The 57,671-nt window shown below is 60.4% G+C and carries 52 protein-coding genes (1 of these 52 running past the window's edge); 38 read left to right on the top strand and 14 right to left on the bottom strand.

The window, feature by feature from the left end:
• Positions 1-481: the 5' end (the start) of an AsmA family protein gene (locus DBR00_RS18470; RefSeq protein WP_108489308.1), read on the bottom strand. Its footprint begins 1,754 nt before the window's first position; the window shows 481 of its 2,235 coding nt (coding positions 1-481); its start codon is at positions 479-481; its stop codon lies beyond the left edge, outside the window.
• 123 nt (positions 482-604) lie between these two features.
• Complete coding sequence (locus DBR00_RS18465; protein ID WP_108489307.1) at positions 605-1,705, bottom strand: NAD(P)/FAD-dependent oxidoreductase; 1,101 nt, start codon at positions 1,703-1,705, stop codon at positions 605-607.
• A gap of 133 nt (positions 1,706-1,838) precedes the next feature.
• On the opposite strand from DBR00_RS18465, the gene hisB reads away from it, so the two are divergent.
• The 8 genes from hisB (at position 1,839) to DBR00_RS18425 (ending at position 7,730) form a co-directional block, all read left to right on the top strand.
• A complete protein-coding gene (hisB, locus tag DBR00_RS18460) occupies positions 1,839-2,432 on the top strand; it encodes an imidazoleglycerol-phosphate dehydratase HisB (RefSeq protein WP_090255169.1) in 594 nt (197 codons plus the stop codon).
• Positions 2,433-3,071: an imidazole glycerol phosphate synthase subunit HisH gene (gene hisH, locus DBR00_RS18455; RefSeq protein WP_108489306.1), complete on the top strand. Its 639-nt coding sequence runs from the start codon at positions 2,433-2,435 to the stop codon at positions 3,069-3,071. It begins immediately after the preceding gene.
• Complete coding sequence (locus tag DBR00_RS18450; RefSeq protein ID WP_108489305.1) at positions 3,072-3,332, top strand: DUF2164 domain-containing protein; 261 nt, start codon at positions 3,072-3,074, stop codon at positions 3,330-3,332.
• A gap of 36 nt (positions 3,333-3,368) precedes the next feature.
• Entirely contained in the window at positions 3,369-4,106 is a 738-nt protein-coding gene (gene hisA, locus DBR00_RS18445) for a 1-(5-phosphoribosyl)-5-[(5-phosphoribosylamino)methylideneamino]imidazole-4-carboxamide isomerase (protein WP_108489304.1), read from the top strand.
• A gap of 125 nt (positions 4,107-4,231) precedes the next feature.
• Positions 4,232-5,002 (top strand): imidazole glycerol phosphate synthase subunit HisF, encoded by a 771-nt coding sequence (hisF, locus tag DBR00_RS18440; protein WP_108489303.1) that lies wholly within the window; start codon positions 4,232-4,234, stop codon positions 5,000-5,002.
• Between the two features lie 245 nt (positions 5,003-5,247).
• On the top strand, positions 5,248-5,985 hold the full coding sequence (locus DBR00_RS18435; RefSeq protein WP_108489302.1) for an ABC transporter substrate-binding protein: 738 nt from the start codon (positions 5,248-5,250) through the stop codon (positions 5,983-5,985).
• Between the two features lie 97 nt (positions 5,986-6,082).
• Entirely contained in the window at positions 6,083-6,838 is a 756-nt protein-coding gene (locus DBR00_RS18430; protein ID WP_108489301.1) for an ABC transporter substrate-binding protein, read from the top strand.
• A 136-nt stretch (positions 6,839-6,974) separates the two neighbouring features.
• Positions 6,975-7,730 carry an ABC transporter substrate-binding protein gene (locus tag DBR00_RS18425; RefSeq protein WP_108489300.1) on the top strand — a complete coding sequence of 252 codons (756 nt, stop codon included), beginning with the start codon at positions 6,975-6,977 and terminating at the stop codon, positions 7,728-7,730.
• 98 nt (positions 7,731-7,828) lie between these two features.
• Here the strand turns inward: DBR00_RS18425 and DBR00_RS18420 are convergent, their stop codons facing one another.
• The 3 genes from DBR00_RS18420 to gpmI all read right to left on the bottom strand — a co-directional run bounded on the left by DBR00_RS18420 (position 7,829) and on the right by gpmI (position 12,071).
• Positions 7,829-9,130, bottom strand: a complete 1,302-nt coding sequence (locus DBR00_RS18420) for a S41 family peptidase (protein WP_108489346.1) — start codon at positions 9,128-9,130, stop codon at positions 7,829-7,831.
• A 39-nt stretch (positions 9,131-9,169) separates the two neighbouring features.
• Positions 9,170-10,411 carry a murein hydrolase activator EnvC gene (locus tag DBR00_RS18415; protein ID WP_108489299.1) on the bottom strand — a complete coding sequence of 414 codons (1,242 nt, stop codon included), beginning with the start codon at positions 10,409-10,411 and terminating at the stop codon, positions 9,170-9,172.
• A 124-nt stretch (positions 10,412-10,535) separates the two neighbouring features.
• Positions 10,536-12,071, bottom strand: a complete 1,536-nt coding sequence (gene gpmI, locus DBR00_RS18410; protein ID WP_108489298.1) for a 2,3-bisphosphoglycerate-independent phosphoglycerate mutase — start codon at positions 12,069-12,071, stop codon at positions 10,536-10,538.
• A gap of 146 nt (positions 12,072-12,217) precedes the next feature.
• Between gpmI and DBR00_RS18405 the strand changes: the two genes are divergently transcribed.
• Genes DBR00_RS18405 through secB form a run of 3 tightly spaced genes read left to right on the top strand, consistent with a single transcriptional unit; the run spans position 12,218 to position 13,419 of the window.
• The gene (locus tag DBR00_RS18405) at positions 12,218-12,631 is read left to right on the top strand and encodes a rhodanese-like domain-containing protein (protein WP_108489297.1); all 414 of its coding nucleotides are present in this window, start codon (positions 12,218-12,220) and stop codon (positions 12,629-12,631) included.
• A 1-nt stretch (position 12,632) separates the two neighbouring features.
• Positions 12,633-12,887: a glutaredoxin 3 gene (gene grxC / locus DBR00_RS18400; protein ID WP_108489296.1), complete on the top strand. Its 255-nt coding sequence runs from the start codon at positions 12,633-12,635 to the stop codon at positions 12,885-12,887.
• A gap of 46 nt (positions 12,888-12,933) precedes the next feature.
• Positions 12,934-13,419, top strand: coding sequence for a protein-export chaperone SecB (gene secB / locus DBR00_RS18395; RefSeq protein ID WP_108489295.1), 486 nt, complete (start codon positions 12,934-12,936; stop codon positions 13,417-13,419).
• Between the two features lie 69 nt (positions 13,420-13,488).
• Here the strand turns inward: secB and trmL are convergent, their stop codons facing one another.
• Positions 13,489-13,953 (bottom strand): tRNA (uridine(34)/cytosine(34)/5-carboxymethylaminomethyluridine(34)-2'-O)-methyltransferase TrmL, encoded by a 465-nt coding sequence (gene trmL / locus DBR00_RS18390; RefSeq protein WP_108489294.1) that lies wholly within the window; start codon positions 13,951-13,953, stop codon positions 13,489-13,491.
• On the opposite strand from trmL, the gene DBR00_RS18385 reads away from it, so the two are divergent.
• The 18 genes from DBR00_RS18385 (at position 13,952) to DBR00_RS18300 (ending at position 32,359) form a co-directional block, all read left to right on the top strand.
• Positions 13,952-14,383, top strand: a complete 432-nt coding sequence (locus DBR00_RS18385) for a hypothetical protein (RefSeq protein ID WP_108489293.1) — start codon at positions 13,952-13,954, stop codon at positions 14,381-14,383. The genes trmL and DBR00_RS18385 overlap by 2 nt on opposite strands.
• Before the next feature lie 537 nt (positions 14,384-14,920).
• A complete protein-coding gene (locus DBR00_RS18380) occupies positions 14,921-15,841 on the top strand; it encodes an MSHA biogenesis protein MshI (RefSeq protein ID WP_108489345.1) in 921 nt (306 codons plus the stop codon).
• A complete protein-coding gene (locus tag DBR00_RS18375) occupies positions 15,841-16,449 on the top strand; it encodes a PilN domain-containing protein (protein WP_108489292.1) in 609 nt (202 codons plus the stop codon). Before DBR00_RS18380 ends, DBR00_RS18375 begins: the two co-directional genes overlap by 1 nt.
• Positions 16,442-17,122: a type II secretion system protein GspM gene (locus tag DBR00_RS18370; protein ID WP_108489291.1), complete on the top strand. Its 681-nt coding sequence runs from the start codon at positions 16,442-16,444 to the stop codon at positions 17,120-17,122. Before DBR00_RS18375 ends, DBR00_RS18370 begins: the two co-directional genes overlap by 8 nt.
• Entirely contained in the window at positions 17,115-17,429 is a 315-nt protein-coding gene (locus DBR00_RS18365) for a Type II secretory pathway component (RefSeq protein ID WP_256583075.1), read from the top strand. Before DBR00_RS18370 ends, DBR00_RS18365 begins: the two co-directional genes overlap by 8 nt.
• A gap of 5 nt (positions 17,430-17,434) precedes the next feature.
• Entirely contained in the window at positions 17,435-19,036 is a 1,602-nt protein-coding gene (locus DBR00_RS18360) for a pilus (MSHA type) biogenesis protein MshL (RefSeq protein ID WP_256583074.1), read from the top strand.
• Between the two features lie 4 nt (positions 19,037-19,040).
• On the top strand, positions 19,041-19,970 hold the full coding sequence (locus DBR00_RS18355) for an ExeA family protein (RefSeq protein ID WP_108489289.1): 930 nt from the start codon (positions 19,041-19,043) through the stop codon (positions 19,968-19,970).
• Positions 19,967-21,313 carry a lipopolysaccharide assembly protein LapB gene (locus DBR00_RS18350; RefSeq protein ID WP_108489288.1) on the top strand — a complete coding sequence of 449 codons (1,347 nt, stop codon included), beginning with the start codon at positions 19,967-19,969 and terminating at the stop codon, positions 21,311-21,313. Before DBR00_RS18355 ends, DBR00_RS18350 begins: the two co-directional genes overlap by 4 nt.
• Positions 21,313-23,037, top strand: a complete 1,725-nt coding sequence (locus tag DBR00_RS18345; protein WP_108489287.1) for a GspE/PulE family protein — start codon at positions 21,313-21,315, stop codon at positions 23,035-23,037. Before DBR00_RS18350 ends, DBR00_RS18345 begins: the two co-directional genes overlap by 1 nt.
• Positions 23,038-23,068: 31 nt before the next feature.
• Entirely contained in the window at positions 23,069-24,304 is a 1,236-nt protein-coding gene (locus tag DBR00_RS18340) for a type II secretion system F family protein (RefSeq protein WP_108489286.1), read from the top strand.
• Positions 24,305-24,318: 14 nt separating this feature from the next.
• A complete protein-coding gene (locus tag DBR00_RS18335) occupies positions 24,319-24,819 on the top strand; it encodes a hypothetical protein (protein ID WP_218276641.1) in 501 nt (166 codons plus the stop codon).
• Positions 24,820-24,837: 18 nt separating this feature from the next.
• Positions 24,838-25,350: a type II secretion system protein gene (locus tag DBR00_RS21305; protein ID WP_108489284.1), complete on the top strand. Its 513-nt coding sequence runs from the start codon at positions 24,838-24,840 to the stop codon at positions 25,348-25,350.
• Positions 25,351-25,376: 26 nt separating this feature from the next.
• Positions 25,377-25,865, top strand: a complete 489-nt coding sequence (locus DBR00_RS21300) for a type II secretion system protein (protein ID WP_108489283.1) — start codon at positions 25,377-25,379, stop codon at positions 25,863-25,865.
• A 5-nt stretch (positions 25,866-25,870) separates the two neighbouring features.
• Positions 25,871-26,314, top strand: coding sequence for a prepilin-type N-terminal cleavage/methylation domain-containing protein (locus DBR00_RS18320; RefSeq protein WP_256583073.1), 444 nt, complete (start codon positions 25,871-25,873; stop codon positions 26,312-26,314).
• A 2-nt stretch (positions 26,315-26,316) separates the two neighbouring features.
• The gene (locus DBR00_RS18315) at positions 26,317-26,805 is read left to right on the top strand and encodes a prepilin-type N-terminal cleavage/methylation domain-containing protein (RefSeq protein ID WP_256583100.1); all 489 of its coding nucleotides are present in this window, start codon (positions 26,317-26,319) and stop codon (positions 26,803-26,805) included.
• Positions 26,805-27,731, top strand: coding sequence for a type II secretion system protein (locus tag DBR00_RS18310; protein WP_108489282.1), 927 nt, complete (start codon positions 26,805-26,807; stop codon positions 27,729-27,731). Before DBR00_RS18315 ends, DBR00_RS18310 begins: the two co-directional genes overlap by 1 nt.
• On the top strand, positions 27,712-28,113 hold the full coding sequence (locus tag DBR00_RS18305; protein WP_108489281.1) for a pilus assembly protein MshP: 402 nt from the start codon (positions 27,712-27,714) through the stop codon (positions 28,111-28,113). Before DBR00_RS18310 ends, DBR00_RS18305 begins: the two co-directional genes overlap by 20 nt.
• Position 28,114: 1 nt before the next feature.
• On the top strand, positions 28,115-32,359 hold the full coding sequence (locus DBR00_RS18300; RefSeq protein WP_108489280.1) for a DUF6701 domain-containing protein: 4,245 nt from the start codon (positions 28,115-28,117) through the stop codon (positions 32,357-32,359).
• Between the two features lie 55 nt (positions 32,360-32,414).
• On the opposite strand, the gene ntrC is transcribed toward DBR00_RS18300, so the two are convergent.
• The 5 genes from ntrC to glnA form a co-directional block, all read right to left on the bottom strand.
• Positions 32,415-33,848, bottom strand: a complete 1,434-nt coding sequence (ntrC, locus tag DBR00_RS18295) for a nitrogen regulation protein NR(I) (protein WP_108489279.1) — start codon at positions 33,846-33,848, stop codon at positions 32,415-32,417.
• A complete protein-coding gene (gene glnL / locus DBR00_RS18290) occupies positions 33,845-34,927 on the bottom strand; it encodes a nitrogen regulation protein NR(II) (protein ID WP_177480039.1) in 1,083 nt (360 codons plus the stop codon). Before glnL ends, ntrC begins: the two co-directional genes overlap by 4 nt.
• Positions 34,928-35,166: 239 nt before the next feature.
• Positions 35,167-35,784: a DUF4124 domain-containing protein gene (locus DBR00_RS18285; protein ID WP_108489277.1), complete on the bottom strand. Its 618-nt coding sequence runs from the start codon at positions 35,782-35,784 to the stop codon at positions 35,167-35,169.
• Positions 35,785-35,787: 3 nt separating this feature from the next.
• Positions 35,788-36,351 (bottom strand): DUF4124 domain-containing protein, encoded by a 564-nt coding sequence (locus tag DBR00_RS18280; protein ID WP_108489276.1) that lies wholly within the window; start codon positions 36,349-36,351, stop codon positions 35,788-35,790.
• 174 nt (positions 36,352-36,525) lie between these two features.
• Positions 36,526-37,932, bottom strand: coding sequence for a glutamate--ammonia ligase (glnA, locus tag DBR00_RS18275; protein ID WP_108489275.1), 1,407 nt, complete (start codon positions 37,930-37,932; stop codon positions 36,526-36,528).
• A gap of 327 nt (positions 37,933-38,259) precedes the next feature.
• Between glnA and thiI the strand changes: the two genes are divergently transcribed.
• The 7 genes from thiI (at position 38,260) to DBR00_RS18240 (ending at position 51,646) form a co-directional block, all read left to right on the top strand.
• Positions 38,260-39,714 carry a tRNA uracil 4-sulfurtransferase ThiI gene (gene thiI, locus DBR00_RS18270; protein ID WP_108489341.1) on the top strand — a complete coding sequence of 485 codons (1,455 nt, stop codon included), beginning with the start codon at positions 38,260-38,262 and terminating at the stop codon, positions 39,712-39,714.
• Between the two features lie 129 nt (positions 39,715-39,843).
• Positions 39,844-41,664: a translational GTPase TypA gene (typA, locus tag DBR00_RS18265; RefSeq protein WP_108489274.1), complete on the top strand. Its 1,821-nt coding sequence runs from the start codon at positions 39,844-39,846 to the stop codon at positions 41,662-41,664.
• Between the two features lie 370 nt (positions 41,665-42,034).
• A complete protein-coding gene (locus DBR00_RS18260; protein ID WP_256583098.1) occupies positions 42,035-43,690 on the top strand; it encodes a ShlB/FhaC/HecB family hemolysin secretion/activation protein in 1,656 nt (551 codons plus the stop codon).
• A gap of 45 nt (positions 43,691-43,735) precedes the next feature.
• Entirely contained in the window at positions 43,736-50,383 is a 6,648-nt protein-coding gene (locus tag DBR00_RS18255) for a DUF637 domain-containing protein (protein ID WP_108489272.1), read from the top strand.
• Complete coding sequence (locus tag DBR00_RS18250; RefSeq protein ID WP_108489271.1) at positions 50,383-50,814, top strand: hypothetical protein; 432 nt, start codon at positions 50,383-50,385, stop codon at positions 50,812-50,814. Before DBR00_RS18255 ends, DBR00_RS18250 begins: the two co-directional genes overlap by 1 nt.
• A 42-nt stretch (positions 50,815-50,856) precedes the next feature.
• Positions 50,857-51,303, top strand: a complete 447-nt coding sequence (locus DBR00_RS18245) for a deaminase domain-containing protein (RefSeq protein WP_108538096.1) — start codon at positions 50,857-50,859, stop codon at positions 51,301-51,303.
• Positions 51,304-51,307: 4 nt separating this feature from the next.
• A complete protein-coding gene (locus DBR00_RS18240; protein ID WP_108490547.1) occupies positions 51,308-51,646 on the top strand; it encodes a hypothetical protein in 339 nt (112 codons plus the stop codon).
• A gap of 465 nt (positions 51,647-52,111) precedes the next feature.
• Here DBR00_RS18240 and DBR00_RS18235 read toward each other — a convergent pair whose 3' ends face one another.
• A complete protein-coding gene (locus DBR00_RS18235) occupies positions 52,112-52,480 on the bottom strand; it encodes a helix-turn-helix domain-containing protein (RefSeq protein WP_108490546.1) in 369 nt (122 codons plus the stop codon).
• Between the two features lie 132 nt (positions 52,481-52,612).
• Between DBR00_RS18235 and DBR00_RS18230 the strand changes: the two genes are divergently transcribed.
• Both DBR00_RS18230 and xerC read left to right on the top strand, forming a co-directional pair.
• Positions 52,613-55,720: a CHC2 zinc finger domain-containing protein gene (locus tag DBR00_RS18230; protein WP_108490545.1), complete on the top strand. Its 3,108-nt coding sequence runs from the start codon at positions 52,613-52,615 to the stop codon at positions 55,718-55,720.
• An 8-nt stretch (positions 55,721-55,728) separates the two neighbouring features.
• Positions 55,729-56,814 carry a site-specific tyrosine recombinase XerC gene (gene xerC, locus DBR00_RS18225; protein WP_108490544.1) on the top strand — a complete coding sequence of 362 codons (1,086 nt, stop codon included), beginning with the start codon at positions 55,729-55,731 and terminating at the stop codon, positions 56,812-56,814.
• Positions 56,815-56,879: 65 nt separating this feature from the next.
• Here the strand turns inward: xerC and DBR00_RS18220 are convergent, their stop codons facing one another.
• Both DBR00_RS18220 and DBR00_RS18215 read right to left on the bottom strand, forming a co-directional pair.
• Positions 56,880-57,173, bottom strand: a complete 294-nt coding sequence (locus DBR00_RS18220) for an addiction module antidote protein (protein WP_074866091.1) — start codon at positions 57,171-57,173, stop codon at positions 56,880-56,882.
• Positions 57,166-57,468: a type II toxin-antitoxin system RelE/ParE family toxin gene (locus tag DBR00_RS18215; RefSeq protein WP_074866086.1), complete on the bottom strand. Its 303-nt coding sequence runs from the start codon at positions 57,466-57,468 to the stop codon at positions 57,166-57,168. The genes DBR00_RS18220 and DBR00_RS18215 overlap by 8 nt, the downstream gene beginning before the upstream one ends.
• Positions 57,469-57,671: the final 203 nt, after the last annotated feature.

Genomic DNA, 57,671 nt, shown 5'->3' with positions numbered 1-57,671 from the left:
GCTCAGCGGCTGGGCTGTCGGCCTGCGTGCTGTCGGTGCTCGCTGCTGGTGCGTCGGCTGTTGCATTCGTGGCGCTGGCTGGCTTGCCGACATCGTCCCAGTTGCTGCGGCCTTTCTCGTCGCGCTGCAGGTTGAGGTTGAGGCCGTCGATACGGATGTCGCTCATCTGCACTTCCTTGCGCAGCAGCGGCAGCACGCGTACCGACAGGCCGAGGAGGCGCAGGTCGGCGAACGGCTTGTCCGGGGTGTTGGGGCTGGCGAGGGTGGCGTCGGTCAGCTCCAGGCCGAGCCAGGGGAACAGGCTCCAGCCGATATCGCCCTTGAGGGTCAGCTCCAGGTTGGCCTTGTCGCGGGCCAGCTGGCGGATTTCATCTTTGTAATCGTTGGGATCGAACAAGTGGGTGAGGGCAAAGCCCAGCGCCACGATGATCAGCAAGAGCCCGAGAAAAAACAGGCCGAGAATTTTGCCGAGCGCTTTCATGTGCGAATCCTTGTTTCGAAGCAAGAGGGTGAAAAGCAGCCATTCAAGCCGGCGAGTATAGCGCCGGCACTTTTATCTGGGCCGCTGACAGTCCGGTTTGCCGGGTGATTTTGCAAGCGGCTTTTACAGGGCCTGAGCCACACGCTCGGCAATCGCCAGGCTGGCGGTGAGGCCGGGGGACTCGATACCGAACAGGTTGACCAGGCCTGACAGGCCGTGATCATTGGGCGTTTGGATAATGAAGTCGGCGGCCGGTTCCCCGGGGCCTGCGAGTTTCGGTCGAATACCGCTGTAGCCCGGCACCAGGCGCGCGCTGTCGAGGGCTGGGAAGTAGCGGCGGATGGCGTCGGCGAATGGCGCGCGCAGGCTTTCCTCGACCTGATAATCGATGTGCGTGAGGTAGCGGGTATCCGGGCCGAAACGCAGCTGGCCGCCAAGGTCCAGGGTGGCGTGGATGCCAAGTCCGGCGGTGTTGGCTTCCGGCATTGGGTAAATCAGGTGCTGGAAGGGTGAGCGGCCGCTGTAGCTGAAGTAGCGGCCCTGGCACAGGTGCAGCGGCGGTAGGTTCTGCAGCCCTTGGGTTTGCTTGGCCAGTTGCTGGGCGAACAGGCCGCCGGCATTGATCACCCGCTGGGCTTTGAGCTGGAATGGCTCACCGTTGCTCTGGCCGTGGGCTAGCCAACCATCGCCATCTGCTTCGAGCTGTTCGACGCGGGTGTGCAGAATCAACTGCGCGCCGCGATGCTCGGCAGCAGCCAGTAGCGATTGCAGGTAGGCGTGGCTGTCGATAATCCCGGTGCTGGGCGAGAGCAGGGCGGCAACGCCGCGCACGGCGGGTTCCAGGGCATTTAGCTGCGGCTGCTCGATGGTCTGCAGGTCGTGCACGCCGCAGGCTTGGGCATTGCGCTGCAGTTGTTCGAGTTTGGCGATTTCTGCGCCTTCCACGGCCACCAGCAGTTTGCCCAGCCGGCGGTGCGCCACCTGGTGGCTGTTGCACCAGGCATACAGGCGTTCGCGGCCTTCCAGGCACAGTTCGGCCTTGAGTGAGTCGGGGGCGTAGTAGATCCCTGCATGGATAACTTCTGAGTTGCGGCTGGAGGTATGGCTGCCGATCAGGCTTTCCGCCTCGACGATCAGGCAGCTCTGCCCCGGCGTACTCAAGCGTGCAGCGCAGGCCAGGCCGACCGCGCCTGCGCCAATAATCAGGGTGTCGATACTGTCCATATGCGTTCCGTTCGTTCTCTGACGTGGGGTTATGCGTTCGATAGCGGCGCCTCTGATCGCCGCTGGTAGCCGCCTGGGTGGATGCCCGCCTATAATGCCAGCCTTTTTCCGTGGGCAATTTCTGGAGCTGGTGATGGCCGAACGTACGGCATCCGTCGAGCGCAATACCCTGGAGACCCAGATCAAGGTCTCGATCAACCTGGATGGGACTGGCAAGGCCAAGTTTGATATTGGCGTGCCGTTTCTTGAACACATGCTCGATCAGATCGCCCGTCACGGCCTGATCGACTTGGATATCCAGTGCAAGGGCGACCTGCATATCGACGACCATCATACCGTTGAAGACGTCGGCATCACCCTTGGCCAGGCCTTCACTCAGGCTATCGGCGACAAAAAGGGCATGACCCGTTACGGTCATTCCTATGTGCCGCTGGATGAAGCGCTGTCGCGCGTGGTGATCGACTTCTCCGGCCGTCCGGGCCTGCAGATGCACGTGCCGTTTACCCGCGCCGTGGTCGGTGGTTTTGATGTGGACTTGTTCCAGGAGTTCTTCCAGGGGTTTGTCAACCACGCGCTGGTTTCGCTGCACATCGACAACCTGCGTGGCACCAATACCCACCACCAGATTGAAACCGTGTTCAAAGCCTTCGGCCGCGCGCTGCGCATGGCGGTGACGCTGGATGAGCGCATGGCCGGGCAAATGCCGTCGACCAAAGGGTGCTTGTAAGTGCAGACGGTTGCAGTAATCGACTACGGCATGGGCAACCTGCATTCGGTGGCCAAGGCGCTTGAGCATGTGGGTGCTGGCAAGGTACTGGTCACCAGCGATGCGCAGGTGATTCGCGAGGCCGATCGCGTGGTGTTCCCCGGCGTGGGCGCGATTCGTGATTGCATGGCCGAGATCAAATGCCTGGGTTTTGACGCGCTGGTGCGCGAAGTCAGTGCAGACCGGCCGTTTCTTGGTATCTGTGTAGGCATGCAGGCGCTGTTGGAGCACAGCGAAGAGAACGATGGTGTCGATTGCATCGGCCTGTTCCCCGGCAAGGTGCGTTTCTTCGGCAAGGACATGGTCGAAGACGGCGAGCCGCTCAAGGTGCCGCACATGGGCTGGAATGAGGTGATGCAGGCGGTCAAACACCCGCTGTGGCACAACATTCCGGACCTGGCGCGCTTCTACTTCGTGCACAGCTATTACATCGAGGCCGGCAACCCTAAACAGGTGGTTGGTCGCGGTCATTACGGCAAGGATTTCGCCGCAGCACTGGCCGAAGGTTCGCGCTTTGCCGTGCAGTTCCACCCGGAAAAGAGCCACACCCATGGCCTGCAGCTGCTGCAGAACTTTGCTGCTTGGGATGGCCGCTGGTAAATGAGCCGGGGCAAGGCGAAACCGCCGATCATGACGTTGAGTGCCGAGCAGGAGCGTGAAGCCTGTCGGGTGCTCAAGCGTTTCATGGCCGAGCGCTTCGAGCTGGAACTGGGCAGTTTCGAGGTCGCCGAGGTGCTCGAACTGTTTGCCCGCGAGATTGCACCGCACTACTACAATCGGGCGATTTTCGATGTGCAGACTCACCTGAAAGAACGGTTCGAGAGCATCGAAAGCGACCTCTGGGCACTCGGAAAGAGCTGACCCACCGAATTCACACGACTTGAGCAGGTTCATCCGATGCTGATTATCCCCGCTATCGATCTGAAGGACGGCGCCTGCGTGCGTCTGCGCCAGGGCCGCATGGAAGACTCCACGGTGTTTTCCGATGACCCGGTGAGCATGGCCGCCAAGTGGGTCGAAGGCGGCTGTCGTCGTCTGCACCTGGTTGACCTCAATGGCGCCTTCGAAGGCCAGCCGGTCAACGGCGAAGTGGTCACGGCCATCGCCAAGCGCTACCCGACTCTGCCGATCCAGATCGGCGGTGGCATCCGTACCCTGGAAACCATCGAGCACTACGTGCGCGCCGGCGTCAGCTACGTGATCATCGGCACCAAGGCGGTAAAAGATCCGCAGTTCGTCACCGACGCCTGCAAGGCTTTCCCTGGTAAGGTGATCGTCGGTCTGGACGCCAAAGATGGCTTCGTTGCCACCGACGGCTGGGCAGAAGTGTCAACCGTACAGGCCACTGATTTGGCCAAGCGCTTCGAAGCCGACGGCGTCTCGGCCATCGTTTATACCGACATCGCCAAAGACGGCATGATGCAGGGTTGCAACGTCGAAGCCACTGCTGCACTGGCGGCGGCCAGCCGTATTCCGGTGATCGCCTCCGGCGGCATCCATAACCTGGGTGATATCGAGAAGCTGCTGCTGGCACGTTCGCCCGGCATCATCGGTGCCATCACTGGGCGTGCCATCTATGAAGGCACCCTGGATGTGGCCGAAGCGCAGACCTTCTGCGACGCCTTCAAAGGCTGATCTGAACGTAGGGTGGGTTAGTCGCGTAGCGGCGTAACCCACCGTTGGAGTCATCCGTTGGCGCGACGATGGGTATCGCTGCGCTCAGCGGAACGCCGCCCGCCCCATCCAACGAGAACATAGTTATGGCTTTGGCTAAACGCATCATCCCCTGCCTCGACGTGGACAATGGCCGCGTGGTCAAGGGCGTGCAGTTCGAGAACATCCGCGACGCCGGCGACCCGGTGGAAATCGCCCGTCGTTATGACGAGCAGGGTGCTGACGAGATTACCTTTCTCGACATCACGGCCAGCGTCGACGGCCGCGACACCACGTTGCACACCGTCGAGCGCATGGCCAGCCAGGTGTTTATCCCGCTGACCGTGGGCGGCGGCGTGCGCACCGTGCAGGACATTCGCAACCTGCTGAACGCCGGAGCGGACAAAGTGTCGATCAACACTGCCGCGGTGTTCACCCCGGAGTTCGTCGGCGAAGCGGCTTCGCGCTTTGGTTCGCAGTGCATCGTCGTGGCCATCGACGCGAAGAAAGTCTCCAAGCCGGGTGAAACCCCGCGCTGGGAAATCTTCACCCACGGCGGGCGCAAGCCCACCGGTCTGGATGCGGTGCTCTGGGCGAAGAAGATGGAAGACCTCGGTGCCGGTGAAATCCTCCTGACCAGCATGGATCAGGACGGCGTGAAAAGCGGCTATGACCTGGGCGTGACCCGCGCCATCAGCGAAATGGTCGGCATTCCGGTGATCGCCTCCGGCGGCGTCGGCAACCTGCAGCACCTGGCTGACGGCATCATCGAAGGCAAGGCCGCAGCCGTACTGGCGGCGAGCATCTTCCATTTCGGCGAATACACTGTGCCGGAAGCCAAGGCCTACATGGCCAGTCGCGGGATCGTGGTGCGCTAGAGGCCGTCCTGGCGCGGTTGTCCTTGAGTGTCAGTTGCCCGCGTTCAGGTTGACTGGCTGAGGCGCGGGCAAGTTGCATTCCTGGCTGGCCAGCCATTCTGCTGGCTGCTGCTGCGGGCGAGTCGACAGCAAAATGTTGATCCGCCCGCTAAAATCAGTCTGTCCGCGCCTGGGGCCGTTGCTGTCGGCATGCCTTTCGGCCGTTACTCTTTCCTCAAATAGCCTTGTTCATACACGGAGTGCTTATGTCCGCTATTCGGCTGTTCACCGCGCTTTTGCTGTTGTCTGCCGTCAGCCTGGTGCGTGCGGAGCCTCTGGTTCTGCTTACCGAAAACCTGCCGCCGTTCAGCATGGCGGCCGGTGGTGGCAATTTTGCTAAGGACGCTGATGTGCAAGGCATCAGCAGCGATACGGTGCGTGGGCTGTGCAGCAAGGCGCAGCTTGAATGTCAGGTGATCCTGCGCTTCCCCTGGGAGCGACAGTACAAGCAGGCGCTTGAGAGCAAGGGCTACGGGGTGTTCTCCACTGCTCGCACGGCGGACCGTGAATCGCTGTTCAAGTGGGTTGGGCCGATTGTTGTGAGCAATTGGGTGTTGCTGGCCAAGGCCGACAGCACCATTGCGTTGAACAGCCTGGAGCAGGCAGGTGACTATCGGATCGGCGGTTATCGCGATGACGCGATTTCACAGTTCCTGATCGACCGCGGCGTGACCGTACAAACCAGCCTGCAGGACAAGGAAAACCTCAGCAAGCTGGAGAAGGGGTTGATCGACCTGTGGGCTACTAATGAAGCGGGTGGGCGCTATCAGGCCAAGCAGTCTTCACTGGGCGTGCTAAAGGTGGTGCATCGCTTTAATAGTGCCGAGCTCTATCTGGCGCTGAATAAAGAGACGCCCGATGAAGTGGTGCAAAAGTTGCAGAAAGCCCTGGACGATATGCGCGCTCAAGGTGAGCTGGATACGATCAAAGACGCTTATCGGTAAGCTTTTTGCGTCCGTGCCTGTGCAAAACCTGGGCTGGGCTTAGTCGGGCGTGCTGGGTATGCTTGCATGCTCAGCCCAACTATCGATGTGAGACATCATGGTCAAACAATTACTAGTCGCCCTTGCCGGCACAGTTGTGGTGCTCGCGGGCAGTGCTCGGGCCGAAATCGACCCGAGCTACCGCATGGTCCTGCTGACTGAGAACTTCCCGCCGTACAACATGGCGATCAACGGCAAGAACTTCGCCCAAGAAGACAATATCGACGGTATTGCCGTCGATATCATCCGTGAGATGTTCAAGCGGGCCGGCATTCAATACAACATGACCCTGCGTTTCCCCTGGGATCGCATCTATAAGTTGGCGCTGGAAAAGCCAGGCTATGGCGTGTTTGTTACTGCGCGTCTGCCGGAGCGTGAGGCGCTGTTCAAGTGGGTCGGTCCGATTGGTCCGGATGACTGGGTACTGCTCGGCAAGGCCGATAGCAGCATTACCCTGAGCAGCCTGGAAGACGCCAAGCAATACAAGGTCGGTGCCTACAAGGGCGATGCGATAGCCGAGCATCTGGTGGAGAAAGGCCTGGAGCCGATTACCGTCCTGCGCGATACGGAAAACGCCAAGAAGCTGATGGCCGGTCAGATCGACCTGTGGGCTACTGGTGATCCTGCCGGCCGCTACCTGGCCAAGCAGGAAGGTGTTTCTGGGCTGAAAACCATTCTGCGTTTCGATAGCGCAGAGTTATATCTGGCGCTGAACAAAGAAGTGCCGGACGAGGTTGTACAGAAGCTGCAAGCCGAGCTGGACAAGATGCGCAGCGAAGGTCTTGTCGACGATATTCTGAACAACTACCTGTAATACGAAAAATAGCGGGCTGGCCACCAACCGGCCTGCAACCATGGATGGTTGACGCCACGTACCATACGTCGCCGGGCAGTCGCCCGAGCAGGGATGCCGCTAGCCATAATCACAATTCATGCGAGCGGAATGACCTATGTTGAAAACCCTGAAAGCCAGCCTGTTGTTCGGGCTTGTCCTGAGTGCCTGCGCAGCCCGTGCAGAGCTTCCAGCCGATTACAAAGTGGTGTTGCTGACCGAGAACTTCCCGCCATTCAATATGTCCGTGGATGACAAGAACTACGCCCGTGACGACGGTATCGATGGCATCAGTACCGAAATCGTCCGCGAGATGTTCAAGCGTGCCGGCATCAACTACACCCTGACTTTGCGTTTTCCCTGGGATCGCCTCTATCGCCTGACTCTGGACAAGCCCAGCTACGGCCTGTTCTCCACCACCTTTACGCCTGAGCGTCAGCCACTGTTCAAGTGGGTGGGGCCGCTGGCCAAGACGGGCTGGGTACTATTGGCTGCACCGGGTAATAACATCAGCATCAACAGCCTCAAGGATGCCGCGCAGTATCAGATCGGCGCCTACAAGAATGATGCCGTCAGTCAGCACCTGGAAAGCCAGGGTCTGACCCCGACCAACGCCCTGCGTGATCAGGAAAACATCAAGAAGCTGCTCAGCGGCAAGATCGACCTGTGGGCCACCACCGATCCGGTGGGGCGCTACCTGGCCAAGCAGGAAGGCGTCAGTGGTTTGAATACCGCGCTGCGTTTCAACGAGGCTGAGCTGTACCTGGCGCTGAATAAGGACACGCCCGATGAGGTGGTGCAGCGTCTGCAGAAAGCGCTGGATGAGCTGCGTGCCGAAGGCTTTATCGACGAGATGACCAATAACTACCTGTAGTTTCAGGCGTTATTAACAAGCCCGACGCTGAGTGCTCAAGGTCGGGCTTTTTGTTGGCTGCAGTTTCGCGGGGCTGGCTCGCTCCTGCAGGCGGGCGATCAGTCGCCGCGGGTGACGCTCAGGCCTTTGAGCAGGTTGAGTGCCTGGCTCAGCTGGTAGTCATCATCCTGTGGGCGTATCGGGGCGTTGGTCTTGCTTTTACTTGGCTTGTCAGCGCCACCGTTGCCATTGCCCAGGTGGCCTTGCAGGTCGGCTTCCTTGATGGATTCGTCGCCTTGCTCACGGGTCAGCTTGGCACGCGCCACTTCGATGTCCGGCACGATGCCCTGGGCCTGGATCGAGCGGCCGTTGGGGGTGAAATACAGCGCGGTGGTGAGTTTCAGGGCGCGATCATTGTTCAGCGGCAGTACGGTCTGCACCGAGCCTTTGCCGAAGCTGTCGGTGCCCATCAGCACGCCACGTTTATGGTCCTGCAGGGCGCCTGCGACGATTTCCGAGGCCGAGGCACTGCCGCCATTGATCAGCACCACCAGCGGTACGCCTTCGCTGGCATCGGCCGGATCGGCATTGAAGCGCAGCTCGGAGTTGGCGATGCGCCCTTCGGTGTAGACGATCAGCCCCTTCTTGAGGAAGTGGTCGGTGACTTCCACCGCCGCCTGCAGCACGCCGCCGGGGTTATTACGCAGGTCGAGAACGATACCGCGTAGCTTCTTGCTGTTGTCCTTGCGCAGTTTCGCAAGCGCCTTGCCGACTTCTTCGCCGCTGTTGACCTGGAACTGAGTAATGCGGATGTAGCCGTAGCCATCGTCGAGCAACTGACTCTTCACGCTTTTGACCTTGATCACGGCGCGGGTCAGCTCGATGTCGAAGGGTTTGCCGCCTTCGCGCACCAGGGTCAGTTCGATGTCGCTGCCGGCTTTACCGCGCATTTTCTCGACGGCTTCCATCAGCGACATGCCCTTGGTCGGTTGGCCGTCGATCTTCACGATCAGGTCACCTGGCTGGATGCCCGCAACAGAGGCTGGGGTGTCATCAATCGGCGAGACCACCTTGAGAAAACCGTCCTCGGTGCCAAGCTCAAGGCCCAGCCCGCCGAATTCACCACTGGTGCTTTCCTGAAGGTCGCGGAAGGCTTCTGGTTCCAGGTAGGCCGAATGCGGATCAAGGTTGCTGAGCATGCCTTTGATCGCGTTTTCCAGCAGGGTCTTGTCGCTCACCGGCTCGACGTAGGCGGATTTGATGCGATCCATCACCTCGGCAAAGGTGCGCAGATCGTCTAACGGCAGCGGTGCGCTGTCGCTGACCGTGGCGGGGGCTTCAGCCGGCGCGGCCAGGGCGGCCGTGCTGCCCAGCAGGGTAACGGCCAGTGCTAGAGCGGTGAGGCGGAACAGATGCGGCATGTCGAACTTACTCCAGTCCTGAATCGGTAATAGCAGCACTTATCCTTGTGCGCGGCACCATTGAGCGGGGTCGATCGGGCGGCCCTGCTGGCGAATTGCAAAATACAGCGCGGGGGTGTCCTGGCCGCCACTGGTGCCTACAGTGGCGATGGCTTCGCCAGCCTTGACCACATCGCCGGCATCCTTGAGCAGGCTCTGGTTATGTCCATAGAGGCTCAGGTAGCCGTTGCCATGATCGAGAATGACCAGAAGCCCGGCACCGCGCAACCAGTCGGCAAACACCACGCGACCGCCGTGTACGGCATGTACCTGGCTGCCGGCTGATGCACCGATCAATACGCCATCCCACGTGGTGCGGGCATCACCGCCACGTGGGGTGCCGTAGCGTGCCACCAGGCGACCGTTGACAGGCCAGGGCAACTGGCCGCGGGCTTTGGCAAATGGGCCGCCAAAGCTGGCTCCGGCACTGACCAATGGCCCGCTGCTTGGGGCTTTGTTGCCACTGCGTGCCTGTTCGCGTTCGGCCAGCAGCGCTTGCTGACGGGCGACCTCTGCTTCACGGGCCTGGCGGGCGAGGGTTTCTTCGATGGTTTTCAGTACGCGGGCCAGCTTGGCCTGCTCTTGCTCACGGGCCTTGAGCTTTTGGTCGCGGGCGGAGAATTCCGTGTTCAGCTTGGCCAGGGCCAGCTGACGCTCCTTGCGCACGCTGGCGAGTTGCTCGCGGCGGCCATCCAGCGCGCTTTTCTGCTCCAGTAGCTGGTTTTGCTGGTTGGCGATGTCCATTTCAACATTGGCCAGCTGGCGCAGGGTTTCGTTGAAGGTGGCCAGCTGCTCCATGCGCGCTTCGCTGAGGTAGTCGTAGTAGGTCAGGGTGCGCGAAAACTTTTCCGGATTCTGCTGATTGAGCAGCAGCTTGACGTACTCCTGGCGGCCGCTCTGGTAGGCGGCACGGGCCTGGATGCCGATCAGGCGTTGCTGTTCAAGGCGCGCGCCCTCGAGTTTTTTTTTCTCACCATCGAGTCGCTGAATCTCGTCTTCGCTCTTTTTCAGGTCCTGCTGCAAGCCCTTGACCTGCTTCTCCAGCTGACCCATATCGCTCTCGGTCTTTTTCAGCGCTTGCTGTACACCGGATTTCTCCTGTTGCAGCTTCTCCAGCAGTTGTTTCAGCTCGGCGACATCGGCGCGCGCGGCGTCCAGCTGCTTCTGCGCGTCGCTCTTTTCGTCGGCGATCGCAGGCGTCAGCAGGAGGGTCAGAAAGATAAGGGCGAGGGCACGAAACATGGGGCGGGCAGCACCTGAATTAAGATCGTGCCTAGTATGCCTAAAAAATGGCTGGGAGCCATTTTTAACGTCGCGTAGCGACGGCCCGCAGGCCAGGCATTGCACCTGGCTTGCGGGCAGCGGCTCAGTTCAGCTCGACGATGCTGGTGCCGGTCATTTCCGCCGGCACCGGCAGGCCCATCAGGGTCAGCAGGGTTGGGGCTACGTCGGCCAGTACGCCGCCTGGGCGGATTGTTGCCGAGCGCTTACCGACATAGATGAAGGGGACTGGTTCGCAGGTGTGCGCGGTGTGCGCCTGGCCAGTGCTTTCGTCGGCCATTTGCTCGACGTTACCGTGGTCGGCGGTGATCAGTGCTTCGCCGCCGACTTTGTCCAGCGCCGCGACGATGCGCCCGACGCAGCTGTCCAGGCATTCCACGGCCGCCACGGCCGCGGAGAACACGCCGGTATGGCCAACCATGTCGCCGTTTGCGTAGTTGACGATGATCACGTCATAACGCTGGTTTTCGATGGCGTCGACGATTCGGTCGGTAACTTCCGGGGCGCTCATCTGCGGCTGCAGGTCATAGGTGGCGACGTTCGGTGACGGGATCAGGATGCGTTCTTCGCCAGCAAAGGGCTCTTCACGGCCGCCGGAGAAGAAAAAGGTGACGTGGGCGTATTTCTCGGTCTCGGCGATGCGCAGCTGGGTCTTGCCGTTGTTCGCCAGGTACTCGCCAAGCACGTTGGTCAGGGCTTCCGGCTTGTAGGCGCTGGGCGTCGGGATGCTCGCGGCGTACTGGGTCAGCATAATGAAGCCGGCCAGTTGCGGCACGCGTTTGCGCTCGAATTCCTTGAAGCCCGGCTCAACAAAGGCGCGGGTCAGTTCGCGGGCGCGGTCGGCGCGGAAGTTCATGAACACCACGGCGTCGCCATCGTCCATGCGCACGGGCTCGCCGATGGTGGTGGCTTTGACGAACTCGTCACTCTCACCCCGTGCATAGGCAGCTTCCAGACCTTCCACGGCGGTGGCTGCGGTGAACTGACCGTGGCCGTCGACCAGCAGTGCATAGGCTTGCTCTACGCGTTCCCAGCGGTTGTCGCGGTCCATGGCGAAATAACGGCCGCTGAGGCTGGCAATGCGGCCCTTGCCGAGCTTGGCGAAGGTGGCGTCGAGCAGCTCGATGGACGGTTGGGCGCTTTTGGGTGGGGTGTCGCGGCCGTCAAGGAAGGCGTGCAGGTAGATTTTTTCCGCGCCGCGCTGGGCGGCCAGTTCGGCCATGGCCACCAGGTGATCCTGGTGGCTGTGCACGCCGCCGTCGGAGAGCAGGCCAAGGATATGCACGGCCTTGCCGGCGCTGACGGCGTTATCGACTGCAGTGGTGATGGTCGGGTTGGTGAAAAACTCGCCATCGCGAATGGCTTTGGTCACCCGCGTGAAGTCCTGGTACACCACGCGGCCGGCGCCGAGGTTCATGTGGCCGACTTCGGAGTTGCCCATTTGCCCGTCCGGCAAGCCGACATCCATGCCTGAGCCCGAAATCAAACCATGTGGCTGGGTGGCGCGCAGGTGGTCATAGACCGGGGTGTTGGCGGCCATGATGGCGTTGGATTCTGGGTTGTCACTGTGGCCGAAGCCATCAAGGATGATCAGTACCAGGGGTTTGGGCGTGGCGCTCATAAAGCTGGCTCGCTCTGGGTCGATGGGCGGGAAACAAGGCCGGGTATTTTACGGCCAAGTGCGGCAAACGTCACCGCCAGGCGGGGTTTGGCCGGCCTGTGTGGCTGTGTATACTGGCCGACATTTTACCGTCCCGGAACCGCATAATGCTTGCCAACTTGATTGAATTTGCCACTACCCACTATGTACTGAGCGGATTGTTCGTGACCCTGCTGGCGCTGCTGATCCTCACCGAAGCGCGCAAAGGTGGGCAGAGCCTGAGTTGCCGTGAGCTGACCGCACTGGTCAACAGTGAGCAGGGCGTGGTGCTGGACATTCGCGGACAGAAGGACTTTTCCGCCGGGCATATCGTCGGTGCATTGAATATTCCGTTCGAAAAATTCGTTGCCCGCATGGTTGAACTGGACAAGCACAAGGCTAAAACCATCATCGTGGTCGATGCCATGGGCCAGCACAGTGGTGGCGTTTGTCGCGACCTGAAGAAAGCTGGCTTTACCGCCGCCAAGCTGTCCGGCGGGATTGCCAGCTGGCGTGGCGACAACCTGCCACTGGTGAAATGAAATGCAACCTGTCGTCATCTATTCCAGTGACTGGTGTCCCTACTGCATCCGTGCCAAGCAGTTGCTGAGCCACAAAGGTGTGGCTTTCAACGAGCTCAAGGTGGATGGCCAGCCGGATGTGCGTGCAGAAATGACCCGCAAGGCGGGGCGCACCTCGGTGCCGCAAATATGGATCGGTGACCGCCATGTCGGCGGTTGCGATGACCTCTACGCCTTGGAGCGCGCTGGCAAACTCGACGCGTTGCTCAAGGCTTAACCCCCCCCCTGTTTATTCAGTACTTTAACGAGAAGAAGGCTTTGCCATGACAGAACAAGCAAGCAACGGCGCCGCTCAGGACGAACAAACTCCGCAATTCTCTCTGCAGCGGATCTATGTACGTGACCTGTCCTTCGAAGCGCCGAAGAGCCCGGAAATCTTCCGTCAGGAGTGGGCGCCTAGCGTTGCCATGGACCTCAACACTCGCCAGAAAGCCCTCGAGGGTGACTTTCACGAAGTGGTGCTGACGATCTCCGTTACCGTCAAAACAGGTGAAGAAACGGCCTTTATCGCTGAAGTGCAGCAGGCCGGTATCTTCTTGATCAAAGGTCTGGATGCGGCTTCCATGAGCCACACCCTGGGTGCGTTCTGCCCGAACATCCTGTTCCCCTATGCCCGCGAAACGCTGGACAGCCTGGTGGTACGTGGCTCGTTCCCGGCGCTGATGCTTGCGCCGGTGAACTTCGATGCCCTGTATGCTCAGGAGCTGCAGCGTATGCAGCAGGCTGGCGAGGCGGCTACCGCGCACTAAGGTGTGTGGCTGTAACAAAAAACGCCCCACGGGGCGTTTTTTAATGGGCGCTGTACAGCAAGATCGGTGCTACTGGGCGTCGGCAAAACCCTGCTGGCGCCAGGCTTCATAGACCGCCACGGCAACGGTATTGGACAGGTTCAGGCTGCGGCAGCCCTCGCGCATGGGCAAGCGCAGGCGTTGTTCGGTGGGCAGGCTGTCGCGAATCTCTTGTGGCAGGCCGCGGCTTTCCGGGCCGAAGAGAAACGCGTCACCAGGCTGATAGCTGACCTCGTGAAACGCCTGTGAGCCTTTGGTAGTAAAGGCAAACACGCGAGGCTGGCCGATGCTGGTCAGGCAGCTGGCAAGGTCGGCATGACGCTGCAGGGTGGCATATTCGTGGTAATCCAGGCCGGCGCGGCGCAGGCGTTTGTCATCCAGTTCGAAGCCCAGTGGCTCGATCAGGTGCAGGTGGCAGCCGCTGTTGGCGCAGAGCCTGATAATGTTGCCGGTATTGGGCGGTATTTCCGGTTGAAAAAGGATGACGTGAAACATGCGCGGCTCCGAGCTTGACGACGAGCAGTATTCTACAGACCCGCGCCCTCGTCCGTGGGTGCGGGTGATTGCTTCGTTGGGTGTATTTGGTTTCCTGATTGGCCTGATGATTGGCCGTATGTTTCAGCCCGACCCTCTGTGGCTTGAGCGGGTAGAGGTGCTGGAACAGGGTTTGGAACTGTGGTTCAACGTTGAGCCAATCCCGCATGAGGAGCATGTGGCGGGTGTGATCAACCTGCGTTTGAAGAGTTTTGGCCGGGAGCTGCAAGGCACGCTCAAAGTAAATGGCCGCCAGGCCAATTGGCGTTTGCAGCGCGAGCGAAGGGATCTGGTTCTGCGGGTGGTGGCGGCTCGCCCACTGCACAGCGCGTGGCGCGCTGAACAAGTGGGTAGTCGTTGGCGGCTGGTGGTCAGCCTGAGGGAGCAATAAAAGAGGGGAATCCCCGGCCTGCCTGTACCAAGGTCCCCAAAACTGGGATTGCCAGAGTCTATGCAGGCCGTGTGCCAGTTTTATTACGCGGGCCGCAACAGCCTGAATGTGGCGGACTGCAGGGCATAAGGGCGAGGGTTTAAGGCGCCGATGGCCCAGGCTGTGAACCGCTGCTGTGCACGAGTGGGTCGCTGTGCATTGCTCTGGCGCATTTTTGCCGGGTGCGCCATGCAGGCTGCGCGTATGCCGGATAACGCCTGGGTGGTTTGTGTTATACAGTCCGTTAGTGACGAATGGCCTTTTGGTGTCGTTTATTAAATAAGAAGGCTCACAAGGCCTGTGCCATCCTGGCGCCGTCTGACAGGGGTGAGTGTTGCAGCTGTTATTGTCGGGTGACTCAACTCATCCGCAGCGAGCGCATGCGTTCAGCATTAGCGTCTGAAACGTTGATCAGGCTCAGGGGTGTTCCTGAGTGGCTAATCTACAGTGTGCCGCAGGCTGCATGGCCTGCATTGAAATAGCTGGGGGACTGTGCAGTTGGCGTGGTTTGCAAATAAAAGAACAAAGATCGCCACTGGTTTACTGGGGATTGAAACCAGCCCGGAAGGTATTGCCCTGGCGCGCGTACTGCGTGAAGCAGGGCAGCCCCCGCAGCTGCTGGAGTGCCAGTTTCATGAGGCCAGTAGCGTCGAGCAGCCCGCGTTGCTCAAGCGCCTGGTTCAGGAGCTGGGCTTTGCCGGTATGCCGGTCAATCTGTTACTGCACCCTGCCACCTACCAGATGCTGTTGCTCGACAGGCCAGATGTACCTGCTGCCGAGTTGCGTGATGCCATGCGCTGGCGGGTCAAGGAGCTGATTGCCGAACCCCTCGAGAATGTCGTCGTTGATGCCTTCAACCTGCCTGAAGATGCCTACCGTGGCCGTTCACGTATGGCCTACTGTGCTGTCCTGAACAAGGCGCGGATGCTTGCCTTGGGTGAGATGTGCAAGGGCGCAGGATTGCGCCTGGGCAGTATCGATGTCACCGAGATGGCGTTCCGCAACCTCGGCCTGCTGGCCGGTAGCGAGGGCATGAGTCTGGCGCTATTGCGTTTGCGCTCCAGCGAAGGACTGATCGCCGTGCAGCACGGCGCAGACCTGTACATGGCACGGCGCATCGAGCAGGGCCTGGAGCAGGCCGATCAGGATTTCTCGGCGATGACCCTGGAGATCCAGCGCTCTCTGGATTATTACGAAAGTCAGCTCGGCAAGGGCTACATCAACCGGCTGTTGCTGTTGCCGATGAAGCGCAATGGCGCAGCAGCCCTGCAGGCACTGTCCAGCGGCCTTGCGGTCAAGCTGCAGACGCTGGATTTGCGAGCGCTGTTTCCGGGTCAGGCCAGCGCTGAGCTGTCCGAGCAGGAACAGGCCTATTGCATGGGTGCTGTGGGTGCAGCCCTGCGGCAGGAGGCCGGTTGATGCAGAACCTCAATCTGTTTCAAATCGAGCGCCGGCAGAAGAGCGGGCCGCGGCGCGCCCAGATGCTGTTGGGGCTGGGTGTTCTGCTGGTGGCGTGCCTCGGGCATGCGGCCTGGACGGGTTGGCAACTGCATGAAGGTGCGCAGCGTCTGGCGGTGCTGCACGCGCAAGCGCAAGAGGAAGAGGCCCAGCTGGAGGCTGTGCGCGGAAACTTTGTTGAGCCACAGCTGGATACGCGGCTGCCCGAAGAGCTGGCTGCCCGCGAGCATGACAACCGTGAGTTACAGCGCCTGATCGCCTATCTGCAGGTGCTGGGTGTTCAGCGCAGTGCCGGTTTTGTCGCCCCGCTGACGGCGCTGACGGAACAACACCCGCAAAGTGGGTTGTGGCTCAGTGGCATCAGCCTGCATCAGGGCGGCCGGCATATGCGCCTGCAGGGCCGCAGTCAGGATCAGGAGTTACTCCCTCAATACCTGCAACGGCTGGGGCAGAGTGCGGTGTTCAAGGGGCGCGAATTTGCCCGTTTTGATGTGCAGCGTGGTGATGATCAATTGCTGCACTTTGACCTCTCGTCCCAGTTGAAGGACCAGGAGGCCGGCAATGAATAAGTGGTTGCAGCGCTGGCATGGCATGGCCACGCGTGAGCGTTGGCTGGCCTACGGCGTAGGCCTGAGTCTGCTCGGCATGCTGTATCTGCTGTTGATCGGCGACCCGCTTGGCCGGCGCCTCCAGCAGCAACAGAGCAGCGAACAACAGGCGCAGACGCGGCGTATTGCTGCTACCAGCGAGCTGCAAGCGTTGCAGCAGCGTATTGCGGCGGACCCCAACCTGGCATACCGCAGCGCACTTTTGGCGGCGTCTGCCAGCCGAGAGGCGCTGATCCAGCAGATTGACCAGCACACCGCCGAGCTGGTGACGCCACAGAAAATGCAGGCGGTATTGCAGGAATTACTGCGCAAGCAACCGCAGCTGCGTGTACTGGGTATGAGCAGTTTCACCGAGCCGGTGCAGCTGGCACCCGCCGAGCCAGCAGCAACGCCGGCAGCGGCTGATAAAGCGTCGCCCGAGCCAGCGGTAACGCTCTATCGGCATGGTCTGGAACTGCACCTGGAGGGCGGCTACTTCGATTTGCTCAACTACCTGCAGGCGGTGCAGGCCAGCGGCTGGCAGCTGAACTGGGACACTCTGGATTATCAGGTTGGCGAGGCGGGGCCGAGCAAGGCCAGTATCCGCCTGAAGCTCTACACCTTGAGTCGACATGCGGGGTGGGTCGGTGTCTAGATTTCTGCTTCTCTGCCTGCTGATCAGCGCGGCCGCACTGGCTGACCCTGGCGTCGATCCGACCCAGCCGCCGCGCGACCTGTTGCCTGCCGCTACGGCCAGTGGCAACAGTCCGCTGATACTGCAAGCCATCGTGCGGGGCGCCCAAGGCAGCCGTGCAGTGATTGATGGACAGAACCTGCGGGTTGGTGAACGCCATGCCGATGTCCGGGTGCTGGCCATCCATGCGCAGTCCGTATTGATTGAACGTCAGGGCCAGCAACAGCTGCTGCGCCTGGCTGAACCCGTTATGCAACCGAGCCGATGATGCCCATGATCAGATTTTTGCCCAGTGTCAGCCTGTTGAGCCTGAGCTGCCTGCTTGTGGCCTGCCAGACCTTCAAGGATGGCGATGCGCAACTCTATGAGCAGAGCAGCAAACTGCTGGATGACAGCCTCAAACAGACCCAGGCCACGCCCAAGGTCATGCCGCCGCTGGCCGTACAGGCGGCGCTGATCCCGCCGCTGGGCAGCGGCTTCAGCAGCGGCCCGCGCTTTGATGTGGCGGCCAAGGACATGCAGGCGCGCGAGTTCTTCCTCAGTCTGATGGACGGCGCCGGGCAGAACCTGGTGGTGCACCCGGACGTGAGCGGCACCATCACCTTCAGCCTGCGTCGAGTTACCCTCGATGAAGTGCTGGCTGCAGTGCGCGACAGCTATGGTTATGACTACCGCCGCACCAGCTATGGCTACCAGATTCTGCCCAACCAGGTAATTACCCGCAGTTACGACATCAACTACCTCAACCTGCAGCGCATCGGCCAGACCGATACACGGGTCAGCTCCGGGCAGGTGGAAAGCACCAGCAACAACAACGCGGGCAGCGGCGTTAGCAACAGTGCCAACAACAGCGGCAACAGCAACACTGTCACCACCCTGAATGCCAGCCAGGTCAGCACCTCCAGCAATGTCGACTTCTGGAATGAAGTGCGCCAGGTGGTGGAAATGATTGTCGCGGGCGACAGCAACAGCAGCGTGATGATCAACCCGCAGGCCAGCCTGCTGGTGGTGCGCGCGCACAGCGCCGCCCAGGAAAACGTCGCGCGCTTTCTTGAGCAGGCTCAGCTCAACTTGCAGCGTCAGGTGATTCTGGAAACCAAGATCCTCGAAGTGCAGCTCTCCGATGGCTTCCAGGCCGGGATCAGCTGGGATCAGCTCGGTGGTGATGTCAGCAGTAGCCTGGGCGGTGCCGCGCTGAGTGGCCCGACCGGGGTCGACGGGGTATTTGGCATTGCCCTGACCCTCGGCGACTTCACCGGTCTGATCGAACTGCTGGAAACTCAGGGTGAAGTGCGCGTGCTCTCTAGTCCGCGTATTTCCACGTTGAACAATCAGAAAGCGGTGATCAAGGTGGGCACTGACGAGTTCTTTGTTACCAATGTCTCGTCCACCGGCTCCACGGCCACTGTGGGCGGCGTCACCGAGCCGACCCAGGACATCACTCTGACGCCGTTCTTCTCCGGCATCTCCCTCGACGTCACGCCGCAGATCGACCAGAACGACACCGTTACCCTGCATGTGCGCCCGACCGTCAGCCGTGTGCGTGACCAGAACAAGACCATCACCTTGGGCGAAGACAATGTCTTCAACCTGCCGCTGGCGCTGTCCACCACGCGCCAGTCTGACTCCATCGTGCGTGCCCGCAGTGGCCAGGTGGTGGTGATTGGCGGCCTGTTGCAGAACAACAGCGAGAACACTGATGCCAGCATCCCCTGGGCCAGCACCCTGCCGATTGTCGGCAACCTGTTCAAGCAACAGCGCAAGGCGCTGCAGCAGAGCGAGCTGGTGATTCTCATGCGGCCGCAGGTGGTCAGCGATGAGGTCTGGTTGAATGAACTGCGCAAGAGTGCGCAAACCTTCAAAGAGCTGAGATAGGCCGATGTATGAAGCCTTCTTTGGTCTGCACGAAAAACCCTTCGCGCTGACCCCGAACACTGGTTTTCTGGTGCAGCTGGCGCCCTACCAGGCCTGCCTCAACCTGCTGCGCGTGGCACTCGGTGAAGGTGAAGGCTTTATCAAGATCACCGGCGAGGTGGGCACCGGCAAAACCCTGCTGTGTCGCACCCTGCTCAATGAGCTGGACGCTGAGCGTTTTCAGCTGGCCTATCTGCCCAATCCGGGCATGAGCCCGACGGGCTTGCGCCAGGCGTTGGCGCGTGAACTGGGCATTGACGGTGCTGCAGAGCTGGATAGCCAGGCGGTGCTCGATGCGTTGCACCGACGGCTGATTGAGCTGGCCGCCGCAGGCAAAAGCACGGTGCTGCTGATTGATGAGGCCCAGGCATTGCCCACGGCCACCCTGGAAGCCCTGCGCCTGCTGACCAACCTGGAAACCGAGCAGGACAAATTGCTGCAGGTGGTGTTGTTCGGCCAACCCGAGCTGGATGCGACCCTGGCGCGTGCGGAGTTCCGTCAGCTGCGTCAGCGCATCACCTTTTCCTACCAACTGCGTGCATTGGATGTGAAAGATGCCAGCCGTTACCTGACCGAGCGTCTGGCGGTGGCTGGCTACCGTGGTGAGCCGCTGTTCGATAGCGCTGCCGTGCGGCGCCTGGTGCGCGGCAGCGGAGGCATCCCACGGCTGCTCAATATCCTTGCGCACAAGGCGCTGATGGTGGCGTTCGGTGAGGGGGTGCGGCGGGTGCGGGTCAGCCATGTCAAACGCGCACAGCTGGATACAGAAGGGGCGCAACCTTTCCTGCAGCGTCGTTCTCCCTGGCTGGGCTGGGGCATGGCCGCTGGTGTGCTGTCGGTCGTGCTGCTGGGCGTCTGGCCTTGGCTGGAACAATGGCGGGAGTGGCTGCCATGAGCCTGGTCAATGACATGCTGCGTGATCTGGAGGCGCGTCGTGCCGCGCCCAATGAGCGGCTGCGCCTGGATGGTTTGTACGCCGTGGATGAGCGCGCTGCAGCCCGCCGTGGCCGGTTGCTGCAGGTGCGTCGCGGGGTGGTTGCTGTGGTGCTGTTGAGCGTCCTGGGCCTGCTGGTCGCTCTGGGTCTTCTGCGTCTGTTCAAAGCCCCTACTGACGGGCTTGTCGATGACGCGCCGAGTACCTCGGTGGCGGCTACGCCGGCCGTACAGATTCTCGCCGTGCTGCCGCAGCACGATGCCCGTGGTTTGGTTCTGCAGCTTTTGCTTGAGCGCGGTGTCGCCTACCAGCGCAGCGAGGAAAGCGGGGCGATCAGCCTGCGCCTGCAAGACACCCAGCTGGTCGGCGAGCCGCAGCAGGGCAGCCTGCAACGCGAGGGCCGCAGCCTGTCCTGGCGGGTGGAAAACAGCGGTGCGGATGTGCAGGTGCTGCTGGTCGGCCTGGGCGACAGCCTGGACGTGCGTGACCGCCTGGAGGCAGCCGGTGATCGCTGGATGCTTTGGGTGGAGGTGCCGTTGAATACGCCTGTCGCTGTGGACGATACCCCCCTGGCGCTGGACAACCTGCCCCCTGCCGAAGCCGCGCCAGCGCAAGTCGAAGCGCCCATGCCGGCTTGGGTCAGTGCACCGTTGCCGGCTTCTGTGCCGGCCGCTGCAGCGCCACCGGCCGCTCAGCCCGTTGCCCCTGCTGTGACGCCGCAGGTGAAAATTGCCGCGCATCAGCCTGACGACCTGACCCTGGCGCGGCAAGCTTTGCAGGATGGCGACAACACCCGCGCCATCAGCCTGCTGGAAGCCCTGCAGAAAACCCGCAGCCATGATCCGCAAGTGCTGCGCTGGCTGGCCCGTGCCTATCTGGCTGCTGGCGATCAGCAGCGTCTGCTCGACTGGCTTCCTGGGCAGTTGGCGCAGGTGTCGGATGACAGCGAGCTGCGCCTGTTGCTGGCGCGTGCGCAACTGCAGGCCGGCGATACCCGTGGTGCCGTCGCGACCCTTGAGCAGAATCCACCGCGCCTGGAGCAGGAGCCCACTTACTTTGCCTTGCTGGCGGCCAGCTACCAGCAGACCGGGCAATGGCAGCACAGTGCCGAACTCTATCAGCGCCTGGTTGCGCTGCGCCCCGGCCAGTCAACGTGGCAGCTGGGCCTGGCCATTGCCTTGGAACAACGTGAGCAACCGGCCGATGCTGGCCGTCACTATCGCCTGGCCCTGCAAGGGGCGGGGCTGGATGAGAGCGCGCGGCGCTTCGCCGCAGAACGCGCCAAGGCGCTGGGAGGCCTTTGATGAGTCAGGATGATCTTCGCCAACGCAAGGTGCGTCTCGGCGACCTGCTGATTCAGGCCGGCTTGCTCAGCGATGCGCAGCTGCAACTGGCCCTGCAGGATCAGAAACGTACCGGTGCCAAGTTGGGGCGTACGGTGGTCGACATGGGCTTTGTGGATGAGGTGCGTTTGCTCACCGCCTTGTCCGAGCAGATGAAGATCCCGTTTATCGACCTCAAACACTTCAAGTTCGATCAAGAATTGGTGCAGCGCCTGCCAGAGGCCATGGCCCGGCGTTTCCGCGCGCTGGTGCTGTCACGCGAGGGCGATGGCCTGCTGGTAGGCATGTCCGACCCGCTCGATCTGTTCGCCCTGGACGAGATGGACCGCATCCTCAAGGTCCGCGTGCGCCCGGCGGTGGTCCGTGAGGCCGAGCTGCTGGCGACCCTGGACACGGTGTATCGACGCACCAGCGAAATTGCCTCGATTGCCGGTGAGCTCGAAGGCGAACTCAAGGACAGCGATTTCGACCTGTCCAAGCTGGGTGCCGACAGCAACACCGAAGCGCCGGTGGTGCGTTTGCTGCAAACCCTGTTTGAAGATGCCGTGCAGATGAAGGCGTCCGACATCCACATCGAGCCCGACGAAGGTGTGGTGCGCATTCGTCAGCGCATCGACGGCGTGCTCAGTGAGCAGGTGATGAAGGAGGCGCGCGTGGCTTCGGCCCTGGTGATGCGCCTGAAGATCATGTCCGGGCTGGATATTTCCGAAAAGCGCTTGCCCCAGGACGGCCGTTTCAATATCCGGGTCAAGGGCCACAACATCGATGTGCGGGTCTCGACCATGCCGGTGCAGTACGGTGAGTCGGTGGTCATGCGTTTGCTCGATCAAACGGGCGGGGTGTCCACCCTGGAAGCCAGCGGCATGCCGCCGGACATGCTGGTGCGCTTCCGTCGCCTGCTGCAACGCCCGTTTGGCCTGGTGCTGGTCACCGGGCCCACCGGCTCCGGTAAGACCACCACGCTGTATGCCGGGTTATCCGAGCTGAACAGCCCGGAGAAAAAGATCATCACCGTGGAAGACCCGGTGGAATACCGGCTGCCACGCATCAATCAGGTGCAGGTCAATGCCAAGATCGAGCTGAGCTTTGCCCGCGTGCTGCGCGCCGCGTTGCGTCAGGACCCGGACATCGTGCTGATCGGTGAGATGCGTGACCAGGAAACCGCCGAGATCGGCCTGCGAGCCGCATTGACCGGTCACCTGGTGCTCTCGACCCTGCACACCAACGATGCCCTGACCTCGGCCATGCGCCTGATCGACATGGGCGCCGAGCCGTTTCTGGTCGCCACCTCGCTGAATGCGGTGCTGGCCCAGCGCCTGATCCGTCGCGTCTGCGAGAACTGCATGGAGGACGACACGCCCGAGCCGCGCCAGCTGCTGTGGCTGGAAAACCTGCACCGTGCGCCGCTGACCGGGCGTACGTTCAAGCGTGGCGCCGGTTGCCACCAGTGCAACAACACCGGCTATGCCGGGCGTATTGGTGTTTACGAACTGCTGGAAATGGACGACGGCATGATTGCCGCGCTGCGCCGCAACGACCCACAAGGCTTTGCCGAAGCGGCCCAGGCCAGCGTCCATTACCGACCGTTGGCCGCCTGTGCGCTGGATTACGCCCTGGCCGGTGTGACCAGCGTGGATGAAGTGCTGAAAGTCTGCGCCACTCTGACTGATGAAGGGGTGGCCTGATGGCGAGCATAGGGTGCCAGGAGAATGAGCGGTGAGCCTGTATCGCTTTACCGGTCGTGATGCCCAGGGCGGCAAGATTATCGGCAGCCGCGAGGCGGGGTCGGCAGATAGTCTGGCCAGCGAACTGCTGGCCGAACGCATCACCCCACTGACCATCGAAGAGCAGGCCCAGGCGAGCGACAACGACGTGTTCGCTCAGCTCAAGGAAAGCCTGCGGCGCAAACATGTCGATCTGGAAGAGCTGATTATCTTCTGCCGGCAGATGTACAGCCTGAGCAAGGCCGGCGTGCCGATCATCCGCGCGATTGGTGGCCTGGCCGAATCCAGCCGCAACCTTTACCTGCGCGAAGTGCTGCAGGCGGTGCGCAGCGATCTGGAAGGCGGTCAGGGCATGGCTGTGGCACTTAACGCCCATCCCAAGGTGTTCAACACCTTGTTTGTCAGCATGATCAGCGTCGGGGAAAACACCGGCCAGCTCGATCAGGCCTTCCGCCAGCTGTCGGTGTACCTGGAACTGGAGCGCGAAACCCGCAAGCGCATCAAACAGGCCACGCGTTACCCGCTGTTCGTGCTGTCGGCCATGGCGGTAGCGCTGGTCGTAATCAACCTGTTCGTGATTCCGGCCTTCGCCAAGGTGTTTGCCCAGTTCAAGGCGGACCTGCCCTGGGCCACACAAATCCTGATCGGCACCTCGCAGTTCTTTCAGGATTTCTGGTGGCTATTGGCCCTGCTGTTCGGCGGCAGTCTGTTTGGCTTTTTCAAATGGATCGAGACCGATGCCGGTGCCCTGAGATGGGACCAGATCAAACTGCGCCTGCCGATTGTCGGCGGCATCTTCGAGCGCATCGCCCTGGCGCGCTTCACCCGCACCTTCGCGATGATGTACCGCGCCGGCGTGCCCCTGCTGCAGACCCTGTCGATCAACAGTGCCAGCGTGGGCAACCGCTACATCGGCCAGGCGATTCTGGCCATGCGTGAAGGCATTGAACGTGGTGAAGCCTTGACCCGCACCGCGTCTGCCAGCGGCCTGTTCACCCCGCTGGTGCTGCAAATGATGGCCGTGGGCGAAGAAACCGGCGCGCTGGACGACCTGTTTGTCGAGGTGGCGGATTTTTACGAACAGGAAGTCGATTACGACCTCAAGCAACTGGCCGATGCCATTGAACCGATTCTGATTGTGGCCATGGGCATCATGGTGCTGGTGCTGGCGCTGGGGGTGTTTTTACCCATGTGGGAACTGGCTTCGGCGGCCAAGGGTGGCCGTTGAAGGGCGAGTACCAATTGGAAGAGCACGTGCGCCTGGCGCGGCGGCTTGTTTGGACTATCAGCGGTGTACTGCTGGTGGCCGTGCTGCTGGCGCTGGCCTGGAAGATTGCGCAGGTCACTGAGCAGCGTGCCAGAGAGGCCACCCGCGAGCACCTGGCGTCCAGTCTCGCCAGCCTGAGTGCCGAGCATCATGCACGGGGGCGTACTCTGGACAGCAGCTGGCGCAAGAAAAATCCGTTTGCCCTGTTGCGTTGGCAGCAGGACAACTATTGCGGTGAATTGACGGTAGGGGCTGCGCCTCAGGGCGGTTGCTGGTATTGGTTACCAGACCACGCTTGGGTTCTTTACCAAGCCAGCTTTACCGACGGGTGGACAAGAACACGGGGTGAAGTGCGTGCGTGGCGGTTGTTGGTTGTTTCTGATGGGCTGCCAGCTGCGTCACAATCATTACAAGCATCTTTTACCCTGGAGCTTGAGGCAGTACCCGCGACGGAGTTGTCTGCAGCGGGGTATTGAAGTGACTGAGAGGAAACAATGAAGAACAGCAAAGGCTTTACCCTGATCGAATTGGTTGTCGTCATCGTCATACTCGGCATTCTTGCCGCTGTGGCGCTGCCGCGTTTTATCAACGTCTCCAAGGATGCTCATGAGGGTGCCGTCAAAGGTGCCGGCGGGGCATTGGCTTCAGCTGTTCTGCTGGTGCGTTCGCAGTGGGAAGTGAACCGCTCCAACGGCTCGGATACGACACCGGACACGGATGTAACCGGATACGGTGACGGCCTGGTGGATGTGAACGCCAGCGGCTGGCCAATCGGAACCGCTGGTGCGCTCAACTGCGTGCAGCTGTGGAACGCTATTCTGCAGGGATCTGCTCCGACTGTTGGCACGGCCTCGACACCGACTGCCCCGGTGGACTACGTGGCCACAACTGCCGGTACAACCTGTACTTACACCTATCAACTCGACCCGCCAGTGAGTGCCACCACGGGTGACCGGATCGTCTACGACTCTGCAACGGGCACTGTCGTCACGACTTACGTACGTTGATCAATTGCTGTTAGAGGACCTATCTGATGAAGAAGCAACAAAGCGGTTTTACCCTGATCGAGCTGATTATGGTGATTGTGATCCTGGGCATTCTGGCGGCGTTTGCGTTGCCGCGGTTTGCGGATTTCGGTGCCGATGCTCGCCGCGCAACCATTCAGGGTGTTGAGGGCGCGATGAAGTCGGCCAGCGCGATCACGCGTTCGGCATTTCTGGCGGCTGGTACGAATCCGGCGACTGTTACTCTGGAGGGGGCTTCTGTTGCAATTACCAACGGCTATGCCAGTCCTGCAGGCATCATAGTGGCGGCAAATATCACGGGTAACAGTGCTACTGATAACACCAATACGGGCGATTTCGTCGTTACTACCACGGCCACCACAGCAACTGTGCAGGCTAAAGGTGCAGCTACGCCAGCTAACTGTCAGGTGGTTTATACAGCAGCCACATCATCGGGTACGCCGGCAGTGATTACGGCTCCGACTATCGTCCGTACTACCACTACCACAGGCTGCTAAACCCTGTGCGTGGCTTTACCCTGGTCGAGTTGCTGATGGTCATGGTGATCATCGGCATTCTCGCCGCCGTGGTAGGGCCGCGTTTCTTTGACCGGCAGGTGTTCGATGAGCGCCTGTTTTTTGAAGAAAGCCTGGCGGCAGTGCGCTACGGGCAGAAGCTGGCGGTGGCCAGTGGCTGCCCGATCAAGGCGCAGATCAGCAATGCCGGCTATGCGCTGACTTACGCGGCGGCCTGTGGTGCACAGGCGGAGGGCAGTGCGGTGGCCAACCCGGCTGGCGGTAGCTATGCCGCCAGCAAGCCTGACAACGTGGACCTCAGTGTCGCGTTGGATGTTACGTTCAATTCCCTGGGGGGCGCTGCTGGTCCGGACAGCACTGCCAAGATGGCCAATGGCGCCTTTGTGCTGAGCGTCCATCCTGTCACCGGTTTTATTGAGACCACGCCGTGAGCATGCTGCGGGTTGCCCGTCTTGAGTACAAACCTGCGCAGCGCGGCATGACCCTGGTTGAGCTGGTCATCACCATTGTGGTGTTGGGTATCGCGGCGGCGGCCATGTTTTCGGCCATGGCGGCGATCACCGGGCGTTCGGCGGACCCCATGCTGCGCCAGCAGAGCCTGGCGATTGCCGAGGCCTATCTGGAAGAAATCACCCTGCAGGCTTTCCCAGCCACCACGCCCTGTGCCGCGAGCCATGACGGCGCTGGGCGAGGCAGCTTCGATGACCTGTGTGATTACAACGGGTTGTTCTACGCCAATCAGCCATTTGCACCGCGCAGCGCGGGATCGGTTACGCCGTTGGCCGGCCTTGAGGCTTATCAGGTAGGCGTTGCGGTGGTGTCCGCGCAACTGAACGGTGTTGATGCCTTGCGGATTACCGTGACGGTGCGTGACCCCGCCGGTCAGTCGTTGGCGCTCGACGGTTACAGGGCGGCCTACTGATGTGCAACCAGGCATTGGCTATCCCGCCCTCAGGTGCGCTTGCATCTAGTGGGCGTGGTGAGCGTGGCTTCACTCTGGTGGAGCTGATCATGGTGATCGCTCTATCGGCGCTGGTGGCGGTGCTGATCAGCAGCGTGCTGTCCAACCCTCTGCAAGGCTTTGTCGATCAAAGCCGGCGGGCCGAGCTGGTGGACCTGGCGTCTGGTGCGCTCAACCGCATGGCCCGCGACGTCCGCCTGGCCGTACCGAATACCCTGCGCACGCCGAATGCGCAGACGGTTGAATTGCTGGCGATTCACGAAGCCGGGCGTTACCGCGCCAACCTGGCCGGTGGAGTGGTGCGGCATGATCCGCCGCGCTGCCCGCCATCACCGCAGGCCTGTGTGATCGACGTGCTGAGCCCCGGCATGACGCCGGCGCGTGTCGCCGATGCGCGCTGGATGGTGCTGTACAACATCGGTATGGACACCACGGGGGATTCGGTCTGGCCGCCGTTCAACAGCAGCGATGCTGCCACCCCAGCCGTGGTGACGCCCAATGGTGTCGGGTTCGCCTTCAATGCGGGGGTGATGACCCTCAGCGGTGCCGCGGCTTCAGGCTTTCGCTTTAAATTCGCCTCGCCGCAACGGCGCTTTTATCTGGCCCGGGAAGTACTGGGTTATCACTGTGATAATCCGGGTACGGATGCGACCACCGGGCATGGCACCGGGGTCATCCGGCGGGCCAGCTTTACCAGCCTGGCCAGCAGTTATACCTATGGTGCGGGCAACAGTTCGTTGCTGGTGGACAGCGTGTCGCGCTGCACGTTTACCTATGAGCCGGGCACCAATACCCGTGGTGCGTTGCTGACCTTGCGGTTGGGTGTGAAGCGCCAGGGGGAGGAAATCATGCTGATGCAACAGGTGCATGTCGACAATGCGCCCTGACTCGCGGCAGCGCGGTTTCGGCCTGGTGGCAGCCATGTTCGTGATCATCATCATGGCCGCTGTGATCGCCACCATGGCGCGCCTGGCCGTCAGTCAGAATGCCACCAATACGTTGGCCATTCAGCAGGCGCGTGCTTATCAGGCGGCGCAGGCCGGCCTTGAGTGGGGCATTAAACAGGCCTTGGGCGGTCAGGCTTGCACCGACAGTTTCAGCGTGTCGGGGTTTGCCGTGAGTGTCAGCTGTGTGGCGACCACACCGCTGAGCGTGGCCGAGGAAAATCGCATGGTGCAGTTCTATCAGCTGACCGCCACGGCCGAGTACGGCGCCACGGGCAGCGCCGATTATGCCTACCGTCGTTTGACGGCTGTTGTGGAGCGTTAACATGTGCATCCGAACCTGGCTTGTTCGCCTGCTGTGGGTGTTTGCGTGTGTGGCCAGTGCCCCCGCAGTTGCTCAAATCAGTTTCGTGTCTGCGAGCAGTGCAACGCCCACCGCCAATACCACCAGCCTGGTATTGAGCGTGCCTGCGGGTGTGCAAAGCGGCGATTTGCTGCTGGCTCAGGTGGTGACCAATGGTTCGGCCACATTCACGACGCCCAGCGGTTGGACCGCGTTGCAAACCACCAGCAATGGCCTGGTGCAGGGCCTCTTCTATCGCTTTGCCACCGCCAGTGAGACCGGTACGGTCACTTGGACCTGGAGCGGTAATCGACGGGCCGGTGGCGGTATTGCGGTTTACCGGGGCGTTGACAGTAGTCAGGCGCCAGGGGCGGCAGTGTCTGCCAGTAATACCAGTGGAAATCCGACCGCACCGGCTCAGACTGTGGTCGATGTCAATAGCCTGCTGGTCGCGGTGTATGCCTTCGACCGAGGCCAGGGCACCCTGACCGCTACAGGAAGCATGAATACGGCGTATGCGCGCAGCAGCACTCAAAGTACTGGCGTTACCTTGTTGGGCAGTTACGAACAGCGGCCGGCCCCCGGCAGCACTGGCACACGGGTGGCAACCAGTAGTGATAGCGCGCGTAACTGGATTGCACACAGCCTGTTATTGCGCCCCTTGCCGATCAGCAACTCCGCCTTGCTCAGTTGGCGGCTGGATGAAGCCAGCTGGACGGGCGCTTCCGGTGAGGTGCTCGATAACAGCGGTAACGCACTGCACGGCACCGTCATCAATGCGGCCACTACCGCCAATACTTCGCCGGCTCTGCCACAGGTCAATGCGCAGGGCACGTGCGGCTACGGCACGTTCAGCAGCGCCGCCAGTCAGTATGTTCAGCGCGCAGATAACAACCTGCTGGATTTGCAGGGCAGCTTCACCATTGGCGCTTGGGTCAAACCGCGTACCCTGCCGTCCTCGGGGTTGATGAGCATTTTGTCCAAGGATGAGAACTACGAGTTTCATCTCAACCCCAATGGCACCATCAACTGGTGGTGGCAGACCACCGGCAACGCCACCAACCAGTTCAACAGCAGCACGGCAGTGCCGGTTGGGCAGTGGAGCCATGTACTGATCCGCTATGCACCGGGCGATCAGCGTATCTACATCAATGGCAGCCTGGCGGGGCAGGCCAGCTTCAGTGGTACACCGCAGGCCAACAATGATCCGCTGCAGCTGGGGGCTGATCAGGGGCAAGGTAGCCGTTACTTCAATGGCGAGCTGGATGAGGTGCGTATCTTTGCGAGTGCGCTGACTGAGGCGCAGATCAGTGCGCTGGTGGCCGAGCGTCACGCCTGTGCGGTGAGCTTGCAGTGCTTCAGTGACAATTTTGACGATGGCAGCCTGGGCAATGACTGGGCAGTGGCAAGCCGCGGTGCAACGTCCTTCACTCCGACCGTGACGGCCGCGCGTATGCGCCTGACCAGTAATCAGGTCAACGTCTCCACCGCTTCTACCTTGCAGCGGCTGTTCCCCGCCGCCGGTAACTTTATCCAGGTGCAGTTCAAGTATTACGCCTACAACGGCTCGGGTGCCGATGGCGTGGCCGTAGTGCTTTCGGATGCCACGGTGACGCCGCAACCGGGTGCGTTTGGCGGGCCGTTGGGCTATGGCACGCGTGGAGATGCCGCCAACCCCGGGTTTGCCGGTGGCTGGCTGGGTGTGGGCCTCGACGAGTACGGCAATTTTTCAGTCGAAGGCGGTGACAACCCACAGCAGCAACGCCCTGATTCGGTGGCTATACGGGGTTCGGGTAATGCCGGAGGAACCAGCGGTTACCGTTACATCGCAGGCACTCCCGCCAACCTCAATCCTGAGGTCGATAGCCCCGCGAGTAGCGCGGCGGCTCCCGGACACACCTACCGCATTACTGTGGATGGCCGCTTCAGCAATGAAGCGCGGGTGACCGTGGAGCGCGACACCGGCAGTGGTTTCGTGGTGCTGCCCAATCTGAATGCGGTCAATGTGCTGGCAGCGGCTAATCAGCAGGCAGCCCTGCCTGAGGATTTCTACCTGTCGTTAACCGGCTCCACCGGCGGCTCGACCAATATTCATGAGTTCGACGACCTGCAAGTCTGTGCCACCACGATCAATCCCATCGGCCAGCAGATCGATCATTTCGAGTTCAGCTACTCGCCCAATGCACTGACCTGCAATCCACAGCCCGTGGCCATTCGCGCCTGTGCCGATGCCAGCTGCAGCAGCCTGTTCAATGGGCCGGTGAGGGTCACGCTAAGCCCGGACAATTACTGGACCGCCACGCCCCCGGCAACGGTCGAGAACGGCAAAACCCTCGTTTTCAGTGGTGGTTCGGCGCAGGCACAGCTGCGCGTGCCCACGGTGGGAACAGTGGTCATCGATGATCTCAGTTCAGTGCCCGTTACCAGGCCCAACAGCCAAACCGTCTGCTCAACCGCCGGCTGCCAGATCAGTTATGCCAACAGCGGTCTGCTGCTGCAGGTGCCGAACATGCTGGCGGCCAAACCTACAGCGGCCACCCTCAGCGCGGTGCGCAAGGCGGATAATGCGCTGCAATGCGTGCCGGCCTTTGCCAACGTCACGCGCAGCGTCAGCTTCACCTCGGCCTATAGCAATCCGAATAATGGCTCCCAGCCCGTGGTGGTCAACGGCAGCAATGTCGGTGCCACGGCGGTGAGCCTTGCGCTCGACTTCGATGCCACCGGCACTGCGCCGCTGACCGTGCGTTACGACGATGCAGGGGAGATGAAACTGAGTGCCCGCTATGAGGGCGGGGCCGGCAGTGGCGACGACGGGCTGGTGCTGGACAATGCCGCGACTGACGATCTGTTTATCAGCAAGCCTTATGGCCTGTGTCTGCAGACCGCCAGCCTTCTCGCGCCGAGCACCAGTTGCAATGACGCCAGCTGTTCGGTGTTCCCCGGCGGCATCCGTGCGGGTGACAATTTCCCTCTGACCATTCGTGCAGTGGGCTGGCAGGCCGATGGCGAGGCGCTGACGGCGACACAGCTGTGCAACGGCAATGTCACCACCCCCAATTTCCGCCTCGCGAATATTGGTCTGAGCAGCGCAGTAGTCGCCCCGAGCGGGGGCAGCAATGGCACAGTAACCCCCGATCGCTATAACCATGCCCTGGGTAATGCAACGCTTACGAACCACTCGGTTTCCGAGGTCGGTGTCTTCACCATCACCGCTACTCCGCCGACAGGCAGTTATCTGGATGGGGAAACGGTCAGTGGCGGTAGCAGCGAGCCGGTGGGTCGTTTTATTCCGGCCTTTTTAAGCGCTCAGGGCAGTGCCAGCCTGACCCCCAGTTGTGGCAGCGCTTTCAGCTATCAGGGCCAGCCAATGGGGTTCGCCAATGACCGCCAGCCCACACTGACGGTCACGGCCATGAACCGCAATGGCGGTGTAACCACAAACTATGACCGCGGGGCTTTCTGGAAACTGGCAGCACCGGCAGTCGGCACTTACAGCTCAATCACCGGCATCGCCGCTCGGGATGTGCGGCTGACCCGTCAGGGCACTGCCAACCTGGCGGTGCTGGGGGCCGACAACGGTGATGGGCTGCGCACCTATCGCTGGACGGGTGAGCAACTGCTCTATACGCCCGCGATCACGCCCAGCAGTGACGACTACCCCTTTGATGCCAGGATCCGCCAGACTTTTCTCGCGGCCAGCTTGCGCGAGGATGACCAGGGCCAGGCGGTGTGCCATGGCAGCGGCTGCCAGGATTTCAATTACGACTTCACGATTGATGCAAACAACAACCTCGGTAGCCAGGTGCGTCTCGGCCGCTTGCGCCTGGGCAACGCGCATGGCTCGGAACTGCAGGGGCTGAGTCTGCCGGTGGTGCTGGAGAGTTGGCAGGCTGTGGCCACTGGCAGCTTTCGGCCTGAAGGGTTGGACACCTGCACCACGGCTGTCAGCCTGGGGGCGGCGCAGCTGGATCAATTCAGTGGCCATCTGGCCTCTGGGGAAACCACGGCCAGCCTGGCTTGGCCGCTGGATCCAACTCAACGGCAGGTGTTAATGAGTGCACCCGGCAACGGCAACGACGGTTCGGTGCAAGTCAGTTTTCCATCCGCGCCCAGCTGGTTGCAGTACCCCTGGGACGGGGCGACCCGTTCGGCTGCGCGTGGCCTGGCCAGTTTTGGGATCTACAAGGGCTCGGCCCCGGTGATCTACCGCCGCGAACTGTATCGCTGAAACAGCAAGGCCGCCTGTGCGGCGGCCTTGCTTGGATCGGCTAAGGTGCGAGGGATCAGTCGTCGCTGTCCTCGTCATCAGCACTTTCAACGTTCATGCCCAGTTCCTTGATCTTGCGCGTCAAGGTATTGCGGCCCCAGCCCAGCAGCACGGCGGCGTCGCGGCGGCGGCCGGCGGTGTGTTTGAGCGCGGTTTCGATCATGATCCGCTCGAAGGCCGGTACGGCGGTGTCGAGCAAGCTGGATTGGCCACGGCCCAAGGCCTGATCGGCCCATTGGCGCAGGGCTTGTTCCCAGTTGCTGGCCGGGGCGCTTTCCTGCGGTTGGCTGAGCAGTTCGGGCGGCAGGTCGTCGACATGCACTTCACGCCCGGAGGCCATGACGGTGATCCAGCGGCAGGTGTTCTCCAACTGGCGCACGTTGCCCGGCCACGGCAGGTGTTTGAGGTAGTCTTCGGTTTCGCTTTTCAGCAGCTTGGGTTCGACGGCCAGTTCCAGCGCGGCGCGGCTGAGGAAGTGGCGGGCCAGCGTCGGGATGTCTTCGCGGCGATCCGACAGGCGCGGGATGTGGATGCGGATGACGTTGAGGCGGTGGAACAAGTCCTCACGGAACTTGCCAGCCTGCACCAGGCTTTCCAAGTTCTGGTGGGTGGCGGCGATGATGCGCACATCGACCTTTACCGGGGTGTGGCCACCCACGCGGTAAAACTCACCGTCAGCCAGCACGCGCAGCAGGCGGGTCTGGGTATCGGCCGGCATGTCGCCGATTTCATCAAGAAACAGTGTGCCGCCGTCGGCCTGTTCGAAGCGCCCGCGCCGCTGGTTGGCTGCGCCGGTAAACGCCCCCTTCTCGTGCCCGAACAGCTCGGATTCCATCAAATCTTTGGGAATCGCCGCCATGTTCAGCGCAATAAAGGGGGAGGCCGCGCGCGGGCTGTGGCGGTGCAGGGCGTGGGCGACCAGCTCCTTGCCGGTGCCGGACTCGCCGTTGATCAATACGGTGATGTTGGAGTGCGAGAGGCGACCGATGGCGCGAAACACCTCCTGCATGGCCGGCGCTTCACCGATGATTTCCGGTGTGCGCGGCTGCTCGACCGGCGCGGCCAGGCTTTGCTGTTCCTGTGCGTGCAGGTTGGCGCGTTTGACCAGCGACACCGCTTCGTCGACATCAAACGGCTTGGGCAGGTATTCGAACGCGCCACCCTGGTAAGACGCCACGGCGCTGTCCAGGTCGGAATGGGCGGTCATGATGATCACCGGCAAACGCGGATACAGCTCGCGGATGCGTGCCAGCAGATCAAGGCCGCTGGCCCCAGGCATGCGGATATCGGAAATGATCACATCCGGTTGCTGCCGGCTCAGGCGGTTGAGCACACCATCGGCGCTGTCGAAGCTCTGCGTGGTCATGCCTTCTTGTTGCAGGGCTTTTTCCAGTACCCAGCGGATGGAACGGTCGTCATCGACAATCCAGACGGTTTCACTGCGACTCATGACGGTGATGCTCCTTGTTCCAGCGGCAGGAAGATCGAGAACACGGTATGGCCCGGATGGCTCTCGCATTCGATCAGGCCTTGGTGCTGACTGATAATGTTCTGGGTGATGGCCAGGCCCAGGCCGGTGCCGTCGGCACGCCCGCTGACCATGGGGTAGAAAATGGTTTCTTGCAGCTCGGGCGGTATGCCGGGGCCGTTGTCGATGATTTCGATTTTCGTCACCAGGCGATGCCGGGTGTGGCCAATGGTGAACTGGCGCAGGGTGCGGGTGCGCAGGGTGATGCGGCCCAGGCGCAGATCGGTTTGTCCGGACAGTGCCTGCATGGCGTTGCGCACGATATTCAGCACCGCCTGAATCATCTGTTCACGGTCGATCAGGACATCCGGAATGCTCGGGTCGTAATCGCGCACCAAAATGATGCTGCCCTGGCTTTCCGCTTCCACCAGGCTGCCGACGCGCTCCAGCACTTCATGCACGTTGGTCAGCGCCAGGGAGGGCAGCTTGTTCGAGCCGAGCATGCGGTCCACCAGGTTACGCAGGCGGTCGGCCTCCTCAATGATCACGTTGGTGTAATCCTTGAGGCTCTCCTCGGGCAGTTCACGCGCCAACAACTGCGCTGCTCCACGAATACCCCCCAGCGGATTTTTAATCTCATGAGCCAGGCCGCGCACCAGCATTTTGGTGGTTTCCTGTTTCGACAGCTGGGCTTCTTCCTTGGTGATGCGCAGCAGCCGGTCACGCGGGTGGACTTCCAGCAGCAGCAGGGTTTCGCCGCGATTGAGCACCGGCGTTACCGCGTAGTCGACGGTCAGGGTCTGCCCGCTGACGGAGGTCAGCACCGCTTCACGTTTGTTGAACGGGTGGGCGTGCTCTACCGCCAGACGCAACGCGCTGAGGGCTTCGCTGGATTCAGTGAACAGTTCGCTGATGAATTGGCCGTGACTGCGCTGGCCACTGACAGCCAGGAGCATCTCCGCTGCCGGGTTCATGTACTCAAGACGCAGGTTGTCGTTGAGCAGCAAGGTGGCCGTGGTCAGGTTGTCCAGCAGCAGGCGATGCAGTGCGTCGTTGATGATCATATGGAATGTCGCAGACCCTTGGGCTCCAGCAGTGTGGCTGGAAAATGCAAGAAGCAAACCAAAGCCCTGAAAAGAAGCGTGTTTGACTGTGGAATGCGGCGAATTGGCGACTATTCAGCGCAATTGGGCGCTGCGGTGCGACCCAAAACAGGGAGAGTATAGAAACGCAGCACGCCTGAATGCACCTTGTTGGTGCACCAGGGTCTGTTGCCGTTTCGTCGCGAGTCGCATTGCTATCAGAGGAAGGGCACGAAAGGGATGTCTTTTTTCTCTGGCGGCTTGTCCTTCAGTGGACACTCAGGACGCACGCCATAGTCGGCCTTCTTGCAGGGGGTGACCATGCGTTTCTGCGCCAGGGAAATGCGCAGCATGTGAAAGGGCTGACTGGGCGTACGTTCGATGATGCGGCCTTGCGCATCAATGATTTCGACCGCCAGTTGATGGGTGCCGCGGTCGATATTCTCCAGCGGAAACACCGGGCTGCTGCCCACTTCGCCTACCTGTTCGCCGTCCAGCAGCAGGCGGTAGCTGTGCTGCGGGTGGAGGTCGGGCTCGCTGTTGACGCTGACGATCAGGTTGCCGGCAGCATCCCGGATGGTGGCATCCGGCTGGGGTACCAGAATGCGCAGCAGGTTGTAGCGCAGCGCCGGTTCGGGCGGGGCCGCGATAACCGGTGCCGCCGACGCCGGTTGGGCGGGCATGGCGTTGCTGGGCACCAGTTCGACGCGCTCGGCATTGCCGGACTTGGGTTTGTCGGTAAACACCCGGTTACCGTCGGCATCAATGTAGGTATAGACCTGCGCCAGAGTAGGCAGGGCGAGCAGTAGCAGGCCGCATAACAGCAGAGTTCGCATAGGTCAGGTGGCTGGCTTTGGTGTGGGTTTTGGCGGTGGTGGTCGCAGGGCCGGGCTGCTGGTATTCACCCGCTGCACGGTGAAGGTCACCGTGGCGCTCTGCTGGATTGGCTTGCCTGCACTCAGTACCTCCACCGCCAGGCTGTGTTCACCGCGGTCGGCATTGTTCACCTGCAGGCGTGGTGCATTGCTGAGTTGGCCATGAGGTTTGCCGTCCAGCAGCAAACGCAGTAGATGGTTGCTGGCCAGACGTGGCTCGATCGCTACGCCGACGCTGAAGGTGCCGTTGTTGGCGCGCAGCGCTTCCTCACTGGGCAGGTCGGTGAGTTGCAGGGTGCTATAGGGCACTGCGGCGGTACCGCTGTCGCTCGGTGTGCTGGGCGCTGGGGCGGGGGGTACCGCCAGGGTTACGCTGTTGGTTTTGGGCAGTTCGACATTCTGCGTTGCCTGGCCTTCCGGCGGTTGGTCAGTGAAGACCGTATTGCCGTTGGCGTCGGTGTATTTGTAGATCTGTGCACTGGCCGGCAAGGCCAGGTTCAGCAGCAGGCAGATAAGTAGAGGGCGCATGCCTGACTCTCCCGGGTAATGTGCCCTAAGCCTTGCACTGGTGAGGCGCTCTGGCAAGCACGCAAATGGCTGAGCGTGTACCAGCGCAGAAAACTACGGCGCGAAAGGTGGTTTGTGCGCGGCGCCAAACGCAAAAAGGCCACCCGAAGGTGGCCTCTTGTGTTGCGTGCCGGATTAGACGCTGTAGTACAGGTCGTATTCCAGCGGGTGTACGAAGGTGCGTACTTTGATTTCTTCTTCGGACTTCAGCTCGATGTAGGCATCGATGAAGTCGTCGGAGAACACGCCGCCTTTGGTCAGGAACGCACGGCCTTTGTCCAGCTCTTCCAGGGCTTCCTTCAGGCTGCCGCACACTTGTGGGATCAGCTTGCCTTCTTCGGGTGGCAGGTCGTACAGGTTCTTGTCGGCCGCATCGCCAGGGTGGATCTTGTTCTGGATACCGTCGATACCGGCCATCAGCAGAGCAGCGAAGGCCAGGTACGGGTTGGCAGCCGGGTCCGGGAAGCGTGCTTCGATACGGCGGGCTTTCGGGCTGGACACGTACGGAATACGGATCGAGGCCGAACGGTTGCGCGCCGAGTAAGCCAGCATTACTGGAGCTTCGAAACCTGGGACCAGACGCTTGTAGGAGTTGGTCGACGGGTTGGTGAAGCCGTTCAGGGCTTTACCGTGCTTGATGATGCCGCCGATGAAGTACAGGGCGGTATCGGACAGGCCGGCATAGCCTTCGCCGGAGAAGGTGTTCTTGCCATCTTTGGAGATGGACATGTGCACGTGCATGCCCGAACCGTTGTCACCGTACAGTGGCTTCGGCATGAAGGTCGCGGTTTTGCCATAGGCATCAGCCACGTTGTGTACGCAGTACTTCAGGGTCTGAACTTCGTCAGCCTTGGCCACCAGGGTGTTGAACTTCACACCGATTTCGTTCTGGCCGGCAGTGGCCACTTCGTGGTGGTGAACTTCGATGACCAGGCCCATTTCTTCCATGGCATTACACATGGCAGTACGGATTTCGTGGTCGTGGTCGCACGGCGGAACTGGGAAGTAGCCACCTTTGACGGCTGGGCGGTGGCCTTTGTTGCCGCCTTCGATGTCGGCGTCAGTGTTCCAGGAGCCTTGTTCGGAGAAGATTTTGAACATGGAGCCGGAGATGTCGGACTTGAACTTCACTTCGTCGAAGATGAAGAACTCAGGCTCTGGGCCAACGAATACGGTGTCACCGATGCCGGTGGTTTTCAGGAATTCTTCCGCGCGCTTGGCGATCGAGCGTGGGTCACGATCGTAGCCTTGCATGGTGCTCGGCTCGATGATGTCGCAGACGATGATCAGGGTCGGCTCTTCGGTGAACGGATCCAGTACGGCGGTTTCGTCAACCGGCAGCAGGATCATGTCGGAAGCTTCGATGCCTTTCCAGCCGTGGATGGAGGAACCGTCGAACATTTTGCCGACTTCGAAGAACTCGTCGTCCAGCGCATCGCGTGCCGGCATGGTCACGTGGTGCTGTTTGCCCTTGGTGTCGGTGAAGCGCAGGTCAACCCACTTCACGTCGTGTTCTTTAATAAGTTGAATCGACTTCGACATGCTGTCCTCCAGGTGGATAAGGCTCGAATCGTGAGCCCTCAATAGTACGGTACGGCCGGCGGCATACTCCGCCAGGGCATCCTGCCTCACAAGGGAGCAAATTGCATGCCAGTGCACAGGAATGGGTGTAAGCCCTGAAACTCAGGGCTGGCGGGGGCTGCATAGCGCTGCCCGATAAATATTTGCACTGTTATGGTTCGCTATATTTATTGCGCGCACTTTAATGGTGCGCGTTTTGATTGGGTGAGGATTTTTGATCAAAGCTTGAGCAATTTCCGCTATAATCCGCGCCCCTGTTTTTTGGCCGTCTCGGCACGCAGCGTTTTCATGAAACTGATCGTTAAAGTCTTCCCGGAAATCACCATTAAAAGTCGGCCGGTGCGTAAGCACTTTATCCGGCAGCTGGCGAAGAATATTCGTTCGGTTTTGCGTGAGTTCGATCCACAGCTGCAGGTCAGCGGTGTGTGGGACAACCTGGAAGTCGAAACCCAGATCAGTGAACCGAAAACCCTGCAGGCGATGATCGAACGGCTGAGCTGCACCCCCGGCATCACCCACTTCCTGCAAGTCGATGAATACCCGCTGGGCGACTTCGATGACGTGTTGGCCAAGTGCAAGCTGCACTTTGCCGATCAGTTACCGGGCAAGATTTTTGCGGTGCGCTGCAAGCGCGCTGGCAAGCATGCCTTCAGCTCCATGGACATCGAGCGTTATGTCGGCAGTCAGTTGCGCCAACAGTGCGGCGCGGCCGGCATTTCGCTGAAAGACCCGGACGTGGTGGTGCGCATGGAAATCCGCGACCAACGCCTGTTCGTCATTCATCACCAGCACGAAGGTCTGGGCGGTTACCCGCTGGGCTCGCTGGAGCAAACGCTGGTGCTGATGAGCGGTGGCTTCGATTCCACCGTGGCGGCCTACCAGATGATGCGCCGCGGTCTGGTTACCCACTTCTGCTTCTTCAACCTCGGTGGCCGTGCCCACGAGTTGGGCGTGATGGAAGTGGCGCACTATTTGTGGGAGAAGTTCGGCAGCTCGCAGCGTGTGCTGTTTATCAGCGTGCCGTTCGAGGAAGTGCTGGGTGAAATTCTCGGCAAGGTCGACAACAGCCAGATGGGCGTGATCTTGAAACGCATGATGCTGCGCGCCGCCACGCGCATGGCCGAGCAGCTGCAGCTCAATGCGTTGGTCACGGGCGAGGCGATTTCCCAGGTATCCAGCCAGACCTTGCCGAATCTCTCGGTGATCGATTCGGCTACCGACATGCTGGTGCTGCGCCCGCTGATCGCCAGCCACAAGCAGGACATCATCGACACGGCCACGCAGATTGGCACAGCCGAATTTGCCAAACACATGCCGGAATACTGCGGCGTGATCTCGGTGAACCCGACCACGCGGGCGAAGAAAGACCGCATCGAACATGAAGAGCGCCAGGTGGACATGGCGGTCTTCGAGCGCGCCTTGACGCGTGCCACCTTGCTGCCGATCGACAAAGTCATCGACGAGCTGGGCAAGGACATCAAGGTCGAAGAAGTCAGCGAAGCCCTGGCCGGGCATGTCATCATCGACATCCGCCACCCGGATAATGCCGAAGAGCAGCCGCTGGAGCTGCCCGGTATCGAAGTACAAGCGTTGCCGTTCTATGCCCTGAACAGCCGCTTCAAGGAGCTGGATGCCGCGCGCCAATACCTGCTGTATTGCGACAAAGGCATCATGAGCCGTTTGCATGCCCACCACCTGCTCAGCGAGGGGCATGCCAATGTGCGCGTTTATCGTCCGACATAAAACGCCCGGGTTGAATGGCGGCAGTATTCGCCATCGCCCTCCCGACCAACGGGCCAGCTGATACCGCGTTTCTTAATACTCGCCGCCTAGACTAAGCGGCAAACCGAATCCTCTGATCGAGATACACACGTGATCGAAAATCTACGCAACATCGCCATCATTGCCCACGTTGACCATGGTAAGACCACCCTGGTAGACAAACTCCTGCGCCAGTCCGGCACCCTTGAGCGCAACGAGCTCAACGACGAGCGCGTGATGGACAGCAACGACCAGGAAAAAGAGCGCGGCATTACCATCCTGGCCAAAAACACCGCGATCCGTTGGGGCGAGTACCGCATCAACATCGTCGACACCCCCGGCCACGCCGACTTCGGCGGCGAAGTAGAGCGCGTGATGTCGATGGTTGACTCCGTGCTGCTGCTGGTTGACGCCCAGGATGGCCCGATGCCGCAAACCCGCTTCGTGACCAAGAAGGCTTTCGAAGCCGGCCTGCGTCCGATTGTGGTGATCAACAAGGTTGACCGTCCGGGCGCGCGTCCGGACTGGGTACTGGACCAGATTTTCGACCTGTTCGACAACCTCGGCGCCACCGAAGAGCAACTGGACTTCCAGGTCGTCTACGCCTCGGCCCTGAACGGCATTGCCGGTCTGGACCACACCGCCATGGCCGAAGACATGACCCCGCTGTACCAAGCCATCGTTGACCACGTGCCTGCGCCGCAGGTTGATGTCGACGGCCCGTTCCAGATGCAAATCTCGGCACTGGACTACAACAGCTTCCTCGGCATTATCGGCGTCGGCCGTATCGCCCGTGGCCGCGTCAAGCCGAACACCCCGGTGGTCGCCATCGACGCCGAAGGCAAAAAGCGCAACGGTCGTATCCTCAAACTGATGGGCCACCACGGTCTGCACCGTGTGGACGTTGAAGAGGCCACTGCCGGTGACATCGTCTGCGTCAGCGGCATGGATCAGCTGTTCATCTCCGACACCCTGTGCGACATCAACAACGTTGAAGCCATGAAACCGCTGACCGTTGATGAGCCGACCGTTTCCATGACCTTCCAGGTCAACGACTCGCCGTTCTGCGGTAAAGAAGGCAAGTTCGTCACCAGCCGCAACATCAAAGAGCGTCTGGACAAAGAGCTGCTGTACAACGTGGCCCTGCGTGTGGAAGAAGGCGACAGCGCCGACAAGTTCAAGGTTTCCGGCCGGGGTGAACTGCACCTCTCGGTACTGATCGAAACCATGCGTCGCGAAGGCTTCGAAATGGGCGTTGGCCGTCCGGAAGTGATCATTCGTGAAGTGGGCGGCGTCAAGCAAGAGCCGTTCGAAAACGTCACCATCGACATCCCCGAAGAAGCTCAGGGCAAGGTCATGGAAGAAATGGGTCTGCGTAAAGGCGACCTGAGCAACATGGTGCCGGATGGCAAAGGCCGTGTGCGTCTTGAGTACAACATCCCGGCGCGCGGTCTGATTGGTTTCCGTAACCAGTTCCTGACCCTGACCAACGGTGCAGGCATCCTGACCTCGATCTTCGACCGCTACGACGCCATGAAGTCCGGCACCATGTCCGGTCGTCAGAATGGCGTACTGGTTTCGGTTGAAACCGGCAAAGCCCTGACCTACTCCCTGGAAACCCTGCAAGCGCGCGGCAAACTGTTCGTTGAGCACGGCCAGGAAATCTACAACGGTCAAATCGTCGGCCTGAACAGCCGCGACAACGACCTGGGCGTGAACCCCACCAAGGGCAAGAAGCTCGACAACATGCGCGCCTCGGGCAAAGACGAAACCATCGCCCTGGTACCGCCGGTTCGCTTCACCCTGGAGCAAGCGCTGGAGTTCATCCAAGACGACGAGCTGTGTGAAGTGACGCCGAAGTCGATCCGTCTGCGTAAGAAGATCCTCGACGAAGGCGAGCGCACCCGCGCTGCCAAAAAAGCCAAGAACTGATAACAGTTCTAGCTATCTGAAAAGCCCCCGCCGGCACGAGCCTGCGGGGGCTTTTTTATGCGGGGTTGCCTGGCAGCAGCATTGTCGGCTTGGGGTGTTTTCTGTACGTTGCGCGACAGTAACCGGTGGTCAGTAGTTCAGGATGAACGGCCGGTTCTGTGAGTTAGGTCACGCGTTTTCTGGGTGATGGCAAGTCGCCATGTGTTTTAATGCGCGCCGCATTTTTCTCTGTTAATCCGCTATTCAAAGGATTGAAGGCATGTCCCTTCGTAGTAACCCTTTATGGCCTGCCATTCTTGGCGGCCACCCTGCGTGCCGTCGCTGCGCGACGTTAAAAATGGTTCCCGGCCATTTTTTGGCCGTCTGGCTGATGTGTTCCCTTATTCCCGCGGTATCGCTGGCGCAAACGCCAGGTGATCGGGACCTTATCCGCGAACGTCAGGAGCGTCTGCTGCAAGAGCAGCAGCGGCGTCTGGATGAGTTGCGTCAGTTGCCAGGGAAGGTTGATCAGCTCCCCGCGCAACCAGCAACAGACGATGAGCGCTGTTTTGCCATTGAACAGATCAATCTGGTCGGCGCTACCCTGCTGAGTGCGGCGGATCAAGCCAGTATTCTCAAGCCCTATAGCGGGCAATGCCTGGGCGTTGGTCAGCTCAATCAGCTGCTTAAGGACATCACCAATCACTATCTCGGTCGTGGTTATGTCACCACGCGCGCCTACCTGCCGCAGCAGGACCTGGCCAGCGGCACGCTGCAGGTCACCGTGGTCGAGGGCCAGCTTGAGGGGTTGAATAGTTCGGAGCTGGCCTCGGATCGAGAGTTGGCCATGAGCTTTCCCGGTACGACCGAGCGTACGCTGAACCTGCGCGAGCTGGAGCAACTGGTCGAGCAGCTAAATCGTTTGCCGTCGCGTCAGGCGCAATTGGAGCTGGTACCCGGTGAGCAGGTCGGTGGCAGCCGCGTTCAACTTCAAGGCCAACGCAGCAAGCCATGGCGAGTTAGCCTGGCGCGGCATAACGATGGCCAGTTGAGTACCGGTGAGCAGCAGTGGGGCCTGGGCCTGGATTGGGACAGCCCACTGGGCCTGGCCGATCAGTTGAGCCTGCGTGCCGGCCGCGATGCAGTCAGCGACAGTTACCGCCATTCGCACAACCAGAGCCTCAACTACAGCCTGCCGTACGGCTGGTGGACCTTCAATTACAGCTACAGCCAGAGCTACTACCGCACCCTGAATGAGTCCAACGGCTTTGCCTTCGACACCGATGGCGAGAGCAAAACCCACGCCTTGCGCGGCGAACGTGTGCTGCACCGCGACAGCCTGAGCAAAACCGCCGCCAGCCTGGGCGTCAGCCACCTGCGCAGCAACAACTTTATCCTCGGCAACCTGATCGACGTGTCCAGTCAGCGTCTGTCGGAAGCGCAGTTGGGCTTTAACCATGGTCGCCGTATCGGCAGTGCCTTCATCAACGCCGACCTCGGCTGGCAACACGGTACCGGCGCATTCGATGCGCAGCGCAGTGGCAGCCCGCAAGGCGGCCAGCCGGTGGCGCGGTACAACAAATACAGCCTGACCTTGAGTTACCTGCAGCCGTTCCAGCTGTGGGGCGAGTCGTTCAGCTTCGACAGCCTGGCCAACGGCCAGCGCAGTGAAGACGTGCTGTTCAGCCCGCAACGCATCAGCGTTGGCGGTCTCAGCTCGGTGCGCGGTTTCAAGGAGCAATCGCTGTCCGGCGACAGCGGCGCCTATTGGCGCAACCAAGTGCGCTGGCGCAAGGCAGTCAGTTGGCAACCGCTGCAGCCCTTTGTCAGTGAGTACGGCGTGGCTTTCGCCTACGACATGGGCGTGATCAGCGGCGGGCGTTACAACCCGGACCAGCACGGTCGCCTCTCCGGCAATGCCATCGAGCTGAGTGCCCGTGGCCAGCACCTGGCCGCCTCGGTGACCTTCGCCCGTTCACTGGAGCGCCCGGACGCCATCGAGCGTCAAGAGCATCCGGTGTACTTCCGGGTCGACCTGTTCTTCTGATTTTCCTGATTGCTGATTTATCGCCCTACGGGTTGGAGTTATTACATGGACGTTCGCACGCCTTTTTTCCAGAACATTGCCTGTGTCTTGATCGGGGTTCTGTTCCTCAATCCGATCGTGACCACGGCAGCTGAACTGGCACTGGATGCCCAGGCCGGCAGCAATGCTGCGGTGACCCAGGCCGCCAATGGCGTGCCCATGGTCAATATCGCCACGCCCAATGGCAGCGGCCTTTCGCACAACAAATTCACTGACTTCAACGTCAGTCAGCAGGGGCTGATCCTCAACAACAGTGCTCAGGCGCTGGTACAAACCCAGCTGGGCGGCTACGTGATGGGCAACCCAAACCTGGGCGGCCCAAATCTCACGGGTGGCGCGGCGAATGTCATCCTCAATGAGGTCAACGGCGGCAGCCCCAGTCAGCTCAAGGGCTACACCGAAGTGGCCGGCAAGTCCGCTGCGGTCATCGTTGCCAACCCGCACGGCATCAGTTGCGACGGCTGCGGCTTTATCAATACCCCGCGCGTCACCCTCAGCACCGGCAAGCCGATTGTTGAGAACGGCAAGCTCGACCGTTTTGATGTCGAGGGCGGGCAGATCCGCATCGAAGGCGACGGCCTCAATGCGCGCAATGTCAGTCAGTTCGACCTGATCACCCGCAGTGCGCAGATCAACGCCGAGCTGCATGCCAACCAGCTGAATGTGATTACCGGGCGTAACGACGTTGACGCCGCCAACCTCACGGCCACCGCCAAAGCCGAAGATGGCAGCGCCAAACCGCAACTGGCCATCGACAGCTCAGCGCTGGGAGGCATGTACGCCGGGGCGATTCGCCTGGTCGGTACCGAAGCCGGTGTGGGCGTAAAACTGGCCGGTGATATGGCCGCCAGTGCCGGGGATATTCAGATTGATGCCAATGGCCAACTGAGCATGGCGCGCACCGCCGCCAGCCGCGACCTGCAGCTCAAGGCCGAGAATATCGAACTAAATGCCGACACCTTCGCCGGGCGCAATGCCGTGGTCGACGCCAGTGCGCAGACGCGGGTCAAGGAAAGCCTGGCAGCTTCCCAGCAACTCTCCGTTAAAGGTGGCGAGCTGCTCAACCAGGGCGTGGTCGAGGCGGGGGTGCGTGCCGATGGCAGCCTGAACAACACGGCCACCCTGAGCCTGCAAACCAACACGGTGAAGAACCCCGGCACCATTACCTCCCACGGCAGCTTGAATGCCGATGTGCAAACTTTGGATAACCGCGCCGGCAAGCTGCTCAGCGCCGGTGATGCAACGCTCAAGGCGCAAACGCTGGAAAACAGCGCCGGGCGGATCGTTGCGCAGAAAAACCTCGAGCTGAGCGGTCACCAGCTGAACAACCAGAGCGGTGAAGTTCTGGCTAAGCAGGCGATCACCGTCACGGCGGCCAACTTGGCTAACCAAAACGGCACCGTCTCTGCCAACGGCGCGATCACGGTCGAATTGACCGGGGCACTGGATAACACAAATGGCCTGGTTGAGGCCGGTAGCACCCTCGTTGTCAGTGCCGACAGCCTGAGCAATAGCAATGGTGGGCTGCGTGCATTGGGCAATAGTGGCTCAAGCGTTTTTGCTATCGGCACTCTGTTCGATAACCACACGGGCAAAGTCGAAATCGGCAATTCCGCCTTACGACTGCATGCTGCCCGCTTCGAGCAGAGCAGTGCTGGTCGCTTGTTGGCACTCGGCTCGCTGGAGGCCAAGGGTGCTGATTGGCGTAACGAGGGTGAGGTTAATACTCAGGCTGCACGCCTGGAGCTGACGGGAAGCTACCGTGGGAATGGCAGCCTGCTCAGCGAGCAGGATCTATTCATTACGACTGATAGTTTGGAGCTGGGAAATGGCGCGCAGTTGCGTACCCGTGGCCAGGCACACCTGCAACTTTCTGGCGAGTTGCGCAGCCGTGGCATCATCACGGCCACCCAGGGCCTGACACTTGCGGCAAGTAAGGTGCATAACCTTGGCACACTAGGCTCCGCTGGGGCAGTACGTGTCGATACCCAGGCCTTGGCGAACGAGAACGGCTTGCTATTCAGCGGCGCGGACATGCAACTGCGTAGCAAGGCGTTGACCAACCGCTTTGGCGACATCTACAGCCTTGGCTCGCTGGACTTCGCCCTGGACGACCAGCACCGCCGCGCCGAACTGCTGGAGAACATCTCCGGCACGATTGAAAGCGCCGCTGACATGCGTTTGGCGGTAGACAGCCTGGTCAACCGTAAAGACAAACTGGTTTTCCAGCAGCGATTGGTTTCAGGGCAAATTACCCTGACTTCCACCGACAACTGCAAAGGCAAACACTGTGAAGCCTCTTATTATGTAAACGAGACCTTCGGTCCGCATATTACCGAGGACTCGGCCAGCGCCAGCCTGACGGCCGGTGGCGCTCTGCGGTTTACGGGTGGCACCTTCGACAACCGCTACAGCAGCGTGTCAGCCGGCAACGATATCGTCATCAATACCGAGCGCTTCTCCAATACCGGGGTCGGTGGCGGTGAGCTGCGCTATGCCAGCTATCACGTCTACACCAAGAGTGACAGCGCCTACTGGACCTTCATCAACAACATGGGGGCCTACAACGCCTATAACGACCCCACCTCGGCTTCTTACAACCCCGGTTACCTGTCATTTTCCGGGATCGCCTTAGGGGCGCAAACCGGCGGCAGTGTGACGGCAACGAGTGGCGGCGTCGTGGCGCCTGCGGTTGTTCAGGCCGGTGGTAATGTCAATATTGTTGGCCTGCAGACTATCGAGAATGCGCTTGTCCGTGCGGGTGAAGCCACCCAGCCAGGCGTGAGTCGTGTTGCAGACACCCAGCTCGGGACTACCCCGCCCCCCACGCTGAATCAACAGTTACCGCCGGAGCTGGCCCAGCAAACCGTCGACCCTCTGGCTTTGCCTGGATTTAGCCTGCCGCAGGGGAACAATGGCCTGTTCAGCCTCAGCCAGAATCCTGAGCATCCCTATCTCATTGAAACCAACCCGGCCTTTGCCAGCCTGAGTAGCTTTCTCAACTCGGGCTACCTGCTCAACGCCGTTGGTTACAACCCGGATCAAACCCAACGCCGCCTGGGCGATGGTTTGTATGAGCAGCGCCTGATCCAGCAAGCCATCGTCGCGCGTACCGGCAAGCGCTTCCTCGCGGGTTTGAACTCGAACGAAGCGCAGTTCAAGTACCTGATGGACAACGCCATCGCCAGCAAACAAGCGCTGAACCTGGCCCCCGGTATCGCCCTGACGGCCGAACAGGTGGCGGCCCTGACCCATGACATCGTCTGGATGCAAGAGCAGGTCGTGAATGGCCAGAAAGTTCTGGTACCAGTGCTCTATCTGGCTCAGGCCAATGACCGTCTGGCTCCCACGGGCGCCCTGATTCAAGGGCAAGATGTCGCCTTGATCAGCGGCGGCAACCTGAACAACAGCGGCACTCTGCGCGCCAGTAAGAACCTCAGCGCGACGGCTAACAACATCAGCAACAGCGGTCTGATGCAAGCGGGCGAACGTCTTTCCCTGCTGGCCACCGACAGCATCCGCAATGCACAGGGCGGCATCATCAATGGCAAGAACGTCACCCTGGTTACCGAACAGGGCGACATCCGCAACGAACGCAGCATTGGCACCAGTGCGGGCCGTGACGGTGGTTTCAGTTGGAGCCAGAGCGTGGCGGACAACGCTGCCCGTATCGAAGCCGGCAATAACCTGACCCTCTCCGCCGGTCGCGACCTGCGCAATATCGGTGGCGTGCTCCAGGCTGGCGGCGATGCTCAACTTCGGGCCGGTCGTGACCTGCTGATTACCGCCGCCACTGAAGTGGACACTACTCAGGCGCAATACAAGAAAGCCCGCACCTCCAGCCAGACCATCACCCAACATGGCAGCGAGGTGAATATTGGCGGCGATCTGACAGCCGAGGCTGGACAAGACCTGACGGTGATCGCCAGCAAGGTTAAGGCCGGTGGGGATATCGACGTGTTGGCGGGTGGCGACGCGACCATTGCCTCTGCCGCCAACGAGTCCAGCAGCGAGTACCGCTACAAAGGCAACGGCAAGACGATCAATAAAGAAGACAGCACCGTGCGCCAGCAGGCGTCGGAAATTGAAGCCGGTGGCGACCTCAGTGTAATTGCGGGAGAGAACCTGCTGCTTAGCGCGAGCAAGCTCAAAGCCGGTGATGAAGCCTATCTCTATGCCGGCAAACAGCTTGCCCTTATAGCCGCGCAAAACAGTGATTACTCACTGTACGACATGAAGAAGAAAGGCAGCTGGGGTAGCAAGAAGACTCAGCGCGACGAAGTCACCACGGTGCGCAATATCGGCACCAGCATTACTACGGGTGGTGATTTGACTCTGGTCAGTGAGGGTGACCAGCTGTACCAGAAAGCTCGTCTTGAAAGTGGGGCTGACCTGACGCTGGACAGTGGTGGCAGCATCACCTTTGAGGCGGTGAAGGATCTGGATCAGGAGAGTCATGAGAAGAGCAGCAATAGCTGGGCATGGACGTCTGCCAAGGGCAAAGGTAATACCGATGAGACCCTGCAACAAAGCCAACTGATTGCCCAAGGCGAGATCGTCATCAAGGCCGTCGAAGGCCTGAAGATCGACATCAAACAGGTCAACCAACAGAGCGTAAGCCAGACGATTAACGCGATGGTTGCCGCTGATCCCGAGCTCGCCTGGCTGAAGGAAGCTGAGCAGCGCGGCGACGTGGACTGGCGGCAGGTGAAGGAGGTGCATGACTCCTTCAAGTACAGTCATTCGGGGTTGGGTGGGCCGGCGATGATCGTTATTGCGATCATCGTGACGTACCTGACGGCGGGGGCGGCAAGTGGCGCAATAGGCTCTATGGCGGGTGCAGGGGCAGGTAGTGGCTCGGCCATGGCTGCCGCAGGTTCTTCGGCTATGGTCAGCGCGGGTACTGCCGTAGGTACCGCCAGCGCCGGCTGGGCTAACGTCGCATTGACCGCCGTTGCCACTTCTGCGGCTAGCAATGCGGCCATCAGCACCATTAACAACCGGGGTAACCTTGGGGCGGTGGTTAAGGACGTTACCTCCAGCGATAACCTCAAAGGCTATGCCACTTCGGCCATAACCGCAGGCGTTACCGCTGGCGTGCTGGACAGTGCCTTTGGCGTAACCGGCGACAACGTCAACAAGGTCACCAAGGGCTTCGATCTGAGCAAACCCAGTGAACTGGCCAAATTTGGTACCTACCTTGGTGCGCAGGGCGCGGTTCATGCGGTGACCCAGACCGCCGTTCAAGGCGGCAGCCTGGGTGGCAATCTGCAAACAGCGTTGACCAGTCAGGTACAGCACCTGTTACAGGCTGGGGTATTCAATGGTGTGGGCGACTTTGCAAGAGACGCCAAGTGGGCTGACGGCAGTCCGGAAAAGATTGCCCTGCATGCCGTGGTCGGTGGTTTGCTCAGTGAAGCGACAGGCGGAGACTTCAAGACCGGCGCACTGGCGGGCGGTGCCAACGAGCTGTTGATTGAACGCCTGTCAGGCGTGATCAAGGGCGACAAAGGCCTGGAGCTGGTGGTTTCGCAAATCATCGGTGTGGCGGCTGCTACGGCGACTGGTGGTGATCCGGCCAAAGCGGCGGAGTTGGCGAAGAATGCGACGGCGTATAACAGGCAGTTGCATGCGGATGAAAAGCTACGAATTAAAGAGCTGGCACAGGGAGACTCGCAGAAAGAGGCGCGACTTACTGCGGCTGCTTGTGCGCTAGTCAAGTGCTATGCCGAATACCCTAAAGACAGTGCTGCATACAACAGCCTAAAAGCTATGGCGGATTTGGGCAGCAGCGATGCTATGACAGTCGAACGCCAGCAATTGCAAGCCCAGCAAGGATTGTTCAACTACAGTACCCAAGGGGTGCTGAGTGATAAAAATATTGATGCAGCTAAGCAATTCAACAATACCCACCAGGTAACCACTCGAACTGTTGGTGCTGGTCAGGCGGTACTGGGCGGAGTGGGCGTAGCCGGTACGGTGATAACAGCACCGGCGAGCTGTGCAACCGGGTTGGGTTGTGTGGCGAGTGCCGCTGTGGGCACGCTGAGTGTGGATGCGGCCCTAGCGGGAACTAAGCAAGCGCTCAGTGGCAATCCTGAAAGCACCTATCTGAACGAAGCCTTGCAAAGCCTGGGTCTCAGCCCAGAGGCAGCCATGTATGCCGAGTTAGCGCTGGGTTTGGGAGCGGCGGCTAAGGCGGGGGGGGTGATTAATGCAGGGACTGCATCAAAGGCATCATCAGTAGCAGATGGTGGTCCAAAAGCGATAGGCGAAGTCGTGCCTCCCGCGCCTGTTGTTACTTCTGGTACGACTCGGACAGGTGTTGTTCGTACAAATGCCGCAGACTGGAGGGCACTGCGTGATAACTGGGATGACCTTGGATATAGTCAAATATTAAGTACTGAAAATCGGGCTGCGATTGCTAAAGGGAAGACTCCGAAAGTCGACGATGCATGGGTTAAGGTTTTTCCTGAGGATGCAGGGCTAAAGGGCGAGAGAATTCCTATGCACCATGTCCAGGGTTCGCCACTTACTGTGCCACTGCCTGATACGCGGCATTTGGATGCGCATATGCCGGGCGGATTTAGATACAATCCGGGCGGTCCAGGGTCAGCTCTCCCGGCATACCCTCCGAAAAAAGGAGCTGAGTAATGGATTCCATACCGCTAGAGCGTGCGAAGCAAAAGTTCATTTTTTATGTGGCCCAGGATTTGGACCAGTCTATTAGATCTAATGTACAGCAGCTTGTGAATGAGGTTGCTGCGTCAAGAATATGGAGCGTTACTCCGCCAAGCTTTATTGACGAGATCGACGAAACTGGCGCGGAAGTAGTAGGTGGGATGTTGGAGATTTATTCGGCTTTGCAGCCAAATGTACTCCCTATTGAGATGGACTCAAAAAACCTAGATGACGTAGAGGCGCTGGTAGGTGCCGTAAAAAAATTATCTGAAAAAGAAAATCTTTCATTTGAATTTCAGTTAGATACTACTTTTGTTGGCGCTATTGATGATGGTGTTATTGATCGAGTTCTGCTGGACGGTTTGCTTGTGCCGTGGCGAAATCACATCAAAGGGAAAAGTTGAGTTGGTCCAAAAGGGACAGCCGGAGTAATTGATACGGCCCCGATGGCTCAGCGGATTACGGATATCCGGGCTGCATTGCCATCTGATTTGAAGCGCGGTGGAAATATGGCTGTTGCTGAGGTCAAAGTAGAAGGCTTGCCATCTACGGTTGCTGCTCATAGTGGTATTAAAACACCAACGCCCGCTCAGCAAGCTAAGGGTATTGTTGGCGATAGTGGTGGTGTGTTCGAGACGTTTTCTGTACCGAATAAAAGTGGGCAGCTAGTGCCCAGGGCTGGCGATTCTGAGGCTAAGATTTTGGGCAGCCTTGCTCAGCAGCTTGGAAGCAATACAAAGGCAGCTGGCACCATAACTATTTTTACCGAGCGTGCTGCTTGTGCTAGTTGCTTGGGCGTTGTTGAGCAATTCAAAGCTAAATATCCAGGCATTCAGGTGAATGTCCTTGATAACAACGGGGTTCTACTGCGTCCCCGGCCTGTGAGTCCTTGAATTTATGGAAAGAGCTAGTTACTCAGTAATAAAGGAGCTGCTGCTCTCTTACTATTGGAGAGGGTGCAGGGATTATGGTTTTGCGGGCTGGCTTCCTGAGCAGGTCTGCGCATGGGCTTATGGAGAGTTTGAAGGTAGTTATGACCTCCCCATTGAAAATTTGATGTTAGAGGTTGCTAGTTTTGTGTTGGCTGGAGGCTGGTATTCTGGTCAGGCTGGATATCACAAAGAGGAAATTGCTCGAATTTTGTCGGCTATGAACTTAAATGATCAATTAAAAGAACTACCGCAGGAAGAGGCTGAAGAGTTTGCAAGTGATCTGAGAGTCCTCAATCTTATTTGAAATGTCTCCCAACACCGGCCCTCGCGCCGGTGTTGTTTTATCTGCGGTCAGCACCAAGCAATAACTGCCGAGGCTGTCTGTAATCTGTCTGCAGAGTGTCTGTAATTTGTCTGCAGACAGTCTGCAGATTGTCTGTAGTTTGTCTGCAGTGATAAAGCCACCGCCTCAATCGGGCAAGCCGATTGTCGATAACCGACCCTCTGTCCGCTTTGGCCCTTAAATCTGGTGTGTATTCAAGGCTTTGTATCGTCCTTAACTGCTGTTGATCGGGCTATACACCATACGCACCTTACCGGTGCTGCCAAAGCCCCGGATTTACTGGGTTGCAGCGGTTTACTCGGAACCCGTCTGTAGTCGCATAAGACTACAGGCTGCCCTGCAGGCTGCGGATTTACTGAGCAAGTCGTAGTACAGGCGTAGTACATAGCTTTTTCTTAGCTGCCCGCTTGTGATGGGCGCTTTTCTTTAGCCGCTGCTCTGTGGTGTTTCCCTTTTAGCTGCAACCTGAGTCCAGCGCTTGGCATCGTGCATGTGCAGCACGCTGGCGATGACTGTTTCCACGGCCTCGCGCTCCTTGTCATCGAGCTTGGAGACGGCTTCGAATTGGAGTTTGAGGCGATCATCCGGGCCGCGCTCTCCTTCATCGAACAGCAGCATATCGGCGCTGACACTAAGTGCCAGAACGATCCGCCGGAACACCTCGATGGTGGGCTGGGTCGTGCCTGCTTCATAGCGCCGTAGTTGCGAAATATGCACGCCGATGGTGTCGGCCATTTGCTGCTGCGTCAGGCCGCGCTCCTTGCGCAGGGCGGCCAAGCGTTGAGGAAAACTCATGGGGAGAACCAGCGTTGATAGGTGGACCATGAGTCTATGCCTCGTGTTTTTGCTGCTTGACGCAAGGTAGCATAGTAGGATTAATTAAATATATCCAATGTGATTGTTGACGTATTTTCAGGAGAAGCCCGAATGGCCCGCATCCCCGAAGCCGAACTGGCTCGCCTCAAGCGCGAGGTGTCGCTGGTTCGTCTGGTTCAGTCGCAGGGTCATGCGTTGGAGAAGCGCGGCAAGGATTTCGTCATGCGCTGCGTGTTCCACGAGGAGAGCACGGCCAGCCTGTCGATCTCGCCAGAGAAGAACCTGTATCACTGCTTTGGCTGCGGCGCGGCGGGTTCGGTGATCGACTGGGTGATGAAAACTCAGGGCGTGAGCTTGCCGCACGCGGTGCAGTTGCTGCGCAACGATGCGCCGCTGGACAGCAGCGAGAAGGTCGGTGTCACGCGCAGCCATGCCCGCCACCTTCCTCCTTTAGCCGCTGGCTCTTCCGAGCTGGAAGCCGCCGCGCTGCTGCAGTCGGTGGCCGAGTTCTATCACGGCAACCTCAAGCAATCGCCCGAGGCGCTGGCCTACCTGGAAGCCCGGGGCCTGAATCATCCGGAGTTGATCGAGCACTTCCAGCTGGGCTATGCCAACAAGACCCTGACTTACCGCCTGCCGGCGGTGCATACCCTGGCCGGTAAACAGGTGCGTCAGCAGTTACAGGCCGTCGGCGTGCTGCGCCCGACCGGCCACGAACACCTCAATGGCTGCCTGGTGGTGCCGGTGATCGGCCTGGAAGGCGGGGCCAGCCCGGAGCAGGGCAACCGTGTGGTGCAGTTGTACGGCCGGCGTTTACAGCCCAACCATAAAATCCCGGCCAACCAGTCGCGGCATATGTACCTGGCCGCGCCGTTGCGGGGGGTGTGGAACGAGGCGGCGCTGCTGGCGGGTGGCGAGGTGATCCTGTGCGAATCGCTGATCGACGCCATGACCTTCTGGTGCGCGGGCTATCGCAACGTGATTGCGGCCTATGGGGTGAACGGCTTTAGCCAAGATCATTGGCAGGCATTGAAACACCACGGCACCCAGCGGGTGATTATCGCCTTCGACCGCGACGAGGCGGGTGATGCGGCAGCGGCAAAGCTGGGCGAGGAACTGCGCGGCGCGGGCATCGAAGTGTTTCGCCTGCTGTTCCCGCAGGGCCTGGACGCCAACGGTTTTGCCCTGCAGGTGGAGAGTCCGGCGCAGGCGCTGGGCGAGTTATTGCAGCGGGCGGTGTGGCAGGGCAAGGGCGTGGCGAGTGACGAGGTTATTTTCGCGCCCGCGAAAATCGCCGCCGACTCTGCGGATGAACTCATTTTCGCGGACGCGAAAATGTCCCCTGCTGTTGACACGTCCTTTCCTTTAGCCGCCGCGCCGCAGGCAGCCGCTGTTTGCGTGCCTGAAGTTTCCGAATCGGAAACGCCCCTGGCCCCGGTGCCAGGCGTACCCGCTTGCGAATCAAATCCACCGGCCGAGCAGTTTTCGGAAAACGCCCAGGGCGATCTTTTGCTCACGGTGGCCGACCGCCTCTGGCGGGTGCGCGGCTGGAAGAAAAACCTCGGCCCGGAGCAAATGCGGGTCAACGTGCAGGTGCGCCGCGAGGCCAGCGAGCGAGCCGAGGCGGCGTATTACGTGGACAGCTTCGATCTGTATGCGGCCAAGGCCCGTTACAGCTATTTGAAACAGGCCAGCAGTGAGCTGGGCGTGGCCGAAGAACTGCTCAAGCGCGACCTGGGCCAACTGCTGCTCAAGCTGGAGGGCTTGCAGGAGGCGGCGATTCAGGCCGCGTTGGCCCCGAAAAATCCCACCCCGACGCTCAGCGCCGAGGACGAGAAAACCGCCCTAGACTTGCTGCGTGCGCCCAACCTGATCGAGCGCATCGAGGCCGACCTGGCACGCTGCGGCGTGGTGGGCGAGTCCAGCAACCTGCAGGCCGGCTACCTGGCTGCTGTGTCGCGCAAACTTGACCAGCCGCTGGCGGTACTGATCCAGTCGAGCAGCGCGGCGGGCAAAAGCTCGCTGATGGATGCCGTGCTCAACCTGATGCCCGAGGAAGAGCGCATCCAGTACAGCGCCATGACCGGGCAGAGTCTTTTTTATCTCGGTGAAACCGACTTGCAGCACCGCATCCTGGCCATCGCCGAGGAAGAGGGCGTACGCCAGGCCGCTTATGCCCTGAAACTGCTGCAATCGGACGGCGAGCTGACCATTGCCAGTACCGGCAAGGACGAAGCCACCGGCAACCTGGTGACCAAGCAATACCGTGTGCAAGGCCCGGTGATGCTGATGCTCACCACCACGGCGATCGACATCGACGAAGAACTGCTCAACCGTTGCTTGGTGCTGACCATCAACGAGAGCCGCGAGCAGACCGAGGCAATCCACGCCGCCCAGCGTAAGAAACAAACCCTCGACGGCCTGCTGGCCGACGCCGAGAAACAGGCCATCACCCGCCTGCACCAGAACGCCCAGCGTCTGCTCAAACCGCTGGCGGTGGTCAATCCGTTCGCCGACCAGCTGACCTTCCTTTCGGACAAGACCCGCACCCGGCGCGACCACATGAAGTACCTGACGCTGATCCGCGCCATCGCCTTGCTGCATCAGTATCAGCGGCCTATCAAGCACATCGAGCACCGTGGCCAGCGCTTGGCGTATTTGGAAGTTACGACCGCAGACATCGCCCTGGCTAACCGCTTGGCCCACGACATCCTTGGTCGCACCCTGGACGAGTTGCCGCCGCAAACTCGTCGTCTGCTCGGCCTGCTGCAAAGCTGGGTCAAGAGCCACAGCCAGGCCCAGGGCCTCAAGGCCCATGAGCTGCGCTTCAGCCGCAAGGAGGTGCGTGCCGCCACCGGCTGGGGCGACACCCAGCTGAAAATCCACCTCGGCCGCCTGAGCGAACTGGAATACCTGCAACTCTACCGGCGTGGCTTGGCCCACGAGTACAGCCTCAATTACGACGGCGATGGCCGCGATCAGGCGCACCTGATGGGCTTGCTTGATGCCGACCTGCTCACCAACAAAGCCGCTCGGTCGGGGTTTCCAGAAGAACGGTCGGCCCTTGGTCGGGTGCTGGCCGGCACCCGGCCGGGGACTGAAAACACCGCGCCAAGCCAGGCCCAGCGTGAGCCTGACGCTGATCCGGTCGGACTGAACGGCCAGGCATCTATCCGACACACTCACAGCGCCAGTGCGGCGTTGTCCAGCGCCGGGTAAGTCCAGCCATGCCGAAGAATGGTTCCCGCCAGAAACAGAAAATCGCTGACCAGGTGATCGGCCCGCTGGGCGATCCTGGCAGCCTGTATTTCCAGATGAAAGCCTTCCTGCAACACCAGCGCGAGCGCGGCTACTCCGAGCGCACCGTGGGCAACCGCGAAAGCCTGCTGATTGCCTTTATCCGCTGGTGTGACGAACGTGGCCTGAGCCGCCCGCAGGAGATCACCCGGCCGATTCTGGAGCGCTACCAGCGTCACCTATTCCTCTACCGCAAGGCCGATGGCGAAGCGCTGTCGGCCCGCAGTCAGACGGTGCGCATCACGCCGATTCGGGTGTGGTTCAAGTGGCTGACCAAAACCAATCGCATCTTGTACAACCCTGCTTCTGACCTCGATCTACCGAGGATGGAGCAGCGCTTGCCGAAACACATCCTCAGCAGCGACGAGGCCGAACGCATCCTCAACGTGCCGGACACTCAGACACCCACCGGTATCCGCGACCGCGCCCTGCTGGAAACTCTCTACAGCACCGGCATGCGCCGCATGGAATTGATCGGCCTGAGCTGGAGCGCCATCGACTACGAGCGCGGCACGGTGATGATTCGTCAGGGCAAGGGCAAAAAAGATCGCATGATTCCCATCGGCGAACGGGCCTTGGCGTGGATCACCAAATACCGCGACGATGTCCGGCCTCATTTTGTTCTGGGCCTAGACGATGGCACCTTGTTTTTGACCCAGCAGGGCGAAGCCTTCAGCCCCAACCGCCTGACGCAACTGGTGCGCGAGCACATCGAAAAAGCCAACATCGGCAAGCGTGGCAGTTGCCATTTGTTCCGCCACACCATGGCCACGTTGATGCTGGAGAACGGCGCCGATATTCGTTTCATCCAGGCCATGCTCGGGCATGTCAGCCTGAACACCACGCAGATTTACACCCAGGTCAGTATTCGGGCGTTGAAGGAAATTCATACCGCGACCCATCCGGCACGTTTGCAGCGGCAGAACCGGGTCGAAGGCGGTGCAGAAATACCCGAGGAAGACCCGGTCGAGCTGCTGCTGGCGACACTGGACGTCGAGGCCGACGAGGAAGGCTAACGCGCTACGCTTGTTGGCCCCTGGCGGCACGGCGGCAAGCCACCGCACCGCTAGGGGCTACGCATTCAGTGTGCGGTATGCGGGCGAGCAGCCATATCGACGCCCAGCGCCTTCATGACCGCGAGCATGGTTTTCAGCGTGGGATTGCCATGCTCGCTGAAGGAGCGGTACAGCTGCTCGCGGGACAGGCCGGTTTCCCTGGCCAGCTCGGTCATGCCTCTGGCACGTGCCACCACCCCCATGGCCTTGGCGATATAGCCGGCATCGCCGGTTTCCAGGGCATCGCTCATAAACTCCGCAATGGCCTCGGGACTGGTGAGGTACTCGGCGGGGTCGAAATCGGTAAAGGTCTCAGTCATGTTGCGCTCTCCACGCCTGCAGAATCTGGTGGGCGGCCTCGATATCACGGCTCTGGCTGCCCTTGTCGCCACCGCAGAGCAGAATCACCAGGGTGTCGCCTTGCTGGTGAAAATACACCCTGTAGCCGGGGCCGTAGTGAATCCGTAGCTCGCTGACGCCGTGGCCGACCGGAGCGACATCGCCAGGCAAACCCTCCATCAGCCGGTTGATCCGCGCCACGATACGGGCCCTGCCGGTATCGTCCTTGAGCTTCTTCAGCCAGGTTCGGAACTTGCTGGATTCGATTTTCTTCATTGGTTAACTGTAGTCTATAAAATACAGGCGGGGCAAGACGAATAATCCAGTCGGCTGGGTCGGTGGTTGGCTGTCAGGGCTGAAGAGCATGTCGGGGCGATTTTTCAGGCGGGGGGCAGAGTCGCGTCTGTGCGGTGCCCTGAAAGCCGCACCGCGTCTTGGTTGCAGCCGCATCGACAGGGAAAGTCGCGTCGGGTGATACT

Source organism: Pseudomonas sp. HMWF032, from assembly GCF_003060885.1.
In the GTDB taxonomy this organism is placed as follows: domain Bacteria; phylum Pseudomonadota; class Gammaproteobacteria; order Pseudomonadales; family Pseudomonadaceae; genus Aquipseudomonas.
This window is presented reverse-complemented; position numbering and strand designations above follow the sequence as displayed.

Bases quoted from the DNA above. Each gene is read 5' to 3' on its own strand.
- DBR00_RS18465 (WP_108489307.1), bottom strand. From the start codon at position 1,705: ATGGACAGTATCGACACCCTGATTATTGGCGCAGGCGCGGTCGGCCTG.
- hisB (WP_090255169.1), top strand. From the start codon at position 1,839: ATGGCCGAACGTACGGCATCCGTCGAGCGCAATACCCTGGAGACCCAG.
- DBR00_RS18450 (WP_108489305.1), top strand. From the start codon at position 3,072: ATGAGCCGGGGCAAGGCGAAACCGCCGATCATGACGTTGAGTGCCGAG.
- hisA (WP_108489304.1), top strand. From the start codon at position 3,369: ATGCTGATTATCCCCGCTATCGATCTGAAGGACGGCGCCTGCGTGCGT.
- hisF (WP_108489303.1), top strand. From the start codon at position 4,232: ATGGCTTTGGCTAAACGCATCATCCCCTGCCTCGACGTGGACAATGGC.
- DBR00_RS18435 (WP_108489302.1), top strand. From the start codon at position 5,248: ATGTCCGCTATTCGGCTGTTCACCGCGCTTTTGCTGTTGTCTGCCGTC.
- DBR00_RS18430 (WP_108489301.1), top strand. From the start codon at position 6,083: ATGGTCAAACAATTACTAGTCGCCCTTGCCGGCACAGTTGTGGTGCTC.
- DBR00_RS18425 (WP_108489300.1), top strand. From the start codon at position 6,975: ATGTTGAAAACCCTGAAAGCCAGCCTGTTGTTCGGGCTTGTCCTGAGT.
- DBR00_RS18420 (WP_108489346.1), bottom strand. From the start codon at position 9,130: ATGCCGCATCTGTTCCGCCTCACCGCTCTAGCACTGGCCGTTACCCTG.
- DBR00_RS18415 (WP_108489299.1), bottom strand. From the start codon at position 10,411: ATGTTTCGTGCCCTCGCCCTTATCTTTCTGACCCTCCTGCTGACGCCT.
- gpmI (WP_108489298.1), bottom strand. From the start codon at position 12,071: ATGAGCGCCACGCCCAAACCCCTGGTACTGATCATCCTTGATGGCTTC.
- DBR00_RS18405 (WP_108489297.1), top strand. From the start codon at position 12,218: ATGCTTGCCAACTTGATTGAATTTGCCACTACCCACTATGTACTGAGC.
- grxC (WP_108489296.1), top strand. From the start codon at position 12,633: ATGCAACCTGTCGTCATCTATTCCAGTGACTGGTGTCCCTACTGCATC.
- secB (WP_108489295.1), top strand. From the start codon at position 12,934: ATGACAGAACAAGCAAGCAACGGCGCCGCTCAGGACGAACAAACTCCG.
- DBR00_RS18385 (WP_108489293.1), top strand. From the start codon at position 13,952: ATGCGCGGCTCCGAGCTTGACGACGAGCAGTATTCTACAGACCCGCGC.
- trmL (WP_108489294.1), bottom strand. From the start codon at position 13,953: ATGTTTCACGTCATCCTTTTTCAACCGGAAATACCGCCCAATACCGGC.
- DBR00_RS18375 (WP_108489292.1), top strand. From the start codon at position 15,841: ATGCAGAACCTCAATCTGTTTCAAATCGAGCGCCGGCAGAAGAGCGGG.
- DBR00_RS18370 (WP_108489291.1), top strand. From the start codon at position 16,442: ATGAATAAGTGGTTGCAGCGCTGGCATGGCATGGCCACGCGTGAGCGT.
- DBR00_RS18360 (WP_256583074.1), top strand. From the start codon at position 17,435: ATGATCAGATTTTTGCCCAGTGTCAGCCTGTTGAGCCTGAGCTGCCTG.
- DBR00_RS18355 (WP_108489289.1), top strand. From the start codon at position 19,041: ATGTATGAAGCCTTCTTTGGTCTGCACGAAAAACCCTTCGCGCTGACC.
- DBR00_RS18350 (WP_108489288.1), top strand. From the start codon at position 19,967: ATGAGCCTGGTCAATGACATGCTGCGTGATCTGGAGGCGCGTCGTGCC.
- DBR00_RS18345 (WP_108489287.1), top strand. From the start codon at position 21,313: ATGAGTCAGGATGATCTTCGCCAACGCAAGGTGCGTCTCGGCGACCTG.
- DBR00_RS21305 (WP_108489284.1), top strand. From the start codon at position 24,838: ATGAAGAACAGCAAAGGCTTTACCCTGATCGAATTGGTTGTCGTCATC.
- DBR00_RS21300 (WP_108489283.1), top strand. From the start codon at position 25,377: ATGAAGAAGCAACAAAGCGGTTTTACCCTGATCGAGCTGATTATGGTG.
- DBR00_RS18315 (WP_256583100.1), top strand. From the start codon at position 26,317: ATGCTGCGGGTTGCCCGTCTTGAGTACAAACCTGCGCAGCGCGGCATG.
- DBR00_RS18310 (WP_108489282.1), top strand. From the start codon at position 26,805: ATGTGCAACCAGGCATTGGCTATCCCGCCCTCAGGTGCGCTTGCATCT.
- DBR00_RS18305 (WP_108489281.1), top strand. From the start codon at position 27,712: ATGTCGACAATGCGCCCTGACTCGCGGCAGCGCGGTTTCGGCCTGGTG.
- DBR00_RS18300 (WP_108489280.1), top strand. From the start codon at position 28,115: ATGTGCATCCGAACCTGGCTTGTTCGCCTGCTGTGGGTGTTTGCGTGT.
- ntrC (WP_108489279.1), bottom strand. From the start codon at position 33,848: ATGAGTCGCAGTGAAACCGTCTGGATTGTCGATGACGACCGTTCCATC.
- DBR00_RS18285 (WP_108489277.1), bottom strand. From the start codon at position 35,784: ATGCGAACTCTGCTGTTATGCGGCCTGCTACTGCTCGCCCTGCCTACT.
- DBR00_RS18280 (WP_108489276.1), bottom strand. From the start codon at position 36,351: ATGCGCCCTCTACTTATCTGCCTGCTGCTGAACCTGGCCTTGCCGGCC.
- glnA (WP_108489275.1), bottom strand. From the start codon at position 37,932: ATGTCGAAGTCGATTCAACTTATTAAAGAACACGACGTGAAGTGGGTT.
- thiI (WP_108489341.1), top strand. From the start codon at position 38,260: ATGAAACTGATCGTTAAAGTCTTCCCGGAAATCACCATTAAAAGTCGG.
- DBR00_RS18260 (WP_256583098.1), top strand. From the start codon at position 42,035: ATGTGTTCCCTTATTCCCGCGGTATCGCTGGCGCAAACGCCAGGTGAT.
- DBR00_RS18255 (WP_108489272.1), top strand. From the start codon at position 43,736: ATGGACGTTCGCACGCCTTTTTTCCAGAACATTGCCTGTGTCTTGATC.
- DBR00_RS18250 (WP_108489271.1), top strand. From the start codon at position 50,383: ATGGATTCCATACCGCTAGAGCGTGCGAAGCAAAAGTTCATTTTTTAT.
- DBR00_RS18245 (WP_108538096.1), top strand. From the start codon at position 50,857: ATGGCTCAGCGGATTACGGATATCCGGGCTGCATTGCCATCTGATTTG.
- DBR00_RS18240 (WP_108490547.1), top strand. From the start codon at position 51,308: ATGGAAAGAGCTAGTTACTCAGTAATAAAGGAGCTGCTGCTCTCTTAC.
- DBR00_RS18235 (WP_108490546.1), bottom strand. From the start codon at position 52,480: ATGAGTTTTCCTCAACGCTTGGCCGCCCTGCGCAAGGAGCGCGGCCTG.
- DBR00_RS18230 (WP_108490545.1), top strand. From the start codon at position 52,613: ATGGCCCGCATCCCCGAAGCCGAACTGGCTCGCCTCAAGCGCGAGGTG.
- xerC (WP_108490544.1), top strand. From the start codon at position 55,729: ATGCCGAAGAATGGTTCCCGCCAGAAACAGAAAATCGCTGACCAGGTG.
- DBR00_RS18220 (WP_074866091.1), bottom strand. From the start codon at position 57,173: ATGACTGAGACCTTTACCGATTTCGACCCCGCCGAGTACCTCACCAGT.
- DBR00_RS18215 (WP_074866086.1), bottom strand. From the start codon at position 57,468: ATGAAGAAAATCGAATCCAGCAAGTTCCGAACCTGGCTGAAGAAGCTC.